The sequence below is a fragment of the Mycobacterium sp. 852002-51057_SCH5723018 genome (assembly GCF_001667035.1).
GTDB lineage: Bacteria > Actinomycetota > Actinomycetes > Mycobacteriales > Mycobacteriaceae > Mycobacterium.
This window is the reverse complement of the sequence record NZ_LZIR01000059.1, coordinates 57,310-112,307: the sequence shown is the minus strand read 5'-3', so window position 1 is coordinate 112,307 and position 54,998 is coordinate 57,310. Positions and strand designations below refer to the sequence as shown.

At 69.4% G+C, this 54,998-nt stretch carries 57 protein-coding genes, 2 pseudogenes and 1 riboswitch (2 of these 60 only partly in view); of the genes and pseudogenes, 16 read left to right on the top strand and 43 right to left on the bottom strand.

What is annotated here, in order from left to right; all coding sequences use genetic code 11:
- The 3 genes in view from miaB to recA are tightly spaced (at most 53 nt apart) and all read right to left on the bottom strand, a layout consistent with a single transcriptional unit that may run on beyond the window.
- A protein-coding gene (miaB, locus tag A5764_RS12365) for a tRNA (N6-isopentenyl adenosine(37)-C2)-methylthiotransferase MiaB (RefSeq protein ID WP_067113715.1) crosses the window boundary here: on the bottom strand, positions 1–414 show its 5' end (the start). 1,110 nt of this gene lie to the left of the window's left edge; 414 of the gene's 1,524 nt are visible here — the first part of the coding sequence; its start codon is at positions 412–414; the stop codon falls past the left edge of the window.
- Positions 415–467: 53 nt separating this feature from the next.
- Complete coding sequence (recX, locus tag A5764_RS12360) at positions 468–989, bottom strand: recombination regulator RecX (protein ID WP_067113712.1); 522 nt, start codon at positions 987–989, stop codon at positions 468–470.
- Positions 955–1,995, bottom strand: coding sequence for a recombinase RecA (recA, locus tag A5764_RS12355; protein ID WP_067113710.1), 1,041 nt, complete (start codon positions 1,993–1,995; stop codon positions 955–957). Before recA ends, recX begins: the two co-directional genes overlap by 35 nt.
- 174 nt (positions 1,996–2,169) lie before the next feature.
- Positions 2,170–2,305, top strand: a riboswitch (cobalamin riboswitch).
- A gap of 37 nt (positions 2,306–2,342) precedes the next feature.
- Between recA and A5764_RS12350 the strand changes: the two genes are divergently transcribed.
- Positions 2,343–3,020 (top strand): (2Fe-2S)-binding protein, encoded by a 678-nt coding sequence (locus tag A5764_RS12350; protein WP_067113708.1) that lies wholly within the window; start codon positions 2,343–2,345, stop codon positions 3,018–3,020.
- A 3-nt stretch (positions 3,021–3,023) separates the two neighbouring features.
- Here the strand turns inward: A5764_RS12350 and A5764_RS12345 are convergent, their stop codons facing one another.
- Positions 3,024–3,230, bottom strand: coding sequence for a DUF3046 domain-containing protein (locus tag A5764_RS12345; protein ID WP_197501344.1), 207 nt, complete (start codon positions 3,228–3,230; stop codon positions 3,024–3,026).
- Between the two features lie 22 nt (positions 3,231–3,252).
- Complete coding sequence (locus tag A5764_RS12340; protein ID WP_067113703.1) at positions 3,253–4,419, bottom strand: glycosyltransferase; 1,167 nt, start codon at positions 4,417–4,419, stop codon at positions 3,253–3,255.
- 59 nt (positions 4,420–4,478) lie between these two features.
- On the opposite strand from A5764_RS12340, the gene A5764_RS12335 reads away from it, so the two are divergent.
- Both A5764_RS12335 and A5764_RS12330 read left to right on the top strand, forming a co-directional pair.
- Complete coding sequence (locus A5764_RS12335; protein WP_067113701.1) at positions 4,479–4,910, top strand: limonene-1,2-epoxide hydrolase; 432 nt, start codon at positions 4,479–4,481, stop codon at positions 4,908–4,910.
- A gap of 14 nt (positions 4,911–4,924) precedes the next feature.
- On the top strand, positions 4,925–5,344 hold the full coding sequence (locus A5764_RS12330; RefSeq protein WP_067113780.1) for a DUF5313 domain-containing protein: 420 nt from the start codon (positions 4,925–4,927) through the stop codon (positions 5,342–5,344).
- Here A5764_RS12330 and A5764_RS12325 read toward each other — a convergent pair.
- From A5764_RS12325 to pgsA, 4 genes are all read right to left on the bottom strand, one after another.
- The gene (locus tag A5764_RS12325; protein WP_067113699.1) at positions 5,341–6,159 is read right to left on the bottom strand and encodes a hypothetical protein; all 819 of its coding nucleotides are present in this window, start codon (positions 6,157–6,159) and stop codon (positions 5,341–5,343) included. The two genes, A5764_RS12330 and A5764_RS12325, sit on opposite strands and share 4 nt — an antisense overlap.
- Before the next feature lie 18 nt (positions 6,160–6,177).
- The gene (gene pspA / locus A5764_RS12320; protein ID WP_067113697.1) at positions 6,178–7,002 is read right to left on the bottom strand and encodes a phage shock protein PspA; all 825 of its coding nucleotides are present in this window, start codon (positions 7,000–7,002) and stop codon (positions 6,178–6,180) included.
- Positions 7,003–7,106: 104 nt separating this feature from the next.
- Complete coding sequence (gene clgR, locus A5764_RS12315) at positions 7,107–7,445, bottom strand: transcriptional regulator ClgR (protein WP_067113695.1); 339 nt, start codon at positions 7,443–7,445, stop codon at positions 7,107–7,109.
- Between the two features lie 123 nt (positions 7,446–7,568).
- Positions 7,569–8,132: a CDP-diacylglycerol--glycerol-3-phosphate 3-phosphatidyltransferase gene (gene pgsA / locus A5764_RS12310; protein ID WP_197501342.1), complete on the bottom strand. Its 564-nt coding sequence runs from the start codon at positions 8,130–8,132 to the stop codon at positions 7,569–7,571.
- A gap of 84 nt (positions 8,133–8,216) precedes the next feature.
- Between pgsA and A5764_RS12305 the strand changes: the two genes are divergently transcribed.
- Entirely contained in the window at positions 8,217–8,741 is a 525-nt protein-coding gene (locus A5764_RS12305; protein ID WP_156664639.1) for an amino-acid N-acetyltransferase, read from the top strand.
- 70 nt (positions 8,742–8,811) lie between these two features.
- Here the strand turns inward: A5764_RS12305 and A5764_RS12300 are convergent, their stop codons facing one another.
- Entirely contained in the window at positions 8,812–11,316 is a 2,505-nt protein-coding gene (locus A5764_RS12300; RefSeq protein WP_067113692.1) for a DNA translocase FtsK, read from the bottom strand.
- A 157-nt stretch (positions 11,317–11,473) separates the two neighbouring features.
- Here A5764_RS12300 and A5764_RS12295 point away from each other — a divergent pair, with 157 nt between their 5' ends.
- From A5764_RS12295 to A5764_RS12285, 3 genes are read left to right on the top strand one after another with little or no spacing between them, the layout of a single operon-like run.
- The gene (locus A5764_RS12295; RefSeq protein WP_067113690.1) at positions 11,474–11,788 is read left to right on the top strand and encodes a putative quinol monooxygenase; all 315 of its coding nucleotides are present in this window, start codon (positions 11,474–11,476) and stop codon (positions 11,786–11,788) included.
- Positions 11,785–12,609: a mycofactocin-coupled SDR family oxidoreductase gene (locus A5764_RS12290; RefSeq protein WP_156664646.1), complete on the top strand. Its 825-nt coding sequence runs from the start codon at positions 11,785–11,787 to the stop codon at positions 12,607–12,609. Before A5764_RS12295 ends, A5764_RS12290 begins: the two co-directional genes overlap by 4 nt.
- A 3-nt stretch (positions 12,610–12,612) precedes the next feature.
- Entirely contained in the window at positions 12,613–13,485 is an 873-nt protein-coding gene (locus tag A5764_RS12285; RefSeq protein WP_067113686.1) for an SAM-dependent methyltransferase, read from the top strand.
- 96 nt (positions 13,486–13,581) lie between these two features.
- Here the strand turns inward: A5764_RS12285 and A5764_RS12280 are convergent, their stop codons facing one another.
- From A5764_RS12280 to A5764_RS12240, 9 genes are all read right to left on the bottom strand, one after another.
- Positions 13,582–15,258 (bottom strand): ribonuclease J, encoded by a 1,677-nt coding sequence (locus tag A5764_RS12280; protein ID WP_067113684.1) that lies wholly within the window; start codon positions 15,256–15,258, stop codon positions 13,582–13,584.
- Between the two features lie 19 nt (positions 15,259–15,277).
- Positions 15,278–16,180: a 4-hydroxy-tetrahydrodipicolinate synthase gene (gene dapA, locus A5764_RS12275; protein WP_067113776.1), complete on the bottom strand. Its 903-nt coding sequence runs from the start codon at positions 16,178–16,180 to the stop codon at positions 15,278–15,280.
- Between the two features lie 121 nt (positions 16,181–16,301).
- Positions 16,302–17,054 carry an FAD-dependent thymidylate synthase gene (gene thyX, locus A5764_RS12270; RefSeq protein WP_067113774.1) on the bottom strand — a complete coding sequence of 251 codons (753 nt, stop codon included), beginning with the start codon at positions 17,052–17,054 and terminating at the stop codon, positions 16,302–16,304.
- Positions 17,055–17,059: 5 nt separating this feature from the next.
- Positions 17,060–18,124, bottom strand: coding sequence for a restriction endonuclease subunit S (locus A5764_RS12265; RefSeq protein WP_067113682.1), 1,065 nt, complete (start codon positions 18,122–18,124; stop codon positions 17,060–17,062).
- On the bottom strand, positions 18,121–19,503 hold the full coding sequence (locus A5764_RS12260) for a type I restriction-modification system subunit M (protein WP_067113680.1): 1,383 nt from the start codon (positions 19,501–19,503) through the stop codon (positions 18,121–18,123). Before A5764_RS12260 ends, A5764_RS12265 begins: the two co-directional genes overlap by 4 nt.
- The gene (locus tag A5764_RS12255) at positions 19,503–20,735 is read right to left on the bottom strand and encodes a winged helix-turn-helix domain-containing protein (protein ID WP_067113772.1); all 1,233 of its coding nucleotides are present in this window, start codon (positions 20,733–20,735) and stop codon (positions 19,503–19,505) included. The genes A5764_RS12260 and A5764_RS12255 overlap by 1 nt, the downstream gene beginning before the upstream one ends.
- Positions 20,736–20,768: 33 nt before the next feature.
- Positions 20,769–21,470 (bottom strand): cell division protein DivIVA, encoded by a 702-nt coding sequence (locus A5764_RS12250; RefSeq protein ID WP_067113678.1) that lies wholly within the window; start codon positions 21,468–21,470, stop codon positions 20,769–20,771.
- 89 nt (positions 21,471–21,559) lie between these two features.
- The gene (locus A5764_RS12245) at positions 21,560–22,054 is read right to left on the bottom strand and encodes a dihydrofolate reductase (protein WP_067113675.1); all 495 of its coding nucleotides are present in this window, start codon (positions 22,052–22,054) and stop codon (positions 21,560–21,562) included.
- 49 nt (positions 22,055–22,103) lie between these two features.
- Positions 22,104–22,904: a thymidylate synthase gene (locus A5764_RS12240; RefSeq protein WP_067113672.1), complete on the bottom strand. Its 801-nt coding sequence runs from the start codon at positions 22,902–22,904 to the stop codon at positions 22,104–22,106.
- A gap of 41 nt (positions 22,905–22,945) precedes the next feature.
- Here A5764_RS12240 and A5764_RS12235 point away from each other — a divergent pair, with 41 nt between their 5' ends.
- The gene (locus A5764_RS12235; RefSeq protein ID WP_067113669.1) at positions 22,946–23,686 is read left to right on the top strand and encodes a dienelactone hydrolase family protein; all 741 of its coding nucleotides are present in this window, start codon (positions 22,946–22,948) and stop codon (positions 23,684–23,686) included.
- On the opposite strand, the gene A5764_RS12230 is transcribed toward A5764_RS12235, so the two are convergent.
- Positions 23,675–24,901 (bottom strand): glycosyltransferase, encoded by a 1,227-nt coding sequence (locus A5764_RS12230; protein ID WP_067113667.1) that lies wholly within the window; start codon positions 24,899–24,901, stop codon positions 23,675–23,677. The two genes, A5764_RS12235 and A5764_RS12230, sit on opposite strands and share 12 nt — an antisense overlap.
- A gap of 582 nt (positions 24,902–25,483) precedes the next feature.
- Here A5764_RS12230 and A5764_RS12225 point away from each other — a divergent pair.
- Positions 25,484–25,897, top strand: a complete 414-nt coding sequence (locus A5764_RS12225; RefSeq protein WP_067113664.1) for a PAS domain S-box protein — start codon at positions 25,484–25,486, stop codon at positions 25,895–25,897.
- Here A5764_RS12225 and A5764_RS12220 read toward each other — a convergent pair.
- Genes A5764_RS12220 through A5764_RS12210 form a run of 3 tightly spaced genes read right to left on the bottom strand, consistent with a single transcriptional unit; the run spans position 25,852 to position 28,912 of the window.
- A complete protein-coding gene (locus A5764_RS12220; RefSeq protein ID WP_067113661.1) occupies positions 25,852–26,943 on the bottom strand; it encodes an acyl-CoA dehydrogenase family protein in 1,092 nt (363 codons plus the stop codon). The genes A5764_RS12225 and A5764_RS12220 overlap by 46 nt on opposite strands.
- Positions 26,940–28,133: an acyl-CoA dehydrogenase family protein gene (locus A5764_RS12215; protein WP_067113658.1), complete on the bottom strand. Its 1,194-nt coding sequence runs from the start codon at positions 28,131–28,133 to the stop codon at positions 26,940–26,942. The genes A5764_RS12220 and A5764_RS12215 overlap by 4 nt, the downstream gene beginning before the upstream one ends.
- Complete coding sequence (locus tag A5764_RS12210) at positions 28,133–28,912, bottom strand: SDR family oxidoreductase (RefSeq protein ID WP_067113655.1); 780 nt, start codon at positions 28,910–28,912, stop codon at positions 28,133–28,135. The genes A5764_RS12215 and A5764_RS12210 overlap by 1 nt, the downstream gene beginning before the upstream one ends.
- A gap of 133 nt (positions 28,913–29,045) precedes the next feature.
- On the opposite strand from A5764_RS12210, the gene A5764_RS27440 reads away from it, so the two are divergent.
- Complete coding sequence (locus A5764_RS27440) at positions 29,046–29,375, top strand: PE-PGRS family protein (protein ID WP_082951664.1); 330 nt, start codon at positions 29,046–29,048, stop codon at positions 29,373–29,375.
- 12 nt (positions 29,376–29,387) lie between these two features.
- Here the strand turns inward: A5764_RS27440 and A5764_RS12200 are convergent, their stop codons facing one another.
- Positions 29,388–32,627, bottom strand: coding sequence for a carboxyl transferase domain-containing protein (locus tag A5764_RS12200; RefSeq protein WP_067113649.1), 3,240 nt, complete (start codon positions 32,625–32,627; stop codon positions 29,388–29,390).
- Positions 32,624–34,165 carry a class I adenylate-forming enzyme family protein gene (locus A5764_RS12195; RefSeq protein ID WP_197501339.1) on the bottom strand — a complete coding sequence of 514 codons (1,542 nt, stop codon included), beginning with the start codon at positions 34,163–34,165 and terminating at the stop codon, positions 32,624–32,626. Before A5764_RS12195 ends, A5764_RS12200 begins: the two co-directional genes overlap by 4 nt.
- Before the next feature lie 37 nt (positions 34,166–34,202).
- On the opposite strand from A5764_RS12195, the gene A5764_RS12190 reads away from it, so the two are divergent.
- Both A5764_RS12190 and A5764_RS12185 read left to right on the top strand, forming a co-directional pair.
- Positions 34,203–35,036, top strand: a complete 834-nt coding sequence (locus A5764_RS12190) for a thioesterase family protein (RefSeq protein WP_197501336.1) — start codon at positions 34,203–34,205, stop codon at positions 35,034–35,036.
- Positions 35,037–35,115: 79 nt separating this feature from the next.
- Positions 35,116–35,937 carry an alpha/beta fold hydrolase gene (locus A5764_RS12185; protein WP_067113646.1) on the top strand — a complete coding sequence of 274 codons (822 nt, stop codon included), beginning with the start codon at positions 35,116–35,118 and terminating at the stop codon, positions 35,935–35,937.
- Here A5764_RS12185 and A5764_RS12180 read toward each other — a convergent pair.
- Positions 35,895–36,134, bottom strand: a pseudogene (locus tag A5764_RS12180) (flavodoxin); the annotation flags it as partial. The gene A5764_RS12185 and the pseudogene A5764_RS12180 sit on opposite strands and share 43 nt — an antisense overlap.
- Before the next feature lie 317 nt (positions 36,135–36,451).
- Here A5764_RS12180 and A5764_RS12175 point away from each other — a divergent pair.
- The gene (locus tag A5764_RS12175) at positions 36,452–36,988 is read left to right on the top strand and encodes a hypothetical protein (protein WP_231989690.1); all 537 of its coding nucleotides are present in this window, start codon (positions 36,452–36,454) and stop codon (positions 36,986–36,988) included.
- Between the two features lie 66 nt (positions 36,989–37,054).
- Here A5764_RS12175 and A5764_RS12170 read toward each other — a convergent pair whose 3' ends face one another.
- From A5764_RS12170 to A5764_RS12140, 7 genes and pseudogenes are all read right to left on the bottom strand, one after another.
- Positions 37,055–37,507: a flavodoxin family protein gene (locus A5764_RS12170; RefSeq protein ID WP_156664638.1), complete on the bottom strand. Its 453-nt coding sequence runs from the start codon at positions 37,505–37,507 to the stop codon at positions 37,055–37,057.
- A pseudogene (locus tag A5764_RS12165) lies at positions 37,508–37,767 on the bottom strand (flavodoxin); the annotation flags it as partial.
- Entirely contained in the window at positions 37,764–38,219 is a 456-nt protein-coding gene (locus A5764_RS12160; protein ID WP_067113637.1) for a hypothetical protein, read from the bottom strand. The pseudogene A5764_RS12165 and the gene A5764_RS12160, both read right to left, overlap by 4 nt.
- On the bottom strand, positions 38,216–38,950 hold the full coding sequence (gene dapB, locus A5764_RS12155; RefSeq protein ID WP_067113765.1) for a 4-hydroxy-tetrahydrodipicolinate reductase: 735 nt from the start codon (positions 38,948–38,950) through the stop codon (positions 38,216–38,218). The genes A5764_RS12160 and dapB overlap by 4 nt, the downstream gene beginning before the upstream one ends.
- An 87-nt stretch (positions 38,951–39,037) precedes the next feature.
- Positions 39,038–39,598 (bottom strand): hypothetical protein, encoded by a 561-nt coding sequence (locus A5764_RS12150; protein WP_067113763.1) that lies wholly within the window; start codon positions 39,596–39,598, stop codon positions 39,038–39,040.
- Positions 39,599–39,834: 236 nt separating this feature from the next.
- Positions 39,835–40,917 (bottom strand): dihydrodipicolinate reductase, encoded by a 1,083-nt coding sequence (locus A5764_RS12145; protein WP_067113635.1) that lies wholly within the window; start codon positions 40,915–40,917, stop codon positions 39,835–39,837.
- On the bottom strand, positions 40,914–41,930 hold the full coding sequence (locus A5764_RS12140; RefSeq protein ID WP_067113630.1) for a Rieske 2Fe-2S domain-containing protein: 1,017 nt from the start codon (positions 41,928–41,930) through the stop codon (positions 40,914–40,916). The genes A5764_RS12145 and A5764_RS12140 overlap by 4 nt, the downstream gene beginning before the upstream one ends.
- 170 nt (positions 41,931–42,100) lie before the next feature.
- On the opposite strand from A5764_RS12140, the gene A5764_RS12135 reads away from it, so the two are divergent.
- Both A5764_RS12135 and A5764_RS12130 read left to right on the top strand, forming a co-directional pair.
- On the top strand, positions 42,101–42,685 hold the full coding sequence (locus A5764_RS12135) for a TetR/AcrR family transcriptional regulator (RefSeq protein WP_156664645.1): 585 nt from the start codon (positions 42,101–42,103) through the stop codon (positions 42,683–42,685).
- 72 nt (positions 42,686–42,757) lie between these two features.
- Positions 42,758–43,207, top strand: a complete 450-nt coding sequence (locus tag A5764_RS12130) for a GNAT family N-acetyltransferase (RefSeq protein WP_082951665.1) — start codon at positions 42,758–42,760, stop codon at positions 43,205–43,207.
- Here A5764_RS12130 and A5764_RS12125 read toward each other — a convergent pair.
- From A5764_RS12125 to A5764_RS12100, 6 genes are all read right to left on the bottom strand, one after another.
- Positions 43,194–44,270 carry a PDR/VanB family oxidoreductase gene (locus tag A5764_RS12125; RefSeq protein WP_067113621.1) on the bottom strand — a complete coding sequence of 359 codons (1,077 nt, stop codon included), beginning with the start codon at positions 44,268–44,270 and terminating at the stop codon, positions 43,194–43,196. The two genes, A5764_RS12130 and A5764_RS12125, sit on opposite strands and share 14 nt — an antisense overlap.
- A gap of 10 nt (positions 44,271–44,280) precedes the next feature.
- Positions 44,281–46,047, bottom strand: coding sequence for an SDR family oxidoreductase (locus tag A5764_RS12120; RefSeq protein ID WP_067113616.1), 1,767 nt, complete (start codon positions 46,045–46,047; stop codon positions 44,281–44,283).
- Positions 46,048–46,050: 3 nt separating this feature from the next.
- Positions 46,051–46,959, bottom strand: coding sequence for a metal-dependent hydrolase (locus A5764_RS12115; protein WP_067113608.1), 909 nt, complete (start codon positions 46,957–46,959; stop codon positions 46,051–46,053).
- Positions 46,960–47,060: 101 nt separating this feature from the next.
- On the bottom strand, positions 47,061–48,524 hold the full coding sequence (locus A5764_RS12110; protein WP_067113606.1) for an NAD(P)/FAD-dependent oxidoreductase: 1,464 nt from the start codon (positions 48,522–48,524) through the stop codon (positions 47,061–47,063).
- Between the two features lie 6 nt (positions 48,525–48,530).
- On the bottom strand, positions 48,531–49,001 hold the full coding sequence (locus tag A5764_RS12105; RefSeq protein ID WP_067113602.1) for an SRPBCC family protein: 471 nt from the start codon (positions 48,999–49,001) through the stop codon (positions 48,531–48,533).
- A 63-nt stretch (positions 49,002–49,064) separates the two neighbouring features.
- Positions 49,065–49,580, bottom strand: a complete 516-nt coding sequence (locus tag A5764_RS12100) for an Lrp/AsnC family transcriptional regulator (protein ID WP_067113760.1) — start codon at positions 49,578–49,580, stop codon at positions 49,065–49,067.
- 67 nt (positions 49,581–49,647) lie between these two features.
- On the opposite strand from A5764_RS12100, the gene ald reads away from it, so the two are divergent.
- Entirely contained in the window at positions 49,648–50,763 is a 1,116-nt protein-coding gene (gene ald, locus A5764_RS12095) for an alanine dehydrogenase (RefSeq protein ID WP_067113600.1), read from the top strand.
- A 3-nt stretch (positions 50,764–50,766) separates the two neighbouring features.
- On the opposite strand, the gene bla is transcribed toward ald, so the two are convergent.
- The 4 genes in view from bla to A5764_RS12075 are tightly spaced (at most 5 nt apart) and all read right to left on the bottom strand, a layout consistent with a single transcriptional unit that may run on beyond the window.
- Complete coding sequence (gene bla / locus A5764_RS12090; RefSeq protein ID WP_067113597.1) at positions 50,767–51,663, bottom strand: class A beta-lactamase; 897 nt, start codon at positions 51,661–51,663, stop codon at positions 50,767–50,769.
- A 5-nt stretch (positions 51,664–51,668) separates the two neighbouring features.
- Complete coding sequence (locus tag A5764_RS12085; protein ID WP_067113593.1) at positions 51,669–52,691, bottom strand: nitronate monooxygenase; 1,023 nt, start codon at positions 52,689–52,691, stop codon at positions 51,669–51,671.
- 4 nt (positions 52,692–52,695) lie between these two features.
- Entirely contained in the window at positions 52,696–54,087 is a 1,392-nt protein-coding gene (locus tag A5764_RS12080) for a pitrilysin family protein (RefSeq protein WP_067113590.1), read from the bottom strand.
- On the bottom strand, positions 54,074–54,998 hold the 3' end of the coding sequence (locus tag A5764_RS12075; RefSeq protein ID WP_067113587.1) for a polyribonucleotide nucleotidyltransferase. The gene runs 1,346 nt beyond the window's last position; the window shows 925 of its 2,271 coding nt (coding positions 1,347–2,271); the start codon falls outside the window, past its right edge; its stop codon occupies positions 54,074–54,076. The genes A5764_RS12080 and A5764_RS12075 overlap by 14 nt, the downstream gene beginning before the upstream one ends.

Below are 54,998 nucleotides of genomic sequence, written 5' to 3'. Positions count from 1 at the left end.
AACTTGCGCGACCCTGTTGTGCCGGGCCCGGTCGAGCAGCGTGGGCAGCGATCCCAGGTTGTGGGTGCCGAAGACGACGTCGACCCACGGCGCCTTGCGCAACAGCGCCTCGCGGTCTTTTTGGGCCAGGCAGCCCCCGACCGCGATCTGCATGTCGGGGTTTCCGCGCTTGCGCGGAGCCAGGTGGCTGAGGTTGCCGTACAACTTGTTGTCGGCGTTCTCGCGGACGGCGCAGGTGTTGAACACCACCACGTCCGCGTCGGCACCGTCGGCCGCCCGCCGATAGCCGGCCGCCTCCAGCAGACCCGCCAGTCGCTCGGAGTCGTGGACGTTCATCTGACAGCCGTACGTGCGGACCTGGTAGGTGCGCGCCGATGCCGCCGCCGGGGCGGCAGCATCGTCTCGCGCCACCATGGAAGTCACGGGGCAATGCTACGGCGGGCGGGTCCCACGGGATGAACCCGCAGCTACACGCGGCGACGCTCCCGTTCGGCGGCCAGCTCGGCGAAGACGACCTCAGCCGCCAGGTTCGGGCTGTAGCCGCGGCGGGCCAGCATGCCCACCAGCCGGCGAGCCAGCCGCGTGTCGTCCCCGTTCAGGGCTTCCCGCCGCAGCTTGGCCCGCACCAACTGCTCGGCGCGGTCCCGCTCGGCGCCGGCGTCGATCCCGCCCAGCACCGCGGTGATCACGTCGTTGTCGACGCCCTTGGTGTGCAGCTCGGCGGCCAGGGCGCGCCTGCTTTTGCCGGCCTTCGCCCGCCGGGATCGCACCCACTGCTGCGCGAAGTCGGCGTCGTCGATCAGGCCGACGGCGGCCAGCCGGTCGAGCACCCGCTCCCGGACGTCGTCGGGGTAGCCGCGCTTGGACAGCTGGCCGGCCAACTCGGCGCGCGTGCGCGCTCTCGCGGTGAGCAGGCGCAGGCACAACGCCCGCGCCTGCTCTTCGCGGGAGGGCTCAGAAGTCGACTGGGGCGGGCAGGACGTCATCATCGGTCACGACCGCGCCAATGCCGAGCTTTTCCTTGATCTTTTTCTCGATCTCGTTGGCCACGTCGCCGTTTTCCATCAGGAAGTTGCGGACGTTCTCCTTGCCCTGGCCGAGCTGCTCGCCCTCGTAGGTGAACCAGGATCCGGACTTGCGGATGAAGCCCTGATCCACACCCATGTCGATCAGCGACCCCTCGCGGCTGATGCCCTTGCCGTAGAGGATGTCGAATTCGGCCTGCTTGAACGGCGGCGCCACCTTGTTCTTGACGACCTTGGCCCGGGTGCGGTTGCCGACCGCGTTGGTGCCGTCCTTGAGCGTCTCGATCCGGCGCACGTCCAAGCGCACCGACGCGTAGAACTTCAAAGCCTTTCCACCCGTGGTGGTTTCGGGGCTGCCGAACATCACCCCGATCTTTTCGCGGAGCTGGTTGATGAAGATCGCCGTGGTTCCCGAGTTGTTGAGCGCGCCCGTCATCTTCCGCAGCGCCTGGCTCATCAGCCGGGCCTGCAGGCCGACGTGGCTGTCGCCCATCTCGCCTTCGAGCTCCGCGCGCGGCACCAGGGCCGCCACCGAGTCGATGACCAGGATGTCCAGCGCGCCGGAGCGAATCAGCATGTCGGCGATCTCGAGGGCCTGCTCCCCGGTGTCGGGCTGGCTGACCAGCAGCGAATCGGTGTCCACGCCGAGTTTCTTGGCGTAGTCGGGGTCCAGGGCGTGCTCGGCGTCGATGAACGCCGCCACGCCGCCGGCGGCCTGGGCGTTGGCCACCGCGTGCAGCGCCACGGTGGTCTTTCCCGAGGACTCCGGGCCGTAGATCTCCACCACCCGGCCGCGCGGCAGGCCGCCGATGCCCAGGGCCACGTCCAGTGCGATGGATCCGGTCGGGATGATCGAGATCGGCTGACGCATCTCGTCGCCGAGACGCATCACCGATCCTTTGCCGTAGCTCTTTTCGATCTGGGCCATCGCCAGCTCGAGAGCCTTCTCGCGGTCGGGGGCTTGCGTCATGGTGCCTCTTCCTATCGTCGGTGTGTTCTTCTGACCGGTATCGGTCGATTGGCCGTGACACTAGGCGCGGGGTCCGACAAGTCGATCTCCGAACGTTCACCACAGTAGCCGAACACCTGTTCGATTCAAGTGGACACGCCGTTCGCGGGAAACCGCGTGTGGCAACATCGGCTCGACAGAAAAGGCGCCGACGGGGCCCTCTCAAGCCTGAGGAAACCGGTGTGAATCCGGTGCGGTCCCGCCACTGTGATCGGGATTGGGCACGTCCCAACCCGAGAGCCAGATACTCACCGTCGGCGCTTCCTCAACACAACTGGGGCGGATTTCCCCAGAGAGGGTGATTGCGCATGGACATCTCTGGTGAGCTGGCCGAAATATCTTCCTATAGAGGGTTTTTCGCGCTTACTTTGGGCGGTGACGCGGCGGGATGGCATCCGGTCCGGCAGTCCTACGCCGACGGCTTCACCGACCTGGTCGACGCCACGGCCCGCCGCTACCGCACCACGGACCTGCGCATCGGCGCCTCGCTGGTTCATCTCGGCCACGCCACCCGGCTGTGGTCCCCCGTGCTCGGGTGCGCGCTGGGCCACGGCGTCGTTCCGGACCTCAAGGACCTGCAACGCGCCGACGACGGGGCACGGCTGCGACTGCCCGAACCCGTCGGGCGGCCCTTCGACCCGTCTTCGGCCGACGTGCTGTATCGCCTCGTCGTCAAGCAGCACATGAAACCGCTCACCGCCGGGCTGCGGGTCAAGCTGGCCCCCGCGCTGCTGGCGGGCAACATCGCGTCCGCGCTGGTCGGGGCGTCGCGGGCGCTGCTCTCGGCGCGGCCCGACCTGCGCGCACCGATCCTGGAAATGACCGACGCCCTGCTCGACACCGGCATGCTGGCCGGCTCCGGCGTGATCACCGGCCCGCACCTGGACTTCAGGCGCCGCAGCTGCTGCCTGTTCTACCGCGTCCCCGGCAGGAACGTCTGCGGCGATTGCGTGTTCCGCCAAACCCGGCGGCCCCACCGCAGATGAGGCTCACCACTGTTCGCGCGGAACGTCGAAATCGACGCACAGCGCCCGCCAGACGTCGCGGGGCTCGATGCCGTCCTCGATCGCCTGGGCGGCGGTCCGGCCGCCAAAATCGCTGAGCACGTGATCCACCAACACCGACGCGCCGTACGCCGCGCCGAAGCGCAGGACAACCCGTTCGTTGAACTCCGTCAGCCGCACGTCAGCCAAGATACTGGGCTTGTCGGCGGGCCGGTTAGCCCGCGAGCGCCAGCGCGTCGTGGCAGACCCGCACCGGATCGGCGACGTCGGCGACGCTGGCGGAGGCCTTTTGCGCGGCCGCCCGGTACCCGGGCGACGACAGCACCTCATCCACCGCGGCGACCAGCGCGTCGGCGCTCAGCGGACGGATCAGCCGTCCACTCCCCTGGCGCACCACCCGGTTGGCCATCTCCCACTGATCGCCGCCGCCGGGCACCACCACCAGCGGCACCCCGGCCAGCAGCGTCTTGGCGACCATCCCGTGGCCGCCGCCGCAGATCACCAGGTCGGCCTGCGTCAGTAACTCGGACTGGCGTCCCAGCCCGGCCACCGCCCACGGCGGCAGCGCCAGCTCCGGCCCGGACAGGCGCGAGACCACCAGGCGCGATCCCGCCGGCAGCGTCTTCCCCGGCGTCAGGCAGCCCAGCGCGACCTCGGCCAGCCCGGCGGTCCCGGTCACCGCGGTCGAGGGCGCGATCACCACGACCGGCCCGGAGCCGGCCGGGATTTGCAGCACCCGATCGGTCGGCTCGAAGTGCAACGGGCCTACGACGACGGCCTCGTCGGGCCAGTCTGGGCGGGGAACCTCCAGGGCGGGCAGCGTGGCGATGAGGCGCCGCAGCGGTCCGGGGTCGACGGCGGGCAGCCCGATCTCGAGCCGAGCGGCGCCGCGCTGCTTGATGCCGGCGCGCCACGATCGTGCCGTCAGCGCCCGCATGGTGGTGTCGCGCAGCAGGCCGCGGAAGCCGACGCCCGGCGCCAGGCCGCTGCCTATCGGCGGCAGTCCCTTCGACGGCAGGTACAGCGGATGCGGGTTGAGCTCGATCCACGGGATGCCCAACAGCTCGGCGGCCATCCCGCCGCCGGCGGTGATGACGTCGGAGACCACCACGTCGGGCGCCAGCTCGCGCAGCGCGGGCACGTTGAGCTTCGCCATTCGGGCCGCGCGCCGGTGGATCCTGGCCCCGGCGTCGACGTCCTCGTCGGTCGCCACCAGCCCGTCCAGCCCCAGGGCGTCCACCCCTGCGTTGCGGGCGGCGCCGATCCACTCCTCGCCGGTGAACAGTGTGGGCTCGTCGCCCGCGTCGCGGAAGCGCCGGCACAGCGCGATGGCGGGGAACGAGTGCCCGGGATCCGGCCCGGCTACCACGGCGACGCGCATCGGCCCTACCCTGCCACAGCGCCGGACCGCCGCGCACAGCGATCGAATACGCTGGGAACATGACCGAGCTGACTGGCACAGGCGTGACGAACATCCGCACGGTCGAGGGATTCCTGAACGCCCTGCAAGATTCGGATCTGGAGGCCGCTGAGGCGGCGCTGGACGACAACCTGGTGTACGAGAACGTTGGCCTGCCGACCATCCACGGCCGCGCCAGAGCGATCAAGCTGTTCCGCAGGATGGAGGGCCGCGCCGGCTTCGAGGTGAAGATTCACCGCATCGCCGCCGACGGCGCCGCGGTGCTCACCGAACGCACCGACGCGCTGATCGTCGGGCCGCTGCGCCTGCAGTTCTGGGTGTGCGGCGTGTTCGAGGTGCACAACGGCCGAATCACGTTGTGGCGCGACTACTTTGACTTCTTCGACATGTTCAAGGCGACTCTGCGTGGCGTGGCGGCGCTGGCGCTGCCGTCGCTCAAGCCGACCTTTTAGGCCGGGTGACCGTCATGAGCGCCGACACGGTCCGCACCAAGCCCAACGCGTGGCAGTTCGTCCGCTACTGCGCCGGCGCCCGGCTACCCGACTCGATGCGCGATTGGGTGCGCAACGATCTGGCCGGCAAGGGCGCCACGCGCCGGATGATGGGCCGCGTCGCGGTTCCGGCCGTGCTCGTGCTGGTCCCGTTCTGGTTGATCCCGACGACCCTGGACGTCCACCTGAGCATGACGCTGCCGATCCTCATTCCGTTCGTCTACTTCTCGCACGCTCTGAACAAGGTGTGGCGGCGGCACATGCTGGCGGTGCACGGCCTGGACCCCGAGCTGGTCGAGGAACGCACCCGCGAGCGCGACGCTCACATCCACCGGGCGTACATCGAACGCTACGGCCCGCGGCCCGAAGACATCCCGCCGACGCGCGACACCTAACGCCGGGGCAGTCCGCCCAGTTCGTCGAACGCCTGCGCCCATCCCAGCAGGCGGTCGGTGGCGCCCACCAGCTCGGCGCGGTAGCGCTGCTGAGACGCCGCCAGCGCGCTGCCCGAATCGCCGCTGGCCGACGACACCAATTGCGCTGCGGCGGTGACCATTTCGTTGTACTGACGAACGCCGGCGCTCAACTGCGCGGTGAACGCGTTGATGGTGGGCACCAGATGGGACCGCGACGACTCGGAGTACTGCGCGGCCCGCTCCATCGACACCACTTCGGCGGCGGTGGCCGCCATCGCCGCCGAGGTCTTGGTGGCCGCCGCGGTCAGGTCACGGATTTCGTCGGCGGGCAGCATGTAGCCGCGTTCGATCACGCCCAACAACGAGGAGAAGCCGCGTTCCGAGGCGCCCAACGCGTACATCGCCGGCCGGGCGGCCGAGCCGGGCGGCGGCAGCCGGCGGGTGTTGGCCGGCCGCTGCGCCGGCAGCGGCTCCGACCGCAGCCAGCGGTACCGCAGCAACAGCAGCGTCGCCGGGATCGCCAGCACGACCGCGACCGCGCCGGTGACCTCCAGCAGCAACGCGAACCAGCCCCACGCCGCCAGCACCGCCGTCACCGCGATCCAAAACAGGCACCCCACACCGAAAATCACGCCCCAGCGCAGCGCGCGGCGTCGGCGGCGCAGCATCCGCGCCCGCGGATCCGCGGCCGCGCTGATCTTCCGGGCCACCAGGTCGGACAGGTCGGCTGCGGTGTCCAGCCCGCGCTGCAGCAGCGCGCGCAACGGCCCGCGCTGGGTCGCTCCTACCGTCATCGCTGTCAGTCCGCGGCGTTACTGGCCAAGCGGCTTCTCCGCGGCGGGCCCACCGGTGGTCTCGGCGGGCGCCGGCGTGGCCGGGGCGGCCCCGGGAGTGGTCCCGCCGGCCGGCAGCGCCTCACCGCGCATCGACGCGCGGATCTGTTCCAGCCGCGAATGACCGGCCATCTGAACGCCGGCCTGTTGCACCTCGAGCATGCGGCCCTGCACCGACCCCTGGGCGAGCTCGGCCGAGCCGATGGCGTTGGCGTAGCGGCGCTCGATCTTGTCGCGCACCTCGTCGAGGCTCGGCGTGTTGCCCGGCGCGGCGATCTCGCTCATCGAGCGCAGCGACGCGCTGACCTGTTCCTGCATCTTGGCCTGCTCGAGCTGGCTGAGCAGCTTGGTGCGCTCGGCGACCTTCTGCTGCAACACCATCGAGTTCTGCTCGACGGCCTTCTTGGCCTGCTGCGCCGCCGACAGCGCCTGGTCGTGCAGGGTCTTGAGGTCTTCGACGCTCTGCTCGGCCGTGACCAGCTGGGCCGCGAACGCCTCGGCGGCGTTGTTGTACTCGGCAGCCTTGGCCGCGTCGCCCGCGGCGGTGGCCTGGTCGGCCAGCGCCAGCGCTTGGCGCACATTGACCTGCAGCTTTTCGATGTCGGCCAGCTGGCGGTTGAGCCGCATCTCCAGCTGGCGCTGGTTGCCGATCACCTGCGCGGCCTGCTGGGTCAGCGCCTGGTGCTGGCGCTGCGCTTCCTCGATGGCCTGCTGGATCTGCACCTTCGGGTCGGCGTGCTCGTCAATCTTGGCGTTGAACAGCGCCATGAGGTATTTCCACGCTTTGACGAACGGATTGGCCATCGGTTAGCTCCACCTTCGCTTCTGTGTATGCCGGACAAGCGCCCTGCCGCTCAATTTAGTGGGTCGGCGCCGATCGCCCCACCCTTTGCGCGCGATCGCGGCGTTCAGGCCAGCGCCAGCGATGCCACCGGCGGGATGACGACCTTGGTGCTGGCGTCGATGCTGGTTCCGCCCGGCGCGGCGGCCGACGCGCTGTAGGCCGCGCGCTCCTCGCCGGCCATCCGCTCGCCGGCGTCGGTCAGGACCTCCGACAGCGGCACCGCCAGCGCGTCACAGATCGCGTTGAGCAGCTCGCTGGATGGCTCCTTGCGGCCGCGCTCGACCTCCGACAGATACCCGAGGCTCACCCGCGCCGAATCCGACACCTCGCGCAGCGTCCGGCCTTGCGTCGTGCGGGCCTGGCGTAACACGTCGCCGATGACCTCGCGCATCAATGGCGGCATCCTGCTCTCCTTCGTCCGGTCAGCCCTGCCCAGCACGTCGGGGTCGCCCGGGAAAATCCGGGAACCCCGATCAGCAGGCACTCATCTAAGTGAACGCCGGCGCCGGTCGCGTTGGTTCCCGCCTCAGCGGGTCGTCTGGCGAACTTCGCGGACGGTCGAGGCGACGTAGTCGATGCCGGTGACCACCGTCAGCACGATGGCTGCCCCCATCACCACGGACGCGAGCACCAGGAACGGCCCCGAATGCGGCAGCACGAACAGGCCGATCGCCACCGCCTGGACGACGGTCTTGAGCTTGCCGCCCCAACTCGCGGGGATGACGCCGCGCCGTATCACCGCCAGTCGCAGCAGGGTCACCACCACCTCGCGGGTCATGATCACCACGGTGACCCACCACGGCAGGTCGCCCAGCATCGACAGGCCGATCAGCGCCGACCCGATCAGCGCCTTGTCCGCGATCGGGTCGACGAACGCGCCGAATTCGGTTGCCATCCCGTAGTTTCGGGCCAGCAGACCGTCGAACCGGTCGGTGATGCAAGCAACGGCGAAAATCACGAAAGCCACTAGGCGAGCGACGATTTGGTGACCGTCACCGGTGAACAGGGCGACCAGGAATACCGGGACCAGCATCAACCGCAGCAGGGTCAGGACGTTCGCGAGATTGGCGATGCGGGCACGCCCCACCATCGGACCCGTTTGCGGCTGCCCCGACACCGCCTCAGAATAGCCGGTTGACCAGCGCACCCCCGCGCGTTGCCGATACTGTTACCCGTGACCCAAAGCTCACGGGACCACCCGCCGGTGGTCCGGCGCGCGCGAACATCCGACGTCCCCGCGATCAAGCAACTCGTCGACACCTATGCGGGGCGGATCCTTTTGGAAAAGAACCTCGTCACGCTGTATGAGGCCGTCCAGGAATTCTGGGTGGCCGAGCACCCCGACATCCCGGGCCGGGTCGTCGGCTGCGGGGCGCTGCACGTGTTGTGGGCCGACCTTGGCGAGATCCGCACCGTCGCGGTCGACCCGGCGATGACCGGCCACGGCATCGGCCACGCGATCGTCAACCGGCTGCTGGAGGTCGCCCGCGAGCTGGCGCTGCAGCGGGTGTTCGTGTTGACGTTCGAGACGGAGTTCTTCACCAAGCACGGGTTCACCGAGATCGAGGGCACGCCCGTCACGGCCGAGGTGTACGAGGAGATGTGCCGCTCCTACGACATCGGTGTGGCCGAATTCCTGGACCTGAGCTACGTAAAGCCCAACATCCTGGGCAACTCCCGGATGCTATTGGTGCTCTAGGCGGGAAACGCCGAACGTGTACTGATCGCGAAACTTCCGCCGATTTTTCGCGGTGAATGCACGTTCGGCGCTATTCGGGGTCGCCGCCGCCGGCGTCGCCACCACCCCGAATCAAAGCCAGGGTTCCGGCCAGCTCGTCGGGCTTGACCAGCACCTCGCGCGCCTTGGACCCCTCGCTGGGCCCGACGATGCCGCGGGTCTCCATCAGGTCCATCAGCCGGCCGGCCTTGGCGAAGCCCACCCGCAGCTTGCGCTGCAGCATCGACGTCGAGCCGAATTGGCTGGACACCACCAGCTCGACGGCCTGCAGGAAGACGTCCATGTCGTCGCCGATGTCGGGGTCGACGTCGGTGCGTTCGCCGGTGGGCTTCGCGGCGGTGACGCCCTCGGTGTATTCGGGTTCGGCCTGGTCCTTGCAGGCGTTGACGACGGCGTGGATCTCGTCGTCGGTGATGTAGGCCCCCTGCAACCGGACGGGCTTGCTCGCCCCCATCGGCAGGAACAGGCCGTCGCCCATGCCGATCAGCTTTTCCGCGCCGGCCTGGTCCAGGATCACCCGGCTGTCGGTGAGCGACGACGTGGCAAACGCCAGCCGCGACGGCACGTTGGTCTTGATCAGCCCCGTGACGACGTCGACCGACGGGCGCTGGGTGGCCAGCACCAGGTGGATGCCGGCGGCGCGGGCCTTCTGGGTGATCCGCACGATGGCGTCCTCGACGTCGCGGGGCGCGGTCATCATCAGGTCGGCCAGCTCGTCGACGATGGCCACCACGTAGGGGTAGGGCCGGTACTCGCGCTGGCTGCCCAGCGGCGCGGTGATGGCACCGGACCGCACCTTGGCGTTGAAGTCGTCGATGTGGCGCACCCGGGAGGCCTGCATGTCCTGGTAGCGCTGCTCCATCTCGTCGACGAGCCACGCCAGCGCGGCCGCGGCCTTCTTCGGCTGGGTGATGATCGGCGTGATCAGGTGCGGAATGCCCTCATACGGCGTCAGTTCCACCATCTTGGGGTCGATCAGGATCATCCTGACCTCCTCCGGGGTGGCCCGCGCCAGCAGCGACACCAGCATCGAGTTGACGAAGCTCGACTTGCCGGATCCGGTCGACCCGGCGACCAGCAGGTGCGGCATCTTGGCCAGGTTGGCCGAGATGAAATCGCCCTCGATGTCCTTGCCCAGCCCGATCACCAGCGGGTGGTGGTCGCGGCGCGTCGACGACGCGGTGAGCACATCGGCCAGCCGCACCATCTCCCGGTCGGTGTTGGGCACCTCGATGCCGACGGCGGACTTGCCGGGGATCGGGGCCAGCATCCGGACGCTCTCGGTCGCCACCGCGTAGGCGATGTTCTTCTGCAGCGCGGTGATCTTCTCCACCTTGACGCCCGGCCCCAGCTCGACCTCGTACCGGGTGACGGTCGGGCCCCGGGTGCAGCCGGTGACGGCCGCGTCGACCTTGAACTGGTTGAGCACCTCGCTGATCGCGTCGGCCATGACGGTGTTGGCGGCGCTGCGCTTCTTCGGCGGGTCCCCCGCCACCAGCAGGCTCATCGACGGCAGCGTGTAGGGGCCCTCGACGACCCGGTCCAGCTCCTCGTGTTTGACCTTAGGCGTGCCCGCTTTGCCGCGCCGGCGGCCGACGGCGGGTTCGGGAACGGTCGGCACGTCGTCGTCGGCCACGGCGCTGGCCGACGGCCAGGCGGCCGGGGCGTCGTCGAGGGGCGCGTCGTAGTAGCCGTCGGAGAAGTCCTCCGGCACCACCTCCTCGGTGTCGGCGTCATCGCCCGCGTAGTCGGCAGGGCCGTCATAGCCGTCATAGCCGTCCTCGGCCTCGTCGTCGTGGTACAGCCGCGTGCCGAACATGGCCCGCACCACGTCGGGAACCTCGCGGATCGTCGTCCCGGTCAGCAACAGCAGTCCGAACATGAAGCCGATGAACAGCAGCGGGGCGGCGATCCACGGCGTCAACCCGTCCGCGAGCGGGCCGCCGATGGCAAAGCCGACGAATCCCGCGGCGCGGCGCCGCAATTCGGGCGCCTCGGGCGAACCCGACCACAGGTGGCGCAGGCCGAGGACCGACAGGGCGACCAGGGTCCCGCCCAGGATCAGCCGGGGCCGCGCGTCGGGATCGGGCTGAGTGCGCATCAACACCACCGCCACCACGGCGGCGACCACCGGCAGCGCCAGCACGGCCGAGCCGATGAAGGTCCGCAGCACCGTGTCGACCCACGCGCCGACCGGCCGTGCGGCGTCGAACCACGAGCTCGCGGCGACGACCACGGACACGCCGAGCAGGACCAGCGCGATCCCGTCGCGGCGGTGCCCGGGGTCGATGTCGCGGGCGCGCCCGATCGACCGGGCCGCGCCGCCGGTGCCCCTGGCCGCCATCAGCCAGGTGGCGCGCATGGCGCGGCCGCACGCCAGCCCGGCGCCGACCAGCAGCGGCCGGTTGCGGCGTTTGGCGGGCCTGCTCGCCTTCTTGCGGGGCGCTGCTGGCCGCGAACTTCGGGGCCCGCCGCGCGAAGTGGCCTTTGACCTGCTCGTTCGGTTTCCGGAGCGGGCGGCGGTCTTACTCGGCATGAGGGCAAGGGTAGTCGCAAAGCCATCATCTACACCACCCGCCACACTGGTAACGACCGCCTAGTGCGCGGGGTGATGTGCTGCCCGTGAGTAGGGTGGCAACCGGTGATGCACGTCATGCCGTCACCCATCCCCTGAGCGCCCAGGAGGCCCTAGCATGCCCGTCGTTGTCGTCGCCACCATGACCGTCAAACCCGAATCGGTCGACGCCGTCCGTGAGATCCTCACCACCGCGGTCGGCGAAGTGCACGAGGAGCCCGGCTGCCAGCTGTACTCCCTGCACCAAACGGGCGAGACCTTCGTCTTCGTCGAGCAATGGGCCGATCCCGAAGCGCTCAAGGCCCACAGCACCGCGCCCGCGATCACCAAGCTGTTCCAGGCCGCCGGCGAGCACCTGGCCGGCGCGCCGGACATCAAGATGCTGGAGCCGGTTCCCGCGGGCGACCCGGACAAGGGGCAGCTGCGCGCCTGATGGGCGTACCTTTAGAGGGCAAAGTCGCGTTCGTCACCGGGGCCGCGCGCGGCCAGGGTCGCGCCCACGCGGTCCGGCTGGCCGCCGACGGCGCGAGTGTGATCGCGGTCGACCTGTGCGAGCAGATCGCCAGCGTCCCCTATCCCCTGGCCACACCTGAGGACCTGGCGGCCACCGTCAAGCTCGTCGAGGACACCGGCTCGCGGATCGTGGCCAAGCAGGGCGACGTGCGCGATCCCGCGTCGCTGTCGGCGGCGCTGCAGGCGGGCCTCGACGAGTTCGGCCGGCTCGACATCGTGGTGGCCAACGCCGGGATCGCGCCCATGCAGTCGGGCGGCGACGGCTGGCGCGACGTCATCGACGTCAACCTCACCGGCGTGTTCCACACCGTGGAGGCCGCGACACCGACGATGGTCGCCCAGGGCGCCGGCGGATCGATCGTGCTGATCAGCTCGGCGGCGGGCCTGGCCGGCATCGGCAGCGCCGACGCCGGCTCGATCGGGTATGCGGCGGCCAAGCACGGGCTGGTCGGGCTGATGCGCGTTTACGCGAATTTGCTTGCCCGGCACAGTATTCGGGTCAACTCGATTCATCCCGCAGGCGTGGACACACCGATGATCAACAACGAGTTCACCCGGGCCTGGTTGGCGCAACTTGTCGCCGAATCCGAATCGCCGCCGGACATGGGCAACGCGCTGCCGGTGCAGGTCATGCAACCCGACGACATCGCCAACGCGGTGGCGTGGCTGGTGTCCGACCAGGCCCGCTACATCACCGGCATCGCCCTGCCGGTCGATGCGGGCTTCCTGAACAAGAAGTAGCTCATGGCGCGAAATTCCGTGGCACAGACCGCATTTGGACCCATGGTGTTGGCGGCCGTGGAACGAAACGAACCCCCGGGGCGCCGGCTGGTCGACGACGACCTCGCCGAGCTGTTCTTGCCCGCTCCGTTGCGATTGCTCGTCGGCGCGACGCGGTGGGCCCCGGCGCGCCGCCTCATGATCCGGGGATCGGAGTTCACCGGTCCCGGGCTGTGGGCGAATTTGGCCTGCCGCAAGCGCTTCATCGACGACAAGCTCGACGCGGCGCTCGATGACGTCAACGCGGTGGTGATCCTGGGCGCGGGCCTCGACACGCTCGGCTATCGGTTGACGCGGCGAGTCCGGATGCCGGTCTTCGAGGTGGACCTGCCGGTCAACATCGCCATGAAGGCCAAAACGGTGCGCCGGGTGCTCGGTGAGCCACCGCTTTCGGTGCGCTGGGTGGCGCTGGACTTCGAACGCGACGACCTGCTCACCTCGTTGGCCGAGCAAGGCTATCGCACCGATTACCGGGCCTTCTTTATCTGCGAGGGCGTGACCCAGTACCTCACTGAAGACGGTGTGCGGCGAACCCTGGAGGGGCTGCGCGCGGCGGCGCCGGGCAGCAGGTTCGTGTTCACCTACGTCCGCCGCGACTTCATCGATGGCAGCAATCGGTATGGCACCCGGACCCTGTATCGCAACGTCCGCCAGCGCAGCCAGCTATGGCGATTCGGCCTCGAACCCGACGAGGTCGCCGGGTTCATCGCCGAATACGGCTGGCGGCTGGTGGAGCAGGCCGGTCCCGACGACCTGATGCGGCGCTACGTGGCGCCCACCGGCCGCACGCTCAAGGCCTCCGACCTGGAATGGTCGGCTTACGCCGAAAAGATCTAGCGGCGCGCCTAGCGGCCACCGCGGGTCCACGACACAGAAACGGTTGCGAAGACACGCCGAGAAGCGTCGCAGCGGGTTATGTCTGGCGAACGCGCTTCAGATCTCGATGACCGTCGGCACGATCATCGGTTGGCGGCGATAGGCTTCGCCGACCCACTTGCCGATGGCCCGGCGCACACCCTGGGCGATGCGGGCCGGGTCGGTCACGTTGTTGGCGACCAGCTGATCCAGCTCCGCCTCGACCTTGCGCACCGCGGGCTCGAGCGCCTTGGGGTCCTCGGAGAACCCCCGCGAGAGCAACTGCGGCGCGGCGGCCGGGCGCCCGGTGCCGCGGTGCACCACCACGGTCACCGCCACGAAACCCTCCGACAAGATGAGCCGCTCGCCGAGCGTGATATCGCCGACGTCGCCGGTGATCAGCCCGTCGACAAACATCTTGCCGACCGGCACGGCCCCGGCGATGGAGGCCTTGCCCGCGACCAGGTCGACGCTGACGCCGTTCTCGGCCACCAGGATTGACTCCTCGGGCACCCCGGCGCGCGCCGCCAGCTTGGCGTTGGCGCGCAGCATCCGCCAGGTGCCGTGCACCGGCATCACGTTGCGCGGCCGTACCCCGTTGTAGAGGAACAGCAGCTCGCCGGCGTAGGCGTGGCCCGAAACATGAACGCGCACTTGCTGGTTGGTCACGACGCGGGCGCCGATCTTGGCCAGCGAGTCGATGACCCCGTACACCGCTTCCTCGTTGCCGGGTATCAGCGAGGACGACAGGATCACCAGGTCCTCCGACGTTAGCGTGATGCTGCGGTGCTCGCCGCGCGACATCCGGGACAACGCCGACATCGGCTCGCCCTGGGTGCCGGTGGTGATCAGCACCACCCGCTCGGGCGGCATCATCTCGGCGGCGGAGATGTCGACCAGGTCGGCGTCGCCGACCCGCAGGAAGCCCAGTTCCCGGGCGATGCCCATGTTGCGCACCATCGATCGCCCGACGAACGCGACCCGCCGGCCCAATGCCACCGCGGCGTCGATGATCTGCTGCACCCGGTCGACGTTGGAGGCGAAGCACGCCACGAGGACGCGGCCGTCGGCGCCGCGGATCAGCCGGTGCAACGTCGGGCCCACCTCGCTTTCGGAGGGCCCGACACCGGGGATCTCGGAATTGGTTGAGTCGCACAGGAACAGGTCCACGCCCGCGTCCCCGAGCCGGGACATGCCGGGCAGGTCGGTCGGCCGGCCGTCGAGCGGAAGCTGGTCGAGCTTGATGTCGCCGGTGTGCAAGACGGTGCCCGCGCCGGTGCGGACCGCGATGGCCAGCGCATCGGGGATGGAGTGGTTGACGGCGAAGTACTGACATTGGAACACGCCGTGCGTGCTGTGCTGCCCCTCGCCGACCTCGACGAAGACCGGCTTGATGCGGTGCTCGCGGCATTTGGCGGCAACCAGGGCCAGAGTGAATTTGGAACCGACGACCGGGATGTCGGGCCGCAGCCTGAGCAGGAACGGGATGGCCCCGATGTGGTCCTCGTGCGCGTGGGTCAGCACCAGCGCTTCGACGTCGTCGAGCCGGTCCTCGATGTGGCGCAGGTCCGGCAGGATCAGGTCGACGCCCGGTTCGTCGTGCGTGGGGAACATCACCCCGCAGTCGATGATGAGCAGCCGGCCCAAGTGCTCGAAAACGGTCATGTTGCGGCCGATTTCGCTGATGCCGCCCAGCGCGGTGACCCGCAACCCGCCCGGAGCCAGGGGAACCGGTGGGGCCAGGTCTACATCCACTGTCGGGCCACCCTTTCGGTCACCGAAGGACGGAGGCCGCGCGCATGTCGGCGGCCAGCGCGTCGGTCTGCTCGGGGCTGGCCGGCACCTGCGGCAGCCGGGGATCGCCTGCGTCGATGCCCTGCAGGCGCAGGCCCGCCTTCGACATGGTCACCCCGCCGAGGCGGGCCATCGCGTTGCACAACGGGGCGAGGCCGACATTGATCTTGCGCGCGGTGGCGATGTCCCCGGACGCGAAGGCGGACAACAGCTCTCGCAGCTGACCCGCGGCCAGGTGCGAGATCACGCTGACGAAGCCGGTGGCGCCCATCGCCAGCCAGGGCAGGTTCAGCGCGTCGTCGCCCGAGTAGTAGGCCAGCCCGGTCTCGGCCATGATCTGCCCACCGCTGTGCAGGTCGCCCTTGGCGTCCTTGATGCCGACGATGTTCGGGTGGGCGGCCAGCGTGCGGATGGTGTCGGGCTGGATCGGTATCACCGAGCGCGGCGGGATGTCGTAGAGCAGCACCGGCAGGTCGGTGGAGTCGGCGACGGCGGTGAAATGCGCGACCAGCCCGGCCTGGGGCGGCTTCGAGTAATACGGCGTGACCACCAGCAGCCCGTCCGCGCCCTCGGCCGCGCAGGCCTTGGCCAGCCGGACGCTGTGGGCGGTGTCGTAGGTGCCGGCGCCGGCGATGACGTGGGCCCGGTCGCCGACCGACTCCAGTACGACGCGCAGCAGCTCGAGCTTCTCGTCGTCGGTGGTGGTCGGCGACTCGCCGGTGGTTCCCGAGATCACCAGGCCGTCGCAACCCGCGTCCACCAGGTGGTTCGCCAGTTGCGCGGCGGCGGCGGTGTCCAGGGAGCCATCGGCGCCAAACGGTGTCACCATCGCGGTTAGCAGGGTTCCCAACCGTGCGGGGACGTCGAATCCGACGGTGCTCACGGTGTTCAGGTTACCTGGCGGCACCAACGGCATTCCGCACCCGCGCGAGCGCGCGTGTTTGTGCGGCGACACGCCGTCACGGCCGTACATCCGCGCACCTTCGCGGCCAAAGAACGAGCCCTCAGGCTTCGGTGGCCAGCGGGCTGGTGGCGACCTCGGTGCCGTCGGCCAGGGTGGAGATCTCGAAGTCGGCGAACACCGCGGGTGCCACGCCGACCAGCTGGCGCAGGCACTCGATGGCCAGCCGCCGGATTTCCACATCGGCGTGCTCGCTGGCCCGCATGGCGATGAAGTGCCGCCACGCGCGGTAGTTCCCGGTCACGACGATGCGGGTTTCGGTGGCGTTGGGCAGCACCGCCCGCGCGGCCTGGCGCGCCTGCTTGCGCCGCAGAACCGCGCTCGGTTCGCCGGCGAACTTGGCCTCCAGCCTGGCCAGCAGCTCGGTGTAGGTGGCGCGGCTGGCGTCGGCGGCAGCGGTCAGGATCTGCCGCAGCTCGGGGTCGTCGTCCAGGCCCGGCGGGACGACGACCTGCGAATCCCCCTCCGGCACATAGCGCTGGGAGAGCTGCGAGTAGGAGAAATGCCGGTGCCGGATCAGCTCGTGGGTGCATGAGCGCGAGATGCCGGTGATGTAGAACGACGCGCTCGCGTGTTCGAGCACCGAAAAGTGTCCCACGTCGATGATGTGCTTGAGGTAGCCGGCGTTGGTCGCGGTCTTGGGATTGGGCTTTGACCAGCTCTGATAGCAGGCCCGACCGGCGAACTCGACCAGCGCCGACCCGCCGTCGGCGTCGGTCGTCCACGGCACGTCCGGGGGCGCCAGGAAGTCGGTCTTCGCGATCAGTTGCACGCGCAGCGGCGCGGTCTCGGCCACGGCGATCACCCTAGCCCGGCGACCACACGGGCCTTTTCCGACATCAACAGCGGCAACACCGCGTCGCGGAAGGCGGCCAACCGCGCGCATTCCTCGCGCCGCGCGTGGCACAGCTCTCCCAGGCCGGTGATCGTCCGCGCCGCCGCGGGCGCCAGGCGCCGCACATCGCGGACGCGAAGCTCCAGCAGGTCACCCGGCCGGATCCGCTGGTGGCTGCCCGACGTCCCGGCCACCCGCTGGCGCAGGGTCGCCGTGACCTCGGGCTGCCGCAGCGCCGACCACAAGGCCGAGGTGTCGACGCCGACCGGGGTCAGCACCACGAACTCGGTGCTGGCCACCGCCATGCGCGACGGCAGGCCCACCACATTCCAGATCCGCGGGATGCGCGGGTTCAGCTTCGCGAACAGCACGCACGGCCCCGGCAAAGCGAACTTGCCGCTCTTCACCGATCCGGCGGCAACGAACCGGGGGCTGGCACCGTCGTCGAACGCGGGCAGGCTGAAGTGGGCGACCACGTCGTCGAACTCCTGCGGGCGCAGAAACGCCGTCGACCGAGCGGCCAGGCTGGACAGCGGCGCAAACGAGGCGACCGACTCGGCGATGGCGACCATCAACCTCTCGGCGGCGGCGATCACGCGGTCGTTGGCCGCTATTTTGTCGTCGAGGGCGCCGAGCAATTCGGCGATCCGGCGGCGTTCGCCCGCGGCGACCGCGCACACCGACACGTCACGCAGGATTCGCTGATTGAGCAGCGGCTGTCCCGATCCCGCCCGGTGGCCACCGAGGCCGCAGGTGTGCAGCACGTAGTACCAGAACCGCGTCTCGTGCTGATCCTTGGCCCGGCAGACGAGCGCGTTGTCGGTGACCCAGACATCGTCGTCGCAATACCGCAGGCTGCCGCAATACGATCCGACGCGGCCGAGGACGATCAGCGGGCCGTTGGCGTTGGGTCGTGCCGCATGGCCGATCACGCCGTTGGCGCCGTAGACCTGAACGTCCCCGCCCGACGCCCGCGCCGGCAGGCTGCTGCCGTTGGCGAAGTCGAGGAAATCGCCCAGCCTGGCCGTCATCGCAGGCGTCCCACCTGGTCGCGCACCACCGTGTCCAGTCGCGCCGATTCGTCGAGCGCGGCCAGCAGGTCCTCGGTCAGCCGGGCGATCTTCTCGCCGGCCGGCTCCCCGTCGTCGTCGGCGGCGGGCGGACCCACATACCGTCCCGGGGTCAGGGTGTAGCCGGCGTCGCGGATGTCGTCCAGCGATGCCGATTTGCAGAATCCCGGAACCTCTTGGTAGCTAAGGCCTTTGGCGGTGGCCGAGGCCGACCCGCACCACGCGTGGTAGGTGTCACCGATGCGAACGACGTCCTCGTCGCTCAGCGCGCGCTCTGCTCGATCCACCAGGTGGCCGAACCCGCGGGCGTCGATGAACAGCACCTGCCCGGACCGGTTCCCCTTGTCGGCCGCAAAGAACCACAGGCACACCGGAATCGACGTGCTGCGAAACAGCTGGACGGGCAGCGCAACCATGCACGACACCAGGTCCGCGTCGACGATCCGCGCCCGAATGTCGCCTTCCCCGCCCGCGTTCGACGACAGGGAGCCGTTGGCCATCACCACGCCGGCCTTGCCCCCCGGGGCCAGCTTGGACAGGATGTGCTGAATCCAGGCGAAGTTCGCATTGCCGGCGGGCGGAATGCCGAAGCGCCACCGCGGGTCTCGCGTGTCGCGGGCCCAATCCTTGATGTTGAAGGGCGGATTGGCCATCACGTAGTCCATCTCGATGCCGGCGTGGTGGTCGCAGGCGAACGTGTCGCCCCACCGCTGGCCCAGGCCCGCATCGTCGATGCCATGGACGGCGAGGTTCATCTTGGCCATCCGCCAGGTCTGCTCGACGCTTTCCTGGCCGTAGATCGTCACTTTGGCGGGATCGCCGTCGTGCTCGGCGATGAATTGCCCGGTCCGCACGAACATTCCGCCCGAGCCGCAACACGGGTCGTAGACCCGCCCGCCGGAGGGTTCGAGCACCTCGACGATCACCCGCACGACGCTGGGCGGGGTGAAGAATTCGCCGCCGCGGCGCCCCTCGGCGCGGGCGAAGTTGCCCAGGAAGTACTCGTACGCCTCGCCCATCAGGTCCCGCGCGCGCCGACCGGTCCGCCCGCCGAACGGCGCGCCGTCGAGCAGTTGCACCAGCTCACCGAGCCGGCGCCGGTCAAGGTTCTCGTACAGCCGCGGCAGCGCCGCGGCCTGCATCGCTTCGTCGACGAGCCGGCCGATGTCCGGTGATTCGGCGTTGTCCGCCAACAGTTTCCACCGCGGCTCGGCGGCGTGTTTGAGGAACAGCAGCCCGAGGATGACGTCCTTGTACTGGCCGGCCGACAGCGACCCGCGCAGCTTTTCGGCCGCCTTCCACAGCGTGGCCTTGAGCTCTTTGGTCGTCGACGGCTCCATCAGCCGGCCCGCTTGGCGGCCGCGCGCAGCTCCCCGGCCAAATCGCCACGGGCGGATACGCTGAAGCCACCCAGCCCCAGCCAGGACGCCATGGACTCCAGCTCGCCGGCCAGCGCCGTGGCCACCCGTGGCCGCGAGGGGTGGCCCGCATCCTGTGCCTCACCGAACGCGCCCAGCACCCGCAGCGAGTTGCCGGCGCGGTCGGCCTTGAGGTCGACCCGCGCCACCAGCCGGCCATCCATCAGCAGCGGCCACACGTAATAGCCGTACTGGCGCTTGGCGGCCGGGGTGTAGATCTCGATGCGGTAATGAAAGTTGAACAGCCGCTCCACCCGGGGACGGAAGAAGATCAACGGGTCGAACGGACACAGCAGCGCGGTGCCACGGTCGCGGCGCGGCACCGCACGGCCGGGCCGCAGGTACGCCGGCGCGGACCACCCGTCGACGTCGACCCGCTCGATCTCGCCGGCGGCCAGCAGCTCGGCGACGGCCGGCTTGACCTGCTGCGCCGACAGGCGAAAGTAGTCGCGGATGTCGGCCTCGGTGCCCACGCCCAGCGCGGTGACGGCCCGCAGCGTGAGCTCGCGGATTGCCTCGTCGTCGTCGACCTCGCGGGCCAGCACGCCGGCCGGCAGCACCCGTCCCACCAGGTCGTAGTGGCGGGCGAAGCCGACCCGGGTGGCGGTGGTGAGCGCGCCGGAGGCGAACAGCGCCTCGGCCACCCATTTGGTGTCGCTGCGGCTCCACCACCTGCCCTTTTTACGCCGCGGCTCGGCCGCCAGATGCGCCTCGATCTGCCCGGCGGTGCTGGGGCCCAGCTCGGCGACCGCGGCGAGGATGTCCTCGGCGAGTTGCGGGTTGGCCTTGACGATGTGGGTGCCCCAGCGGCCATGACGGTATTGGCGCATCCGCCAGCGCAGCAACGGCCAGTCGTCGACGGCCATCAGCGCGGCCTCGTGCGCCCAGTACTCGGCCAACAGCCGCGACGAGCGCGGGCCCCACGCGGCGCGGTCCAGCACGTCGCGGTCGTAGGGACCCAGCCGGCTGAACACCGGCGCGTAGTGGGCCCGCACCACCACCGACACCGAATCCAGTTGCAGCACTTGGATTCTCGAGATCAGCCGCTTCAGGTGAGCGCGGGTGATCGGGCCGCCCGGCCGCGGCTCGCTAAACCCTTGTGCCGCAACGGCTAAACGCCGCGCCTGATCGGCGGTTAGCGCGGGATTCCCGATCGGCACGGCGCCGAGAATACCGGTCGTTCGGGCTTAGCCGGTGCTGACTCTCTCGTCCAGCGGCACCAAGACGCTCGCCTCCGGCGAATTCTTTTGTTCCTGGTATGCCGACGAGAGAGCGGCCGGAACGCTTTCGAGGTCGCGGTATACGCCCGCCAGCTGCTCCAAGATCCTGATTCGCTGGCCGATGGCCTCGTCCGCCGCCCGCTGGGCCTGGTCGCGGTAATGATCGGCCTCCCGGCGAGCCTCCAGCCACGCCTCATCGATCGCCCGCTGCGTTTCCGCGCGCATGCCGGCCAGTTCGGCGTCGATGTTTTTCTTCCGTTCCTCGTACTCGGTTTCCAGGGCTTGTCGCTGCGCGACCATGTCCGCCATCTGCTCTTCGTGCTTTCGCCGGGAGTCCTCGGCCTCGGCCTCGGCCGCCGCGATCAGCGCATCCGCCTCGGCCCGCGCCTCGGCCTGCATCTGGGAAACCTCGTCGACCGCACGCCGCAGCATGTTCGCCATCCGCAGCTGCACCGCGTGCGGCGAGGGCGAGGTGTCTGTGAGGACGGCGACCTCCTTGCGCAGCGCGGCTGCTTCGTCGCCGACTTGCGTCAGGCGCGCCTCGAGGCTCTTGACGTCGTCGAGCAGCAATCGCTGCTTGGCGGTCAAAACCTCGATGTGCGCGTCAACCGCGGCCGGTTCGTAGCCCCTGAACACGCGAGAGAACGTCTTCGCGGGTTCGGTTATCACTGGTAATTCCCCCCTCCTGGAATCGCCTGGTAGGCCTGCTGAGTCCGACCCCGAGTACCGAGTATGTCAGCTCATGGCGTCGGCGCCGATCAGAGCGTCGGCAGCCGCGAGTAGGTGTGGAAGCGGTACCGCAGCCCCGTGCGGCTGGCCTGCCACTCCCCCGTGACGCCCACCCACTCCTCGTCGAGCACCGGTGCCAGCGCGTCGCCGTCGTCGCGCGGTAGGTCGATGTCGACCTCGGTGACCTCGCAACGCGTGGCCAGCGGCAGCGCGAGCAGGTAGATCTGCTCGCCGCCGATCACCCACGTCTCGGGCTCGGTCAGGGTTTGCTCGAGTGAACCGACCACCTCCGCCCCGTCGGCCACGTAGTCGGTGTTGCGGGACAGCACGACATTCCTGCGGCCCGGCAACGGCCGAACCCTAGGCGGCAGCGACTCCCACGTCAGCCGGCCCATCACCACGGTGTGGCCCATCGTCACCTGCTTGAAGCGGGCGAGATCCTCGGGCACCCGCCACGGGATGTCGCCGCCGCGACCGATCACGCCCGAGCTCGACTGAGCCCACACCAGGCCCACCGTGCTCAAGGGCGCCGCCCCTCCTCATTGCTTCGCTCTGCATCGTCGCCGGTGCGTGTCATACAGCGACGGGCGCTTTGATCGCCGGATGCGGGTCGTAGTTCTTCACGACGACATCCTCGTAGGTGTAGTCGAAGATTGAATCCCTTTGGGCCAGATAGAGTTCCGGGTAGGGCCGCGGGTCGCGGTGCAGCTGCTGGCGCACCTGCTCGACGTGGTTGTCGTAGATGTGGCAGTCCCCGCCCGTCCAGACGAACTCGCCCACCCCAAGACCGGCCTGGGCGGCCATCATGTGGGTGAGCAGCGCGTAGCTCGCGATGTTGAACGGCACACCGAGGAACAGGTCGGCGCTGCGCTGGTAGAGCTGACAGCTCAGCCGACCGTCGGCCACGTAGAACTGGAAGAACGCGTGACACGGCGGCAGCGCCATCCGCGGGATGTCGCTGACGTTCCACGCCGACACGATGATGCGCCGCGAGTCCGGATCGGTGCGCAGCAAGTCCAGTGCCGCGCTGATCTGGTCGACGTGTTCCCCCGTCGGCGTCGGCCATGATCGCCACTGCACGCCGTAGATCGGTCCGAGATCGCCTGTCTCGCTGGCCCATTCGTCCCAGATGGTGACCCCGTGCTCGTGCAGCCAGGCGACGTTGGAGTCGCCGCGCAAGAACCACAGCAACTCGTAGACCACCGATTTGAAATGCACCTTTTTGGTGGTCAGCAGCGGGAAGCCGGCCGACAGGTCGTAGCGCAACTGCTGGCCGAACAGGCTGCGGGTGCCGGTGCCGGTGCGGTCGGATTTGGCCGCGCCCCGCTCGAGCACCACGCGCAAAAGGTCCTCGTAGGGCGTCGGGATGGGCACGCGGCCAGCTTAGCTCCGGGCTCCGGGAGTAGAACGGTGCCATGCCCAAAATCACCGACAGCGTCACCACTCCCGACGGCTCGTGTCCCGTCCGCCTGTTCACCCCCGAAGGTCCTGGCCCCTGGCCCGGCGTGATCATGTATCCCGATGCCGGCGGCGTGCGCGACACCTTCGACCAGATGGCCGCCAAGCTGGCCGGATTCGGCTACGCGGTGCTGCTGCCCGACGTGTACTACCGCAGCGGCGACTGGGCCCCGTTCGACATGGCCAGCGTGTTCGGCGACGAGAAGGAACGCAGTCGGCTTTTCTCGATGATCGGCGGCATCACGCCGGACAAGATGGCCGCCGACGCCGGCGCCTCCTTCGACTACCTGGCCGCGCGCCCCGAGGTGTCCGGGGACCGCTTCGGCGTCTGCGGCTACTGCATGGGCGGGCGGACCTCGTTGGTGGTGGCCGGGCGCGTTCCGGAGCGGGTCGCCGCCGCGGCGTCGTTCCACGGCGGCGGGCTGGTGACCGATACCGCCGATAGCCCGCACCTGCTGGCCGACCGGATGACCGCCACGGTGTATGTCGGGGGCGCCGAAAACGACGCGTCGTTCACGCCCGACCACGCCGAGCAGCTGGACAAGGCGCTGACGGCGGCCGGCGTGCCGCACACGATCGAGTGGTATTCGGCGGGCCACGGATTCGCGGTCCCCGACAACGGGCCCTACGACCCCGCCGCCGCCGAACGTCACTGGAGGGCGATGACGGAGGTCTTCGGTTCGGCGCTACCGCGCTGAGCCGACGGCCTCTAGGAGCAGCTTGGCGGCCACCTCGGCCCCGTCGGTGCGGACCTTGCCGGACACGGCGTTCGCCTCGGCGCGGGTCTCGGCGGCCAGGGTGACCTCGAGCGCGGCCGACAGGGATTCGACGGCGGCGGTGCGACCGTCGTATGCGGTCCCGACGCCCAGCTCGGCCACCCGCCGGGCCCAGTACAGCTGGTCGGCCCCCTGGGGCACCACCACCTGGGGCGCGCCCGCCAGGGCAGCGGTGGTGGTCGTGCCGGCGCCGCCGTGGTGCACGACGGCCGCGACGCGCCGGAAGAGCCTTTGCTGGTTGACCTCGCCGACGGCGAAGCAGTCGTCTCCGTCGTCCATCGGCGCGAGGCCGGCCCACCCCTGCAAGAGCAGCACGCGGCGGCCCTGCGCGCGGATCGCCTCGATGGCCACCCGGGCGATGTCCTTCGAGGCGCTCAGCGGCATGCTGCCGAAGCCCAGGTACACGGGCGCGGTGCCGTCGTCCAGGAACGCCAGCAACCCGGCCGGCAGCGGGCGTTCGTCCGGCAGCAGCCACGCGCCGGTTTGGACCACGCGAAGGTCCGCCGGCTCCTGCCATGGGCCCAGGGTCGGGTCCGTTGCCAGCCACGGGTGGTCGGTGAACGCGTGGTCGCGGACGTTGTCCACCGGCGGCAGGCCGATCGAGGCCCGGTGACCATTGAGGGTCTCGCCGAACAGCGCGTTCGCGTTCTGGGCGTCGAGGTCCCACAGCACCCGGTTGTCAACCAGGTGCAGTGGCAGCGGCGAGCTCCAGAACGACCGCGGCGGGTGGTGGGGCGATGGCAGGTCGGTCGGGTGGTAGCTCGCGTATACGTAACCGATGCCCAGCTGTTCGGCCACCGACCGCGCCCCGGCCGCGGCCGGCAGCAGGCCGGTCGCCACCAGGGCATCGCATCCCTCGGCCGCCGCGGCCACCGTGTCGAACTGCGCGGCGATCAACTCGTCCACGTGCCGGCGCAGGTCCGCCTCCGACGGAGGGGTCGCCGCGGTCGTCATCGCGCGCACCGACTCGCCGAAGGGCACGAGCGGCACGCCGACGCCGGCCGCCCGCTGGGCGAACTCCTCGTCCGGCGGCGCGCACACCCGCACCTCGGCGCCCAGCGCCCGCAACTGGACGGCGAGCCCCACCAGCGGTTCGACACCCCCGCGCGAGTCGTATGTCGACAACAACACACGCATTCGCTACACCCATTTCCCGCGGCGCCGAGTCGGCGCGTCGTTTCGGGCAGCATAGGACCGCAAGGCAAGCCAGCCGCGTGTCGCCGGGTGCGCGCTAGCTGGAGTTAGCGAAGCAACGACGGCGGAGTTGCTGCCGCGGCGCGGTAACGCGCCCGAGTTCGCCGGGGCGGCGGATCGCGGGGCCATCGCCGCTGGTTTGCGCCCGGCGACGCCGGCTGCATGCGACGACCCAAAAGTTAGCGACGGTCCGTTTTCAATGTTTGCTGCGACGGAGTGGGCCGCCGCACGACATCGAGCCAAGCGCACGCTCAGCTAATAGACCGTACCCGAGAAACATGGGCGATGCAGTGCAAGGCCGCCTGAAATAATTGCGCATATGGCAAATAGCTAATACAGGTTGCGAACCGTGGACTTATTACTACACTTGCCATAACATTTGCTGTGAGCGCGTTTAGAAGAAGTGAGCTTGCCGCAATCATGGCGGGGCGCCAGGACGGGAGACCCGTGATAACACAGATTCCGACGGGTGTCGACGGTCGACCAACAGAGCGCCGTCGCCCCAGGCCAGCGGGCCAGCTGCCGATGGATGAACTGCAGCAGATGCCCGCGCTGGTCCTCTTGGAACGATTACCGGCACCTGCCCTGGCGGTCGACCGTGCCGGAACCATCCTTTTCGCCAATCGCTCGTTTTGCGACATGGTCGGCTATTCCTGCGACGAGGTGCTATCGATTAATTTCGCCGACGTTTTTTATCGCCCGCCCGACGACGACCGTTGGGTCGCGCTGGTGGGAAAGGGCGCCCAGCGGCTCGTCGAGTTACGGCACAAATGCGGCCACTCGGTATGGGCCAGCATGAGCAAGTCGGCGATGCACCGCCGTGACGACACCGTCGCCCTGGTCACCTTCCTCGACCGCACCGAAGAACTCTGGCTCAATGCCGTCGACTCCGATCACGAGACCGGCAGGTCCACCAACTCCGCCAACTGGGCGCGGTGACGATAGGCGGTGCCGAGGGCCAACTGGTCGCTCTTGGCCCGCTTGAGGTAGAGGTGTGCCGGATATTCCCAGGTCATTCCGATGCCGCCATGGAGCTGGACGCACTCCTCGGCGGCGTGCACCGTGATGCCGCTGCAATAGGCCTGGGCAATGGCGGCCGCGGTGGCCGCTTCGGCGTCGTCGCCACGGGCGCAGGTGTCGGCGGCGTATCGGGCGACCGCCGCCGCCGCGCTGACCTCGAACCACAGATCCGCCAGGCGGTGCTTGATCGCCTGGTATGAGCCGATCACGCGGCCGAACTGCTTGCGCTGCTTGGCATAGGCGAGCGTGGTGTCCAAACACCACTGCGCCACGCCGAGTTGCTCGGATGCGAGCAGCGCCGCCGCCGTCCGCAGCGCTTCGCCGATCGGGCCGTCCGCCGGCCCGACCCACGACGACGCCACGCCCGAAAACCGCACGTGGGCAAGGGGTCTAGTCATGTCCAGCGCCAGCACCGGCGACACCTCCAGGCCGTCCGCGCTCCGCGACACGGTGTGCAGTTCAAGTCCCTCTGGGCCGGTGACCGGCACCACGAGCACGTCGGCTTCGCCGGCGCCCGCGACGCTGGTGACCGCTCCGGTCAGGCCGTCGGGGCCGATACCGACCCCGGCGACCGGGTCGGCCGGCGCGGTGGACAGCGGCACCGCCAGCGCCGCGGTCAGCCCGCCCCGGGCCAGCGCGGACACCGTCTCGGTGTCACCGGCGCGCAGCAGCGCGACGGTCGCCAGGACCGCGCTGGACAAGAACGGCACCGGTGCGACGGCGCGCCCGATCTCCTCCATGACGACCGCGGCCTCCCGGGCGCCGGCACCGGCCCCGCCGAGCGACTCGGGCACCAGCAGGCCCGCCACGCCCAGCTCGGCGGCCAGTGTCTGCCAGACGCCCGAAAAGTCTTGCGGCTCGGGGTCATAGGCCCGGATCACCGATTCCGGTGGGCAGCGGTCGGCGAACAGGTGACGAACGCTGTCGCGCAACGCCTCCTCGGTGTCGGAGTACAGCAAGTTCATCGGTTCAGGTCCTTCCAGGCGACGTCCTTGTCGACGCGGTGTTCGCCCGGCAGGCCGAGAACCCGCTCGGAGATGGTGTTGCGCAAGATCTCCGAGGTGCCGCCCTCGATGGAGTTGCCGCGTGCCCGCAAGTAGCGGTATCCGGGCTCGCGCCCGACCAGGTCGACGAGTTCGGTCCTGCGCATAGTCCAGTCGTCGTAGTGCAGCCCCGATTCGGCATGCAGCTCGATGTCAAAGCCCGAAATGGCTTGCGCCAACTGAGCGAAAGCTACCTTCATACCGGCACCTTCCGGTCCGGGCTGGCCGCTGACCGCCTGCTGTCTGAGCCGTTCGCCCGCCAGCCGAAGGACCTCTGCCTCGACCCACAGCCGCATCAGCTCGTCGTGCATCGCGGGGCTGCGCAGCACCGGCTCATTCCGCCAGGCCTCGGTGATCTTGCCGATGATCCCGCCCTCGCGTGGAACGCCGGCGCGGGAACCGATGGCGACCCGCTCGTTGTTCAGCGTGGTGGTCGCAACCCGCCAGCCGCTGCCTTCCGGGCCGAGCCGATTGGCATCGGGCACCCGGACGTCGGTGAGAAATACCTCGTTGAACTCCGCCTCGCCAGTGATCTGGCGCAGCGGCCGCACTTCGACGCCGGGTAGCGTCATATCGCACAAAAAGTACGTCAGGCCGGCGTGTTTGGGCACCGTCGGGTCGGTGCGGGCGACCAGAATGGCCATCTGCGCGTGCTGGGCCATCGACGTCCACACCTTCTGCCCATTGACGATCCAGTCATCGCCGTCGCGGACGGCGCGGGTGGCCACCCCGGCCAGGTCCGAGCCCGCGCCCGGCTCGCTGAACAACTGGCAGTAGATCTGCTCGCCGGTGAACAAGGGGCGCAGGAACTTTTGCTTCTGGTCGTCGGTGCCGAACGCCGCGATCGTCGGCGCCGCCATGCCCATGCCGATGAAGTTCTTGACGGTTCCGCCCACCGGCGCACCGGCGGCGGCAAGCCGGGAATCGACCAGTTCCTGGGCCTTTCTCGGCAGGCCCAGCCCGCCGAAACCGCGCGGCAGATGCACCCAGGCCAGGCCCGCATCATATTGCGCGCCAAGGAATCCCCGAGGGTCGGCGGTGGCCGGGTCGCGCCGATCCAGCAGGGCCTGCACCCGCGCCATGAGGTCGGCCGCGAAACCGTCGGAACTCATCAGGTGTCCTCGGGCCGGACCTGAAAGCCCTGTGCGGGGCCGAGCAGCAGACCGCCGTCGATGACCATCGTCTCTCCGGTGATCCAGCTGGCCGCGTCGGACACCAGAAAGGCGACCGCGGCCGCCACGTCGGCCGGCTCGCCGATGCGCCCGAGCGCGATCGTGGCCGCCAGCGGGTCTTCGTGGTCCTTCCACAGCGCCTCGGCCAGCCGGGTGCGCACCACCCCGGGCGCGATGGCGTTGACCCGGACGCGCGGCGAAAGTTCCAGCGCCAGTTGCTTGGTGACGTGGATCAGCGCGGCTTTGGTGGCGTTGTACATGCCCATGGCCGGAGACTGGTGCAAGCCGCCGATGGAGGCGGTGTTCACGATCGCGCCGCCCTGCTCGCCCATCCATGACTTGACGACCAGCGAGGTCCACAGCAGCGGGGCCCACAGGTTGACGTCGAAGATCTTGGTGAAGCGGGCGTGATCCTGGTCGATCAGGGGGCCGTATGCCGGATTGGTTCCGGCGTTGTTGACCAGGATGTCGACGCTGCCGAAGCGCTCCAGCGTCAGATCCACGCAGCGCCGCGCGGCGTCCTCGTCCACCGCGTGGGCGCCGACCCCGACCGCATTCTCGCCGACCTGCGCCGCGGCCTCGTCGGCCGCTTCCTGCTTGCGGGCGGTGAGCACCACGTTGGCGCCTGCGGCTGCCAACTGTTGCGAGATGGCCAGCCCGATTCCGCGCGAGGCGCCGGTGATGATCGCGGTGCGCCCGGTCAAGTCCAGTGAGGTCATTTCGGTATGCCTTCTGTAGCGTCGGTGGCCGGACTGCGCCTTGGAGGGCGCCTTGCGCCCAAGAATTTCTCAACCGATGTTTGGACACGTGTGTACGTGGTATTTGACACGCATGCTAGCCAAATTAACCCTCATGAAACCACTGGTGGTGGCCGGGGCTGTTGCTGCGGCTATCGCCGCCGCCCCAACGGCCGCCGCCGATGTTTTTGCGGCCGGTCCAGCGATGAACACGCCCGCGCCCACGCACGTTGTCTTCAAGGACGACCCGGGCGGCGGTGGCTGCGACGCCAACGGCAATTGCGGCTCCGGCGGCCAGAACAACGGCCCCGGCGGCGGGCCGGGCGGGCAAGGCTGCGTGCCAGGCGTCGGCTGCGGCTCCGGCGGCCAGTTCGCCGGCCCCGGCGGCGTTCCCGGCGGCACAGGATGCCTGCCGGGCGTCGGTTGCGGTTCCGGTCACGGGTAAACAGTTCGACCCTCAGACTTCCGCGAGCCTGGTGATCCAGGCCCGGGAGTCTGCGGGGTCGACCACGTCGTCAAGCTCGAATGTGGTGGCCGACCGCAGCGCCTTGCCATGCTGATAGGCGGCCGCCACCAGCTTGTCGAATAGCTCCTGGCGTTCGGACGGATCGGCCACCGCGGCAAGCTCTTTGCTGAAACCAAGCCGCACGGCGCCTTCCAGGCCCATGCCGCCGATCTCGCCGGTCGGCCAGGCCACCGTGAACTGTGGGGCGTGGAACGAGCCGCCGGCCATCGCCATCGCGCCGAGCCCATAGCCCTTGCGCAGGATGATCATTCCCAGCGGCACGGTCAGTCTTGCGCCCAGCACGAACATGCGACCGAAGCGGCGAACCGCGGCCTGTCTCTCCGCGTCCGGCCCGACCATGAAACCCGGCGTGTCGCATAGCGAGATCAGCGGCAACCGAAACGACTCGCACAGGGCGAGGAAGTCGCCGGCCTTGTCGGCCGCCTCGGCATCGATCGCTCCGCCGAGGTGGTGGGTACTGTTGGCGATCAGGCCGTAGGGCGCGCCTTCGACGCGAACCAGCGCGGTGACGATCCCGACGCCGTAGTCGGGCCTCAGCTCCAGGACGGAACCGACATCGACGATGGACTCGATCGCGCGGTGCACGTCATAGGCGCGTAACCGGTTCTCCGGCACCACGTGTCGCGCCAGCCGCGGATCGGGTGCCTCCCACTCGGTGACGCGGCCCTGAAAGTACGACAGGTATCGCTTGGCGAGCGACACCGCGTGCGCCTCGTCGCGGGCGAGCAGGCTCACCACGCCGTTGTGCCGCTGCACGTCGATGGGACCGATCGCCTCCGGCGGGTACATGCCCAGCCCACCCCCCTCGATCATCGCCGGGCCGCCCATCCCGATGTTGGCGTCCGGGGTCGCGATGATCACGTCGCACACCCCGGCCAGCGCGGCGTTGCCGGCGAAACAACGGCCGGAGACGATGGACACCAGCGGCACCCGGCCGCTCAGGCCCGCCAGCATCCGGAACGTCGGCACGTCGAGCCCGGCGGCGCCGCCGACGTCGGTGTCCCCCGGCCGGCCGCCGCCACCCTCGGCAAACAGCACGACCGGCAGGCGTTTTCGGGCCGCCAGCTCGAAGACACGGTCGGTCTTGGCGTGGTTGCGCATGCCCTGGGTTCCGGCCAGCACGGTGTAGTCGTAGGACGCGACGACGGCCCGGGCCGCCACGGGCCCGAAACGATCCGCGCCGATGGTCGCCAGGCCGGCGACCAGGCCGTCCGCCGTAGTGTTGGCGATCAGGTCCTCTTCGGTGCGCCGGCTGCGCTGCGCGGCGATGGCCAGGGCACCGTATTCGACGAAGCTGCCCTCGTCGACGAGATCGGCGATGTTCTCCCGGGCGGTGCGGCGACCTTGGTTGTGCCGCTTCGCGACCGCCGCCGGGCGCCCCTCATCGCGGGTGAGCAGGTGGCGGTGGGCCACCTCGTCGAGGTCGGCGCGGGGGCGGTCGAGATCGATTGCAACCGAGGTCGATTCGGCGCCGGCCGCCGCGTCGGTGCGGGCGAAGACGAGCAAGGGGTCCCCGGTGCCGACGACCTGGCCGGGCGCCACCAGAATCCGGGCCGTGCGCAGCGCGTCGGGTGCGGTGAGCACATGCTGCATCTTCATCGACTCGAGCACGACCAGTTGGTTGCCTGCGCCGAACTCGACGCCCTCGTCGGCCACTTCGACCACGGTCCCGGCCAGCTGCGCGCGCAGCACTTCCTCGCCCGGGTAGAGCTCCACCGGCGCGACACGGATGTCGGGACCGCACGACAACGCCGCGGCGGCCAACTCGGGAAGCCTCTCGTCGAGGAAGCCCGTCGTCACCCAACCGGACTCGAGCCGGCTGTCGGCCAGCAGCTCTCGCAGGAAGCCGATGTTCGTGCGCACGCCCTCGACGGCGAATTCGCCGAGGGCGGTGCGGGCCTTGCGCACCGCCGCGGGGAACGATGAGCCGTGCACGTGGGTGATGACCTTGGCGAGCAGGGAGTCGTACCGCGGGCTGGTCACCAGACCGGGCCGCCCGTAGGTGTCGACGCGCACCCCGGGACCGGCGGGCGGCGAGAAAGCGGTCACGGGGCCCGCCGCGGGAACAACCGACCCGTCGGCGGCATACGTCTCGGTGTTGACCCGGGTCTGAATCGCGATGCCGCGCCGGGCTGCCGGCTCGCCGATGACTTCCGTTCCGTCCGAGGCGATTCCGGCCGGAAGGCGCAGCTGGTAGTACGACGCGCCCCCGGCGATGGCCAGCTGGACGGCCACCAGGTCCACCCCGGTGGTCTCCTCGGTAACCGTGTGCTCAACCTGGATGCGTGGGTTGACCTCGAGGAAGACGAATGTCGCCCCGTCCTGTTCACTGGCGACCAGGAATTCGACGGTGGCCAGTCCGCGCAGCCCGACCCTGGCGCACAGCCGGGCGGCGGCGCGGTGCAGATCGCGGCGCAGGTTATCCGAAAGCCCCTGGGCCGGCGCGATTTCGATGAGCTTCTGATAGCGCCGCTGAATGCTGCAGTCTCTGTCGCCGAGCGCCAGCGCGTGTGTTTGGTGCCCGGCCGCTGCGCCCACCACCTGCACTTCGATGTGCCGCGCCGGCTCCAATAGCGCCTCGGCGAACAGCGCCGGATCGCCGAAGCCGAGTCGCGCCTCGGCGGCGCATTGTTGGTAGGCGGCCTCGATTTGATCGGCGCTGGTCACCTTCCGCATTCCGCGGCCGCCGCCGCCCGCGAGCGCCTTGATCATGACGGCGCCGTCGTGGGCGGCGAAAAACGCGTGCACGTCCTCGGCGCTGCTCGGACCGTCGGTCGCCGGCAACACTGGCACCCCGGCGGCGACCGCGGCGGCGCGGGCCGACGACTTGTTGCCGAGCAGCTCGAGCACTTCGGCGTCGGGTCCCACGAAGGTGTATCCGGCGGCGGCACAGGCGCGGGCGAATCCCGCGTTCTCGCTGAGGAATCCGTAGCCCGGGTGGATCAGCCCGGCGCCGGACTTCTTGGCCGCCGCCAGGATCTCGGCCTGGTCCAGGTAGGCGTCCGGGCCGGCGCCGGGCAGCCCGATCGCCTCGTCGGCCGCGTGCACGTGTGGGCTGTCGGCGTCGTCCTCGGCGTAGACCGCCACCGTCGGGGCGCCCAATTCCGTTGCGGTGCGGACGATTCGGAGGGCGATCTCACCGCGGTTGGCGATCAGCAGTGGCGCGGTCATCGCAGCGGGTCGCCCCACTGCACCTGCTGGCGGAGTCTGGCCTTGAGGAGCTTGCCGCCGGCGTTGCGCGGCAACGCTTCGTCCATCACGGTGACGTATTGCGGAACCTTGAAGTCGGCCAGTTGCCCGCGGCAGTGTCCGAGCACTGCGGGCACGTCGACGCGTTCCCGGCCGCCGAAGAGCACGGCGCCGACCTTTTCTCCCAGCACGTCGTCGGGCACCCCCAGCACGCAGGCGTCCTCGACGCCCGGCGCCCCCAGCAGCGCGGCCTCGACCTCGACGCTGGAGACGTTCTCGCCACCGCGGTTGATGATGTCCTTGAGTCGATCGACGATGTACACCCGGCCCGCGTCGTCGACCCTCACCACGTCACCGGTGTGCAGCCATCCGCCCGCGAAGGTGGCCGAGCTGGCTTCCGGCCGATTCCAGTAGCTGGCGGTCAGGTTGGCACCTCGAGCGACCAGCTCCCCCTCGGCGGGATCGCCACCGAGCGGGATCACTCCGAGGTCCACCGACGGCACCGCGTAGCCGACGGAGTCGGCGTGCTGGACGGCCTCGCGGTCGGGCAACACGGTCAGCAACGACGCACTCTCGGTCATGCCGTAGCCGTTGAACACCGTGGCTTGCGGAAACGCCTCCTTCACCGACCGCACCAACGTCGGGGCGATCGGCGCACCGCCGTAGCCCACCCACCGGACGCCGGACACATCCGCATCGGCAAAGGCCCTGTGCCGCAACATCAGCGAGTAGATCGCCGGAACGGTGACCATCACCGAGATGCGTTCGGCGGCCAGCGCGGCGATCAGCGCCTCGAGATCGAGCGCGGGCATGATCACCGATGCTCCGCCGAGGCGGGCCGCGACCAAAAGCTGTGTGTTGCAACCGGTCACGTGGAAGAGCGGCACCGAGATGAGCGTCCGCATCGCTTCGCCGAGGTCCCTTGGCTGTTCGAGGCAGCGGATCGCGTTTTCGGTGTTGGTCAGGAACGCTTCGTGGGTGGTCGGCACGCCCTTGGGATGCCCGGTGGTGCCCGAGGTGTAGAACAGCGCGGCCACGTCTGCGGGACCGTGCCTTTCGGTGACGTTCGGGTCGCCCTCGGGCAGCACCACGCCCGGGGCCAGGTCCACCCGGGCGCCGGAGTCCGACAGCACGAACTCGACCTCCGGCTGCGCCGAGCGCGTATTGACCGCCACCACAATGCCACCGGCCATCACCGTGCCCCAGAACGCCAGCACCCAATCGACGCCCGCCGGGTAGCGCACGGCGACGCGGTCACCGGGCCGCACGCCGGCCGCGCGCAGCCCGCCAGCCACCCGTGCCGCGCGGTCCCACAGCTGCCGGTAGGTCAGTCGGCCGGCGCCGAGCTCGACCAGGGCCTCGCTGTCGGGACGCGCGGCGACCTGGTCGGCGAGCATGTCCAGCAGCGTGGCGGGCAACCCGTCGTAGCGCGGTGTTCCATCGGCATCGCGGGAGACGCCCACTGTCGGATCTGCCGTGAATGGGTTGTGGCCGCGGGGAATTTCGATCAGCGAAGGCATGACCGGTCCTACTATCCTCCTGCCCTATCGTGAAGCGGTGACGATCGAGGATTCCGCCATCATGCCCGAGGCGTTGTTCACTGTCGACGGCGACTCCTATCTGCCGGGCGCGATGACCCGGGGGCCGTGGGGCGCGGCCATGGGCGGTCAGAATGTCGGCGGCCTGTTGGCTTTCGGGATCGAGCGATCCGGCATCGACGCCGACCTTCAGCCGGCACGCCTCACGGTCGACCTGTTGCGCCCGGTGCTGCTCGAGCCGATTCAGATTCGGACATCGGTGCAGCGCGAAGGCCGGCGCATCAAGCTGGTGGACGGCGCGCTGGTGCAGAACGGAACGACCGTCGCACGGGCCAGCGCCCTGTTCCTGCGGCGCGGTGAGCATCCCGACGGGCAGGTGTGGTCCGGTCCGGTCGAGATGCCGCCGCTGCCGACCGACTCCAGCGGCTTCCCCGCGGACATGGCCTTTCTCATCTGGGGGTACGGGGCAAGCATGAAGGGCAGCCCCGGCATCGCGGCGGGCGAGTGGGAGCAGGACCATTCCCAGAAGTTCGCCTGGACGCGGCTTTTCCGCCCGCTGGTGCACGGGCATCCGCTCACACCATTTGTGCGCCTGGCATTCGTCGGCGATGTCACGAGTTCGCTCACCCATTGGGGCACGGGCGGATTGCGCTACATCAACGCCGACTACACCGTCACCGCCAGCCGGCTGCCGGACGGGGAATTCCTCGGGCTGGCGGCCCAAAGCCATTACGGCACGGCGGGTGTGGCCACGGGCACCGCGACCCTGTTCGACCGGCACGGGCCGATCGGCTCCAGCACGGCGCTGGCGCTGGCCCAGCCCGCCTATGCGTTCCAGCCTTCGTACGGGTAGTCAGGATTGGGGCGGTTTCCGTGGGAAACATGGCACGTTCCGACGGCTCGGGACAAGCCGCGGCGAAGTTGCATGAAGCATGAGCACCGCAGTTTCCGCCGACGGGACCGTGATCGGCTATGAAACCGCCGGCAGCGGGCCGGCCCTGCTGCTGGTGCACGGCAGCACCGGCACCCACGCCCGGTGGTCGTCGGTCCGGGAGCCGCTGGCGCAGCGCTACACCGTCCACGCCATGGACCGCCGCGGCCGGGGACTCAGCACGGCCGAGGCCGGCCCGTACGGCCTGCGCCGCGAAGCCGAGGACGTCGCGGCCGTCGCCGAAGCCGTCGGGGGCGATGTCTACGTGGTCGGTCATTCCTACGGGGCTTTGGCGGTGTTGGAAGCGGCGCTCATCACTCCCGCATTCCGCCGGATCGTGCTCTATGAGCCGCCGATGCCGTCGCGGGGCCTCGACCCGGTGTCGGCGGACGGCTGGGCGCGGCTCAACGCGGCGTCCGACCCGCGCGAAGTTCTGGAGACGTTCTATCGCGAAACCCTGCACCTGCCCGAGCCCGCCGTCAAAGACCTTGCGGAACGCGAGTTTTCGGTCCTGGCCGGGTCGATCGGACACACCGCCGCCCGCGAGCTCGCCGAGGTGTGCGCATACCGCGCGACCGAGCGGCTCGCCAAGATCACCGTGCCGGTGCGGATGTTGGTCGGCACCGAGAGCCCTGCGTACTTGCGCACGGCCACGGCCGCCGTCGCCGCGCAGATCCCGGGCGCCACGATCGTCGCGCTGCAGGGCCAGGGACACCAGGCGATCGACTACGACCCACACCAATTCGTCAGGGCCGTACTGGAATTCGACGCCCCGGAGGCTCACTCCATGAGCGGCGCGGCGAGCGTGCCGCCCAGCTCGTAGGCCCGCTCGCGAACCGCGGCATCGACGGCACCGAGGACCTCCGACACGGCGGCCTGGCTCAGCGTCAGCCCGGTCGCCAGCTTGCCCATGGCCGACGCGGCGCCGACGGTGTCGTTGTTGCCGTGCGCCCACAGGCCGTAGGGCCGGCCGGAAACCTGGTCCGGGCTCGGGTAGTACACGGTGTCGAAGAAATGACGGTGCCTTATCGCCAGCGACTGCTTGGCGATGTGGCGGTGAGTGCTGGCAAGAATCAGGCAAGAATCCGGCAAGGCGTGCGCCGTAACCTTTCGTGACGGCCACCACAGCCGACACGAGCCGAAGTGCGAAGGAACACGCAAATGAAGACGATCAGGCGGTGACACCGATGGACGCGACTAATGATCATCTCAACCGAGGTGAACCCGATATGTGCGCCGCGGCTTCGCACCGGCGGGTGCTGCTTCAGTCCCGGGCCGCCAAGCTGATTGGCCTGCTTTTGGCCGTCGCAGTGACCGCCTGTGCGCACACAACAGGGATGTCCAAAACCAGTCCGGCGACCACCGTGCCCACGCCCGGCAGGGGCACGGTCACGTTCGAGTACTTGCAGCGCGCGCCCGTGCCGGCGCTGTGCGAGCACGATCCAGGCCAACTGAGAAACGGGCAATTGCCGCCACAAGAGGGGCATCCCGGAAACGTCGGGATCGCGTTGAACTACAACACCGGCGCCTACAAGGTGGCGTTTGGCGACCTGACGGGGGGCGGGGGCGACGCCGCCATGGTCATCCACTGCAATGCCGGTGGGGTTGGGTGGCCGGAGACCGTGCAGCTCTATACGGCGGGCCCGCAGCTCTCAACCGCCGGGCCCAGGCGGCTGGGTGGAATCGACCTCGGCGACCTTACCCATAGCGTTGCAATCGTGACCGATCTGTCCATCTCGGACGGTGTCGCACATGTGACGTGGATGGCCGGCGGTCCGCAGGATCCAGATTGTTGTCCGAGCCTGAAGATGATGGCCGACCTGCGTTGGGACGGTTCCACAGTGGTCGCCCAGAACGTGCGCCGAGCCAACTAGCCGTCGGCCAGATCTCGCCGACGGGCACGGCCCAGGCGCCCAGACCATCCGCACGACCTATACACGTCACTCCATCAATTGAGCAGCGACCGTCGCGCCGAGATTCCAGCACGCCTCGACGTCGGCCTTGGTCGGCTTGCCCATCACCACGACCGTCTCCGCAGCCCTCACCCAGCCGAGCCCGGCGGTGATGCCGTCCACCGCGCGTTCGGCTCCCTCGGTGCCCTCGTTGCCGTGCAGCCACAGCCCGAACGGCCTCCCTCGCGTCGAGTCGAGTAGCTGGTAATACGACTGGTCGAAGGCGTGCTTCATGGCCCCGCTGACATACCCGAGGTTGGCCGGGGTGCCCAGCACGTAGCCGTCGGCCTCCAGCATCTCGACCGGCGAGACGGTTAGCGCCGGTCGGCGAACAACCTCGACTCCCTCGATCTCAGGGTCGGTCGCCCCGGCCACGACCGCCTCGAACATCTCCTGGCAGTGCGGGCTTGGAGTGTGGTGGACGATCAACAAACGGGCCACTAGCTCGCCCGTCGGCTAATAGAGGGGTATTCGCCTAAATAACGCTTGAGGGCCCCGGACATGTAGCCGAAGTTGGCGGTGGTGCCGAACAGGTAGCCGTCGGCGTCGAGCATGTCCGGCAGGGTCGCGGCCTGCGCGGGCCTCGAAACCACCTCGACGCCGTCGATCTCGGGGGCGTTCGCCCCGGCGAGCACCGCCCCGAGCGGTTCGCGGGTGCTCGGCGAGGGGGTGTGGTGGATTACGAGCAGCGTCTTGCTCATCGGCCGGCCTGTAGCTGCAAGGCCGTCTTCATCGCTTCGCGCGCGCGGCGACGGTCCCCCGCGTAGTCGTAGGCCCGGGCCAGGCGGTACCACCGCCGCCAGTCGTCGGGGTCTGTCTCGACCTCGGTGCGCACGGTCGCGAACAGCGCGTCGGCGGCGTCCGGTTGGATGCGGCCCGACGGCCGCCGCGGGAGCGCGCTGGTGTCGAGTTCCATCCCGTCCGACGCGATCAGGCGGGCCAGCCTCTGGTGGGCGAACCCGGCGCGCAGGGTGGCGATCATCGCCCATCCCCCGATGATCGGCATGATCAGCAGCGCGATGCCCAGCCCCACCGCGGCGGGCCTGCCCGAGGCGATCAGCGCGATGGCGTCGCGACCCAGCAGCGCGAAGTACACGAGCATCGCCACGCACAGGAACGCGATCAGCAGCTGGATGCGCAGCGTGGCGTTCATTGCAGGTCGAGGAGGTGCTCGAGGCCCACCGTGAGGCCCGGGCGTTCCGCGATGCGCCGCACCGCCAGCAGCACGCCCGGCACGAACGACGTCCGGTCCAGGCTGTCGTGGCGGATCGTCAGCGTCTCCCCCTCGGTCCCGAACAGGATCTCTTGATGGGCGACCAGCCCGGCCAGCCGCACCGAGTGCACCGGTATCCCCTCGACGTCGGCGCCGCGAGCGCCCGGCAGGCTGGTGCTGGTGGCATCGGGGTTGGGCGGCAAGCCCTTTCGGGCCTCGGCGATCAGCTTCGCGGTGCGGGCCGCGGTGCCCGACGGGGCGTCGGCCTTGTGCGGGTGGTGCAGCTCGATGACCTCCGCCGAGTCGAAGAAGCGCGCCGCCTGCTTGGCGAAATGCATCGACAGCACCGCGCCGATCGCGAAGTTCGGCGCGATCAGCACGCCGGTGCTCGTGTCGCCCAGCCACGACTCCACCCGCTCGAGGCGCTCGGCAGTGAAGCCCGTGGTTCCGACGACAGCGTGAATCCCGTTCTCTATCAAGAACTTCAGATTGTCCATCACCACGTCGGGATGGGTGAAGTCGATGACCGCCTCGGTGTCACCGTCGGTCAGCAGGCCGAGCGGATCGCCGGCGTCCACCTCGGCGGACAGGCTCAGGTCGTCGGCGGCCTGCACGGCCCCGACCATCGTCGACCCCACTTTGCCCTTGGCTCCCAGCACCCCTACCCGCATGTGTTTCACCCTAGACCGGGTGAACTCTGCGCCGCGGCGTGCGTCGAGCTATTCCATGACAACTCGAACGTGGGATTCTCGCGCCGATCAGGTGTGGACTATCAAGCCCGCTTCGGTGTAGGGCGCGGGTTGCTCGGGATCGTTGAACGTGATGTACAGGTCACCTCCCGTCGGCATAGCGAAGCCGACGAATCCATGTGCGGTCTGCCCGTCATTAACACCGCCCGATTGCAGCGGGGGCATCTTGTGGAGCCTCTGGAAGTCGACCGCAAGCGTTGCCGGGCGGGGCGCGTCGTCCGGATGGGTCCATGGCTGATTGCCGCCGCCGTATCCGGCGAATATATAGCGCTGGTCGAACTGGAAGAACCGGTGGGACGTCGCGGTGATAGTCAGTTCCACCACGTTGCATGCGGAGCCATACGTCGGAGCCGCAAAATGAGAGGCGCATCCCGGCGGTAACCATGTTGCACTGTTGACCGTGATGTCGGCGGTCGCGCCGCCGGCCGCCCTCGCATGCACGGGCACGCCCATCTGACTGATCGGGAACGGCGGACTCTCGGACGCGGGGTCGGCCGAACCGGAGGGACACGAGCATGCGGCAATGACCGCGGCGACCGCGGCTGCCGCACTTACAAATCCCGCGCGCACCACGGGAGGTTACCCGCAGTACTGCCGCGAAAAACGCTGGACTGTCCGCTCGCCCCGAGCTAATGCGGAATTGGCCCGTTTGCTGCAGTGGCAGCAGCACGTCCAGCAAGGCGGTCTGCCGCCGCCGGTGGCACGGGCTGGGCGTCGGGGCAGCGAATCCCGTGCGGCTGAACCAGATTCGCACCAACGACCGGACCGCCTGATGATCACGATGATCCTTTAGCCCTTTGAAGCCGCTACCTCTTGAACCGCCCCGCAAATCCGCGCAGCGGGAGGTCGGCGCTGGTGATGAGCCCCGGCGGCGCCGCGACCACCGACTTGATCGCGTTGAGCGCGGGCATGCCGGTCACGGTCATGCCGATGGAGGCGAAGTTGTCGGGGTTGGACAGGTCGACGCCGGGCTTGGGGAAGATCATGTGCTTGTTGTAGATGCAGGGGTCGCCCTTGATCTGGGTGATGTAGCAGCCCTTGATGTTCCAGCTGGGGTCGGTGTGCGGGGTCATCTGCCATTCCAGGTGCGTCTCGACCCGCGGAACGCCGTCCACCATGCCCTGGTACTTGATGTAATTGGCGCCCAGCGAGCCCTTGGGCAGCGTGTACCAGCCCAGGTCGACGTCCTTGGTGCAGGCGCCCAGCTCGTAGCTGAACGTGACCTCGTCCAGTGGCAGGTCGAAGCAGTCGGCCATCATCAGCACGCTGTCGGCGAAGACGCGGGTGTATTTCTCCAGCTTGGACGGGATCTCCGGGTCGTCGACCGGCTGGCCGTAGCCCACCTCGATCCAGGTGTCCTTGGAGTGGTGGCACGACACGTCGACGGACTCGATGGTGGTGATGTTCTCGATCTCGGCGACGTCGGCCGAGCACACCACGCCCAGGATCTGGTTCAGCCCGGGGTTCATGCCGGTGCCATAAAAGGTCGCGCCGCCCTTGTCGCACGCCTCGGACAGGAGCTGGGTCACCGGCTTGCCCGAGGGGTGCGGGTGGTTCCTGTCGCGATGCCACCCGGTGATCCAGTCGGCGGTGGTGACGATGTTGATCCCCGCCTCGAGCACTTTGACGTAGAGGTCTTCGTCGGGGAATACGCCGTGAAACGTCAGCACGTCCGGCCGCGCCGCGATGATCTCCTCGACGGTGCCGGTGGCCGTTACCCCGTTGGCGGCCAGCCCGGCGAGTTCTCCGGCGTCCGCGCCGATCTTCTCCGGCGAATAGCAGTGCAGGCCAACAAGTTCGAGGTCCGGCCGCGCGGCGATCCGCTTGATCATCTCTTTCCCGACGTTTCCGGTGGCCACCTGGAAGACGCGGATCGGTGCGGTACTCATTGCATTGAGCCTTCCTGAGCTGCGGGCGCCTCGGGATAAAACTGCTTGGCCCACTTGCGGATTGCGGTGAAACCCTCGTACTCGTCGGGGGCCAGCGCGGGCGGGTCGGAATAGCGCTGGTGCTGCCAGATGTCGATGTCCTGCTCGAACTGCCGGATCACTTCGCGCCCGAATTCGGCCGCCCTGCGCTCGGCGCGGGCCGGGTCCTTGCCCGCACCGACCTTCGGGCGGCCGATGTAGACCATGAACCGGACGTCGGAGGTGCATTCGTCGACGGGGGTGACCGCGGAGATGGTGCGGTTGTCGACCATGCCCCAGCTCTTGGTCACCGCGATGCCCAGGCCGCCGTTGACGGCCTCCACGCCGCTCTTGACGTCCTCGATCCGCTGGCCGTCGTCGCCCTCGAACGTGATGGTGAAGTCGACGAAGGACACCGCCTCGCCGAAGTCGTGGCGGGTGAACACCGGCACGATCGGGGTGTTGTGCACGTACTTGAAATGCGCGAAGTCGACCCCGTTTTCGAGCACGTACTGCGGGTGCAGCTCCAGGCTTTGGCGATACAGCCGGTGCTGCGGGTAGTAGGCGGCCGCGCCGCCGCCGTCCTCGAACGAGGCGAACACGTCGGGCACGTCGAAGTAGGGGTCGCGGCGCTCGACGTCGTGCCAGATGTAGACCGACTCGTTGCGCTCCACCACCGGGTAGGTGCGGATGCGCCTGCCGCGGTTGGGCCGGTCCTGGTAGGGGATGCAGACGTTGCGACCCTGCTGGCTCCACTGCCAGCCGTGGAACGGGCATTGCAACACCTCGCCGACAACCTTGCCGCCGTAGCCGAGGTGCGCGCCGAGGTGCTCGCAATAAGCGTTCATCACCGTGACCTCGCCGGACTCGGCGCGCCAGGCGACCATCTCCTGGTCGAAGTACTTCATCCGGTGCACCTCGCCCACGCCGATCTCGTCGGACCAGGCGACCTGGAACCATCCGGTCGGTTTCATCGACAACGGCGGCTTAGCCATCCGAACTGCCCTCCCTCGCCTAGGAATGATAGGTCGCTACGCCACAAAATCAAAGTACCCTCTATGAAACATGTGCTGGCCGGTAGGATCGGCGGATGACCCAGCAGGCCCGCGGCGCGGGAGTCGCCGGGCGGCGCCCCAACCGGCGCGGCCACGCGACCCGCGAGAGCATGCTGGAGGCCGCGCTGAAGTCGCTGGCCTCCGGCGAGCCGGGGTCGGTGTCGGCCAACCGAATCGCCAAGGACATCGGCGCCACGTGGGGCGCGGTGCAGTACCAGTTCGGCGACACCGACGGTTTCTGGGCGGCGGTGCTGCACCGCACCGCGGAGCGGCGCGCCGCCACCTTCACCACGCTGGCGACGCCGGTCCAACCCGATGCGCCGCTGAAAGAGCGCGTCGGCGCCATCATCGACACGCTGTACCGCGGCCTGGCCGCACCGGATTCCCGCGCGATCGAAAACCTGCGCGCGGCGCTCCCCCGCGACCCGCGCGAGCTCGAGCGGCTCTACCCCCGCACCGCGGCCGAACTGTTCTCCTGGGGCAAGAGCTGGCTTCAGACCTGCCAGAACGCCTTCGCCGGCCTGGACGTGGACCCGGACCGGGTGCGCGAGGTGGCCGCCCTCATCCCCGGCGCGATGCGTGGCCTGGTCTCGGAGCGCCAGCTGGGCTCCTTCGCCGACCTCGACATGGCCCGGCGCGGCCTGACCAACGCGTTGGCCGCCTATCTGGAGCGACCGCAGGCGCAAGGTCTCTAGCCTTGACCCGTGAGCACCAGCGACATCCGGATCCGTCGGGCCACGCCGGACGATTACGCCGGCGTCTCGGAGATGCACTATCCGGTCTGGCGGCGCTCGTGGGCCGGAATCCTGATGCCGCCGTTGCTCGACATATTGGGGCCGCCGAAACGCTGGGTCGCCGAGGTCTACCCCCAGACGCTGAACCGGCACGGCTGGAGCATGTGGATCGCGGAGTGCGACGGCCGGCCGCTGGGCGTGGCCATCTTCGGTCCCGATCCCGACGATCCCGAGGCGCTGCAGATCGACGCGCTCTACATCGCCGAGGAAAACCAGCGGCACGGCATCGGCGCCCGCCTGCTCGAAAAGGCTTTGAGCACACACCCTTCCGGCGACGTGATCCTATGGTGCGCGGAAAGCAACGCCAAGGCGCACCGCTTCTACGAGAAGCACAACTTCCGACGAGACGGCCGCACGCTCGACTGGGAGCCGCTTCCCGGCATCAAGGTGGCCCACGTGGGCTACCGGCTCAGGCGTCGATGACCACCCGGTCGCCGCAGGCCCGAGACACGCAGACCAGCATTTCGTCCTCGCCCGCCGCCACCCGGCCGCGGTGATCGACCTGCCCGGCAAGCACTCTCACCTTGCATGTCCCGCAGAACCCTTGCCGGCACGAGTAGGGGGTCGCCGGGTCCACGTCGCGCATGACGTCGAGCGCCGACCGATTCGACGGCACGGTGAGCACCCGCCGCGAGCGCGCGAGTTCCAGCTCGAACGCAACCCCGTCGACAACCGGCGGCGGGCTGAACCGCTCGTAATGCAATGGCGCGTCGGCCAATTCGCCCCAGACCGCGCGCAGCGCCTCCAGCATGGCGGTGGGGCCGCACACGTAAACGGCCGTCGTCGGACCGGCACCGGCCAGTAGATCCTGCACGCCGGCGAAGCCGCCGCGCTCGTCGTCGGCCCACACGGTCACCCGATCCGCGCCCACCGACACCACCTCGTCCAGGAACGGCATGTACTCGCGGCTGCGACCGGCATAGACTGCGCGCCAATCGATTCCGCGCTGCGCTGCCGCGCGCATCATCGGCAGAATGGGCGTCACGCCGATGCCGCCGGCCACGAACAGCACGTCACGCTCGGCCGTACCAAGGTAGAACGCGTTGCGCGGGCCCTCGAAGACCAGGGTGTCCCCGACGCCGTAAGCGTCGTGCATCTCGACGGAACCCCCGCCGCCGTCGGCGATCCGGCGCACGGCGATGCGGTAGTCGGTACGGCGCCCGGGCGGACCGCACAGCGAGTACTGGCGGCGCCGGCCCGAGGGCAACCGGACGTCGATGTGCCCGCCGGGCGTCCACGACGGGAGCAAGGCGCCGTCTGGGTCGGCCAGCGTCAAGGCCACCACGTCGGGGGCGACGAGTTCGCGCTTGGTGATCACCGCGCGCTGCGCCCGCGCGACCGGCTTGACCCGCGACGGCTCCCACCGCGACGTCGCGGCAAACCCGTCGAACAGCGCGCGGATGCCCCACAGCACCGTGCCGAGGCGGTCACGGTCGCGGCGACCGTACAGGTCGGCGGGCCGGCTGGCCCAAATGCTCTGGCTCACGGTGCTTGCCTCATTTTTGCCGAATGTCGAAGCGCGCGAACAACCGCAGCGCCGACGGGCTGATGCGCCGCAGCGCGTAGCCGATCCTGGACTCGGCGGCGATCGGCAGTACGGCGGGCCGGGTCCGGACGGCCTTGACGATCGCCTTGGCCACGTCCTCCGGCGTGAAGTTGCGCCGCCGGTACGCCGCGTCGGCCTTCTGCCGGGCCCGCTCCTGCTGCTCGGCGGTCATCCCGGCGTAGACGGTGCTCTTGGCGATGTTGGTGTTGACGAAGCCGGGGCACACGGCCGTGACGGAGATGCCCTCGTCGGCGAGGTCGGCCCGCAGCGATTCGCTGAAGGCCAGCACCGCCGCCTTCGTGGTGCTGTAGGCGACCATGGATTTCGACGGTATGTACGCCGCCGCCGACGCCAGGTTGATGATCGTTCCGCCCTCGCCACGCTCGACCATCTGCGCCCCGAACGCCCTGCTGCCGGCGATGACGCCACGGACGTTGACGCCCATGATGTCTTCCCAATTCGCCGAGCTGGTCTCCAGGAACCGGCCCGCCATCCCGATGCCGGCGTTGTTCACCAGGATGTCGACCACCCCATGCTCCTTGAACACCTGTGCGGCAAGGTCATTGACCGCCGTCTCGTCGCTGACGTCGACCCCGTACACCGCGGCCTCGGCGCATGCCGCACGCACAGCGTCGGCGGTCTCGTTGGCCGCGCCGAGATCACGGTCGACGATCACCACCTTGCGGGCGCCGTGGCGCGCCAGTTCGACCGCGGTGGCCCTGCCGATTCCGGCCCCCGCCCCGGTGATGAGCGCAAGCTTTCCGCGCACCTCACGCGGGCCGCCGCGCACCTCCGGCTCGCCCGTGGGGACCACGCCGGCGGCGTTGCGGTCGACCCACTCCGCGGTCAGCCGGGCGATGACGTCGGGGCGCGAGATCACCACCCAGTGCCCGCCTTCGATCGGAATCACCCTGCCCCCGGCGGCAATCGCGCCGGTGTACCGCTGCAGCGCCGGCGTCACGAAGATGTCGCGGCGCGGCACCAGCACCTGGACGGCGACGGTGGTGCCGGGCGGCCGCGGCCCCGGCCGCAACATCGGCCCGGGCATGTTGGCGCGGTAGAGCTTGAGCCCGTTGACGTAGTCGGCGATCGAGCGCGGCGGCGCGTCGCGTCGGCTGCGCGTGCTGGAGCGGCCGATGCGCTCCACGGCCTGATGGACTTTCACCCCGATCCGGCTGCGGAACGCCAGCTCCGGCACGCCGGGGCACAAAAAGAAGGCGATGTACACCGATCCCAGCAGCTGCCGGGCGACCTGCCCCAGCGCCCGCGGCGTGCGCGCCGACCGCAAGAACGCCCCCGCGTACCGCAGGTGCGGACCCGAGATCGAGGTGAACGACGCGACCTTGCCCATCACCGAATCGTCGGTGACCGCCGCCCAGGCCTGGATCGAGCCCCAGTCGTGGGCCAGCACGTGCACCCGCCCGACGCCCAGGCTGTCGATGACTGCCCCGATGTCGGACACGAGCTGGGTGAAGGCATACCCGGATCGCTTTGCGGGACGGGATGATTCACCGGCGCCGCGGACGTCGTAGGCCACGAGGTTGTACCGGCCCGCGTAGCGCTGAGCGAATTCGCCGGCCACGCCGTCCCAGAGGCGGTGGTTGTCGGGCCAGCCGTGGATGGCGAGCACCGTCGGGCGCGCCGGGTCGACCTCGGTGTAGCGGTGCACCGCGAGGGTGACGCCGTCGGAGGCGGTGACGGTCGAAGCGACGGCCATGGGTCAGCGCGACGCGCGCGCGGCGGGCGAGACCGCGAGGTAGTCGACGGCCAGGCCCAGCCCGCCCAGCTGGGACGGGTGAAACCCCGGCCGGTAGTAGTCACCGACACCGCGGACGAATTTCAGCGGCCCGGGCACCAACCCCCGTCGTGCCGCGCGCACGTAGTCGCGCCAGCGCGGCTTGGTGCCCGGCGGCAGGTAGGGGTCCACCGAGTACAGGAACCGGACGCCGCGGATCCACAACAGCAGCATGGCGGGCGTGACGACCAGCTGGGCGCGCACCCGTCGCCAATACCCGGCCCGCAGGTGCTTCATGGTGTCGAAGGCGACCGCCTTGTGCTCGACCTCCTCGGCGCCGTGCCACCGCAGCATGTCGAGCATCACCGGGTCGGTGCCGATGGCGTCGTGGGCCGGCGAGTTGAGCACCCACTCCCCCAGGATGGCGGTGTAGTGCTCGATCGCCGACACGAGCGACACCTGTTCGAGCAGCCAGGCGCGCTGGCGGCGCAGGTTCCACGCGGGCCTGGGCCCCAGCAGCTTCTCGAACAGCCACCTGATCTGGTCGGTGTACGGCGTGAGGTCGACGCCCTCGGCCGCGAAGTGAGCCAGCACCTTGGCGTGCGCCTGGGAATGCACGGCCTCCTGGCCGATGAAACCCTGCACGTCCAGCCGCAGCTGGTCATCCTTGATCAGCGGCAACGTCTTCTTGAACACGTCGACGAAGAACTCTTCGCCCGCGGGTAGCAGCAGGTGCAGGACGTTGAGCATGTGGGTGGCGAACGGCTCGCCCGGCACGTAGTGGAACGGTAGGCGCGCCCACTCGAACTCGACGCCGCGCGCCTCGAGGACGAGGCGCTCGTGGTCCGACGTCGCGTCGTGCGGACCCGCTGCCTGGTCGTCGACGGTGAACATCGTGGCCCCCTAGCTCGGCGCTTACCCGCGCGCGTGGCAAGTATAAAGACACGGCCAAGATATGCGAAACCGCCGGTACCGGGTTTCTTCCCGAGTTGTCCTCAGTGGGCCGCGGCGTGCCGGCGCAACTCGTACTGCCCGGGGTCGGTGTGAGCCAGCATGGCGCGGTGTTCGCCGGGCGTGAAGGGCCACACCTCCGGCACCCCGTCCTTGTTCAGGTACCAGCTGTTACAGCCGGTGGTCCACACGGTGTCCGGCATCGCGGCCCGCAGCCGGGCGTTGAAAGCGTCCGTCGCCGATGCCGTCGGCTCCACCGTGTCGAACTCGCCGCGGCGCCAGCGCTCGATCCAGCGCACGATGTGGTCGGCCTGCGACTCCGCCACGGTGGTCAACGCGAGGTTTCCCACCGGGCTGTGCGGCCCCAGCATCATGAAGAAGTTGGGGAATCCCGGCAGCGCGACGGTTTGGTATGCCCACGGACCGTCGCGCCACACGTCGTCGGCGGCGATCCCGCCGCGGCCGACGAGCCGCATCGGGCGAAAGAACGCGTGGGTGTCGAACCCGGTGCACAACACGATGATGTCGACCTCGTGCAAGGCGCCGTCGTCGGTCACGACGCCGCGTAGGTCTACATGGTCGATGCCGGCGGTGACCAGTTCGACGTCGTCGCGTTGCATCGCCCGGAAGAAGCGATTCGACATCACCAGCCGTTTGCACATCGGCGTGTAGTCGGGAGTCAGCGCCCGCCGCAACTCCGGGTCACGCACCTCGAGCAGGCTGGCGCGGCACAGCGCTCCCATGATCTTTCGCCGCAGACCCGGCTTGGTCAGCCCGACCGCGAAGGTGTCGAAGGCGAGGCTGTAGGCCCGGTAGGCGAAGCGGTCGAGCCACGGCGCCCGCCGGCGGGTGACGCCGGTCAACCGGGTGTAGCGCGGGTTGGGCAGCCGAAGCACCCATTGTGCGGTGCGCTGGAACAGCACGACCTTGCCCGCCACGCCGGCCAGGCCGCACACCAGCTGCACGCCGGTGGATCCGTTGCCGACCACCGCGACCCGCCGGCCCGGTAGCTCGACGGAGTGATCCCAGCGCGCCGAGTGAAAGACGTGGCCCGCGAAGTCGTCCAGGCCCGGGATCGACGGCATCCGGGGATGGTGCAGCACTCCGGTCGCCGAGATCAGAAAATCGACTTGGGATTCGTCTCCACCGTCCGTGCGCAGCACCCACCGGCCGCCTTGGAAACGCGCGCTGACGATTTCGGTGCCGAACCTGATGCGCTGCCGCAGCCCGAACCGGTCGGCGACGCCGCGGAAGTAGTTCTGGATCTCGTTGCCCGGCGAAAACAGGTGCGACCAGTCGGGCTTCATCGCGAAGCTGTACTGGTAGACGCGCGAGGGGATGTCGCAAACCAGGCCTGGGTAGGTGTTGTCGCGCCAGGTGCCGCCCACCTCGTCGGCCTTCTCGTAGAGGGTGACATCGGTAATGCCCTTGCGCAGCAACGCAATTGCGACGCACAGCCCGGACATGCCCGCCCCTACGACGGCCACGGCCGGATCGCGCCTCGTCATCGCGGGTTACCCCGTCTCGGCCCGCCGCTTGAGGCGCTGCAGGGTGAGCCGGATGTGCTCGGTGTTGGCTGCCGCCCGATCGCTGACCCCGGTGGCCGTGCCCGCGAGCTTGCGGAACCAGCCGGGTCGCCGGTCCCAGGTGCTCTCGGTGACGCGGCAGCCGCCGCCGGCGCCTCCCAAGTCGGTGATGTCGTATTGCCAGCGGGCGATCGGGATGCGGGCATACCGCACGTCGAATGCGAAGACGCGGCCCGGTCCGGCGTCGGTGACCGTGCACGTGGTGGTCCAGCGCCGGACGCTGTTTTCGTTCCTGCCGACGAACACCGCGCCAGGGCGGACCGCGTCGCCCTTGCGCCACTCCATCGCCACCGCCTCCTCGGCCAGCGAGGCCAGCGTCGGCAGGTCGGTGATCAGCCCATACACGACGTCCGGACGCGCGTCGATCTGCACGGTGGCGGTCGCGCACGGATCCTCCATTCGCCGATCATAAGTCCTGGCCCGATGGTGGCAACCCGCTTCGCCCGGCTACATCGCGCTTGACTAAATAGGTGCCGCCCCACGGAGATGCTCGAAGATCAGCGACGTCTGGGTGCCGGCGACGTCGGCGTCGGCGTTGAGGTTCTCGACGACGAATGAGCGCAAATCTTCGGTGTCGCGGGCCGCGACGTGCAGGATGAAATCGTCTGCGCCGGCGAGGAAGTAGATGTCCATCACCTGGCGCTTGGCGCGGATCTGCTGGATGAAGCTGCGGATCTTGCCGCGCGCGTTGGAATGCAGGTTGACCGAGATCATGGCCTGCAGCGGCAGGCCCACCGCGACCGGGTCGATGTCGGTGTAGAAGCCCCGGATGACACCGAGGTCCACCAGCCGGCGAACCCGGCCGTGACAGGTCGACGGCGCAATCCCGACCGCCTCGGCCAGCGCGTTGTTGGTGATCCGGGCGTCGCCGTGCAGCGTGGCCAGGATTTTGCGGTCCACCTCGTCGAGATCCGCCGGCCGAAGATCCTTCGGCGAGCCATCGGCCAGGCGCTCGCGCTCCGCTGAGTTTCCGGGCATTGCCCCACGGTACAGAAGCATCATCAGCCGGTTTGCGGGGTTATCGAATCTTCTTCACACTTGAGGCATGCGCGTCGGCGTTCCCACCGAGACCAAGACCAACGAATTCCGGGTGGCCATCACCCCTGCCGGCGTCGCGGAACTGACCCGTCGCGGCCACGAGGTGCTCATCCAGGCCGGCGCCGGCGAAGGGTCGGCGATCCCCGACGCGGAGTTCAAGGCGGCGGGCGCCCAGCTGACCAGCACCGCCGAGCAGGTGTGGGCCGACGCCGACCTGCTGCTCAAGGTCAAAGAACCGGTACCGGCCGAGTATGGCGTGCTGCGGCACGGCCAGGTGCTGTTCACCTATCTGCACCTCGCGGCTTCCCGGGCCTGCACCGACGCGCTATTGGCCTCGGGCACAACGTCGATCGCCTACGAGACGGTCCAGGCCGCCGACGGGACGCTGCCGTTGCTGGCCCCGATGAGCGAGGTCGCCGGCCGGCTCTCGGCGCAGGTCGGTGCCTACCACCTGATGCGGACGCAGGGCGGCCGCGGCGTGCTGATGGGCGGGGTGCCGGGCGTCAAGCCCGCCGACGTCGTGGTGATCGGTGGCGGCACGGCCGGCTATCACGCCGCCCGGGTCGCCGGCGGGATGGGCGCCAGCGTCATGGTTTTCGACGTCAATCTCAACAAGCTGCGGCTGCTGGACGCGGAGTTCGGCGGACGCGTCGGCACCCGCTATTCGTCCGCGTACGAGCTGGACGGCGCCGTCAAGCGCGCCGACCTGGTGATCGGGGCGGTCCTGGTGCCCGGCGCCAAGGCTCCCCGGCTGATCTCCAATTCGCTTGTCGCGCAGATGAAGCCGGGCGCCGTGCTGGTGGACATCTCCATCGATCAAGGCGGCTGCTTCGAGGATTCACGACCTACCACGCACGACGAACCCACGTTCGCGGTGCACGACACGCTGTTCTACTGCGTGGCGAACATGCCCAGCGCCGTGCCGAAGACGTCGACCTTCGCGCTGACCAACGCGACCATGCCGTACGTGCTCAAGCTCGCCGAGGCCGGGTGGCGGGCCGCATGCCGGTCGGATGCCGCTCTGGCCAAAGGCCTTTCGACGCACGACGGGCTGCTGCTGTCCGAACGGGTGGCCGCCGACCTCGGCTTGGCGTGCACCGATCCGGCGAGCGTGCTGGCCTGAGCCTCAGCCCTGCCCGGTCAGCCACGGCAGCGCCGACCCGGTCACTTCGGCGATCAGCGGGCCCAAAGCGTCGGCGTCCTTGTTCGGCGACGCCGACCGCGTCATCACCGACAGCAGCACCCTCTGAGAGCCGGGCCCGTAGGCGATGCCGATGTCGTTGGTGCTGCCGTAGTCCCCGGTGCCCGTCTTGTCCGCGCTGGTCCACCCGGGCGGCAGGCTCGCCCGCATCGTGGAGGTGACATTGCCGCGCATCCAGTCCTCCAGCTGGCGGCGCTGCGGCTCACCGAGAACCGTTCCGGTGAGCAGGCTTTGGATCCCGCCGCCCAGGGCCCGTGGGGTGCTGGTATCGCGCGGGTCGCCGGGTATCGCGGTGTTCAGGTCCGTCTCCCAGCGGTCCAGCCTGGTGTGCTCGTCGCCGAGGGAACGCGCGAAGTCGGTGACGGCCGGCGGCCCGCCGATCGCCCGCAACAGCAGGTTGGCGGCGGCGTTGTCGCTGCGCTGCAGCGCGGCCGCGCACAGTTGCGCCAGGGGCATCGTCCGGCCGGCCTGCGGCGCCGTGACGGGTGAATTCGGCAGCAGCGCACCGGGATCGATGAAGACGGCTTGCCGCAAATCCAATTCGCCGCGCTGGGCCAGCTGTAGCACCCGCGCGGCGGAGTAGGCCTTGAACGTCGAACACACCGCGAACGGATCGCCGTCGCGATGTGCCAGGGTGCGCCCGCTGCCGAGGTCGGTGGCGAAAAGCCCGACGTAGGCGTCGTACCGACCCTCCAGTTCGCCGAGCCGGTCATAGACGCCGGACGGATCAGGGCTGGGCGCCGCGGCGGCGCGTCCACAGGCGGTAAGCACCGACGCGGCGACCGCGACGGACGGCAGCCGCCGTCGTGACAACGCCGGCACGGTCGCTAACCGTTGAGACCGGCGACGATGTCGGCCGCCGGCCCGGTGCGCGCCTCCTTGAACGACGTTCCGGCCCAAAGGGTCATCCCGTTCGGGTCCTCCCAATCGGTCGCCGCCTCCCGGATCGGCAGCGTCATCTGGTCGACCTCGGGATAGCCCAGCGGGGCCACAGTGTCGAGACGCCGGATGAATTCGTTTTCCAGGCCGCGCGCGTACCGGCCCGAGAACGCGCGCGAGACAATGGTCTTCGCGAACAGCTGATTCTTCATGGCGGTGCGATGGGCCTTGCTGGTGCCGGCCTCGTCGCTGAGCAGCAGCGCGGTGCCGATCTGCGCGGCCACCGCGCCCCGGCGCAGCACGCCGGCAACGTCCTCGGCGGTGCCCAGCCCGCCCGCCGCGATGATCGGGATGTCGCGATGCGCCCGGTGGATCCGATCGATCAGGTCGTGCAGCGGCTCGGTGCCCGGCTCCATGTCGGGTGCGAAGGTCCCGCGATGGCCGCCGGCGTTCGGGCCCTGCACCACCAGGCTGTCGGCGCCGGCCGCGACCGCCACCCCGGCCTCGTAGGCCGAGGTCACCGTGATCATCACCAGCAGGCCCAGCGCGCTCATCCGCCGGATCACGTCCGGCTCCGGCACGCCGAAGGTGAACGACACCAGCTCCGGGCGTACATCGGCGACCACCTCGAGCTTTCGCTCCCAGTCGCCGTCGTCACCGTATTCGGGGCGGCCAACCTCGCACTGGTAGTGCTCGGCGATGCCTTCGAGTTCGTCGGCGTAATAGTCCAGCGCGATCCAGTCGGCGACGCTGGGCTGGGGCACCACGAGGTTGACCCCCAGCGGGCCGGTGGTCATGGCGCGCGCGGCGGCGATGTCTTCGGCGAACCGCTCCGCGCTGAGGTACGCCGACGGGATGAAACCAAGCCCACCGGCGTTGGACACCGCCGCGGCCAGCGCCGGCGTGCCGGGACCGCCGGCCATCGGCGCACCCACGACGGGCACGGGGATATCCCAGAAGCCCAGAACCATGGGGCTAATTTACCATCGCCCGAAGTTGTTGGGGCAGCGATCGTTTCGATGAATACGGTCCCAGAACGGCGGCGCCGTAACGCGTGCTCAGCAGGCGGTGGGCCACCGTGTTGACCTCTTCGACGGTCACCTCGTCGATCCGCCGCAGGGTGTGCTCGATGCTGCGATGTTTGCCGTAGTTCAGTTCGCTGCGGCCGATGCGGCTCATCCGGGAGCTGGAGTCCTCCAGCCCGAGCACCAGCCCGCCCCGCAGCGAGCCCTTGGCGATGCGGCATTCCGCCTCGGTGATGCCGTCGCGCGCCACCGATTCGAGCACCTCACCGGTCACAGCCATCACGTCGGCGAAGCGCTCGGGCAGACACGCGGCATACACCGACAGCGCGCCGCTGTCGGCGAACACGTCCAGCGCCGAATAGACGGAGTAGGCCAGCCCGCGCAGCTCGCGGACCTCCTGGAACAGTCGCGAGCTCAGGCCGCCGCCCAGCGCGGTGTTCAGCACCGAGAGCGCCCAGCGATGCTCCCAGCCGCGCCCGGGCGTGCGGACGCCCAGCGACACGTGGGTCTGCTCGGCGCCCCGGTTCACCAGCGTCAATCCGGGGCGCCCGGCGACCCGCCCGGCACCCTTGCGCGGCGCGATGGGCTGGCGCCCGCGCACCAGGTGCGGCCCGAAGTGCTCGCGCACCAGCGCGACCACCTCGTCGTGGTCGACGTTGCCGGCCACCGCGACGACCATCCGTTCCGGGGTGTAGCGCCGCACGTGAAACGAGTGCAGCTGGGCCCGCGTCATCGCCGACACCGATCGCGCCGAGCCGATCACCGGGCGGCCCACCGGGTGGTCACCGAACAGCGCCCCCAAGAACATGTCCCCCAGCGCGTCCTCGGGGTCGTCGTCGCGCATCGCGATTTCCTCGAGGACGACGTCGCGCTCCAGCTCGACGTCCTCGGCGGCGCAGCGCCCTTTGAGCACGACGTCGGCGACCAGGTCGATCGCCAGCTCCAGGTCGCTGTCGAGCACATGCGCGTAGTAGCAGGTGTGCTCCTTGGCGGTAAAAGCGTTCAGTTCCCCGCCGACGGCGTCCATCGCCTGCGCGATGTCGACGGCCGTGCGGGTCGGGGTCGACTTGAACAGCAGATGCTCGAGGAAGTGCGCGGCCCCGGCCACGGTGGCACCCTCGTCACGCGATCCCACCCCGACCCAGACCCCGACCGACGCCGAGCGCACCGCGGGCAGGTACTCGGTGACCACCCGCAGGCCGCCCGGCAGCGTGGTGCGGCGCAGTGCGGCTTGGTGTTCTGATTCGGCGGTCCGCTTCGCCGCCCGCAGGGCGCCCGCCCGACCGGGACGTGCGCCGGCCGATGCGTCAGCCGCTGGCCTCCTACGGTCAGCTAATGGCATCGGCAGGAGCGGCCGCCTGAGGGGGCGCGGCGTCGGCGGGAGCTGCGCTGTCTTCTTCGACCAGGACCAAAGAGATCTTGCCCCGCTTGTCGATATCGGCGATCTCGACCCGCAGCTTGTCGCCGACGTTCACCACGTCCTCGACCTTCGCGATGCGCTTGCCCTTGCCGAGCTTGGAAATGTGCACCAGGCCGTCGCGGCCGGGCAGCAACGACACGAATGCGCCGAAATCCGTTGTCTTGACCACAGTTCCGAGGAACCGCTCACCCACCGTGGGCAGCTGCGGGTTGGCGATCGCGTTGATCCGGTCGATCGCGGCCTGCGCCGAGGGACCGTCGGTGGCGCCGACGAAGACGGTGCCGTCGTCCTCGATGGAGATCTGCGCGCCGGTCTCCTCGGTGATCGCGTTGATGACCTTGCCCTTGGGCCCGATGACCTCACCGATCTTGTCGACCGGAACCTTGATGGTGGTCACCCGCGGCGCGTAGGGGCTCATCTCGTCGGGGGCGTCGATGGCCTCGGCCATGACTTCGAGGATGGTCAGCCGCGCGTCCTTCGCCTGGGCGAGAGCGCCGGCCAGGACCTTTGACGGGATCCCGTCCAGCTTGGTGTCCAGCTGCAGGGCGGTGACGATGTCCTTGGTGCCGGCGCACTTGAAGTCCATGTCGCCGAACGCGTCCTCGGCACCGAGGATGTCGGTCAGGGTGACGAAGCGCCGCTCGGACTTGCCGTCCACCTCGACGTCGTCGGAGACCAGGCCCATTGCGATGCCGGCCACCGGCGCCTTCAGCGGCACGCCGGCGTTGAGCAACGCCAGCGTGGACGCGCACACCGATCCCATCGACGTCGAGCCGTTGGAGCTCAGCGCCTCGGACACCTGCCGGATGGCGTACGGGAACTCCTCGACGCTG

Coding starts and splice junctions, on each gene's coding strand:
- recX (WP_067113712.1), bottom strand. CDS start 989: ATGATGACGTCCTGCCCGCCCCAGTCGACTTCTGAGCCCTCCCGCGAA.
- recA (WP_067113710.1), bottom strand. CDS start 1,995: ATGACGCAAGCCCCCGACCGCGAGAAGGCTCTCGAGCTGGCGATGGCC.
- A5764_RS12350 (WP_067113708.1), top strand. CDS start 2,343: ATGGACATCTCTGGTGAGCTGGCCGAAATATCTTCCTATAGAGGGTTT.
- A5764_RS12340 (WP_067113703.1), bottom strand. CDS start 4,419: ATGCGCGTCGCCGTGGTAGCCGGGCCGGATCCCGGGCACTCGTTCCCC.
- A5764_RS12335 (WP_067113701.1), top strand. CDS start 4,479: ATGACCGAGCTGACTGGCACAGGCGTGACGAACATCCGCACGGTCGAG.
- A5764_RS12330 (WP_067113780.1), top strand. CDS start 4,925: ATGAGCGCCGACACGGTCCGCACCAAGCCCAACGCGTGGCAGTTCGTC.
- A5764_RS12325 (WP_067113699.1), bottom strand. CDS start 6,159: ATGACGGTAGGAGCGACCCAGCGCGGGCCGTTGCGCGCGCTGCTGCAG.
- pspA (WP_067113697.1), bottom strand. CDS start 7,002: ATGGCCAATCCGTTCGTCAAAGCGTGGAAATACCTCATGGCGCTGTTC.
- clgR (WP_067113695.1), bottom strand. CDS start 7,445: ATGCCGCCATTGATGCGCGAGGTCATCGGCGACGTGTTACGCCAGGCC.
- pgsA (WP_197501342.1), bottom strand. CDS start 8,132: ATGGTGGGGCGTGCCCGCATCGCCAATCTCGCGAACGTCCTGACCCTG.
- A5764_RS12300 (WP_067113692.1), bottom strand. CDS start 11,316: ATGCCGAGTAAGACCGCCGCCCGCTCCGGAAACCGAACGAGCAGGTCA.
- A5764_RS12295 (WP_067113690.1), top strand. CDS start 11,474: ATGCCCGTCGTTGTCGTCGCCACCATGACCGTCAAACCCGAATCGGTC.
- A5764_RS12285 (WP_067113686.1), top strand. CDS start 12,613: ATGGCGCGAAATTCCGTGGCACAGACCGCATTTGGACCCATGGTGTTG.
- A5764_RS12265 (WP_067113682.1), bottom strand. CDS start 18,124: ATGACGGCCAGGCTGGGCGATTTCCTCGACTTCGCCAACGGCAGCAGC.
- A5764_RS12260 (WP_067113680.1), bottom strand. CDS start 19,503: ATGGAGCCGTCGACGACCAAAGAGCTCAAGGCCACGCTGTGGAAGGCG.
- A5764_RS12235 (WP_067113669.1), top strand. CDS start 22,946: ATGCCCAAAATCACCGACAGCGTCACCACTCCCGACGGCTCGTGTCCC.
- A5764_RS12230 (WP_067113667.1), bottom strand. CDS start 24,901: ATGCGTGTGTTGTTGTCGACATACGACTCGCGCGGGGGTGTCGAACCG.
- A5764_RS12225 (WP_067113664.1), top strand. CDS start 25,484: ATGGATGAACTGCAGCAGATGCCCGCGCTGGTCCTCTTGGAACGATTA.
- A5764_RS12220 (WP_067113661.1), bottom strand. CDS start 26,943: ATGAACTTGCTGTACTCCGACACCGAGGAGGCGTTGCGCGACAGCGTT.
- A5764_RS12215 (WP_067113658.1), bottom strand. CDS start 28,133: ATGAGTTCCGACGGTTTCGCGGCCGACCTCATGGCGCGGGTGCAGGCC.
- A5764_RS12210 (WP_067113655.1), bottom strand. CDS start 28,912: ATGACCTCACTGGACTTGACCGGGCGCACCGCGATCATCACCGGCGCC.
- A5764_RS27440 (WP_082951664.1), top strand. CDS start 29,046: ATGAAACCACTGGTGGTGGCCGGGGCTGTTGCTGCGGCTATCGCCGCC.
- A5764_RS12200 (WP_067113649.1), bottom strand. CDS start 32,627: ATGACCGCGCCACTGCTGATCGCCAACCGCGGTGAGATCGCCCTCCGA.
- A5764_RS12195 (WP_197501339.1), bottom strand. CDS start 34,165: ATGCCTTCGCTGATCGAAATTCCCCGCGGCCACAACCCATTCACGGCA.
- A5764_RS12185 (WP_067113646.1), top strand. CDS start 35,116: ATGAGCACCGCAGTTTCCGCCGACGGGACCGTGATCGGCTATGAAACC.
- A5764_RS12175 (WP_231989690.1), top strand. CDS start 36,452: ATGTCCAAAACCAGTCCGGCGACCACCGTGCCCACGCCCGGCAGGGGC.
- A5764_RS12160 (WP_067113637.1), bottom strand. CDS start 38,219: ATGAACGCCACGCTGCGCATCCAGCTGCTGATCGCGTTCCTGTGCGTG.
- dapB (WP_067113765.1), bottom strand. CDS start 38,950: ATGCGGGTAGGGGTGCTGGGAGCCAAGGGCAAAGTGGGGTCGACGATG.
- A5764_RS12145 (WP_067113635.1), bottom strand. CDS start 40,917: ATGAGTACCGCACCGATCCGCGTCTTCCAGGTGGCCACCGGAAACGTC.
- A5764_RS12140 (WP_067113630.1), bottom strand. CDS start 41,930: ATGGCTAAGCCGCCGTTGTCGATGAAACCGACCGGATGGTTCCAGGTC.
- A5764_RS12135 (WP_156664645.1), top strand. CDS start 42,101: ATGCTGGAGGCCGCGCTGAAGTCGCTGGCCTCCGGCGAGCCGGGGTCG.
- A5764_RS12130 (WP_082951665.1), top strand. CDS start 42,758: ATGCACTATCCGGTCTGGCGGCGCTCGTGGGCCGGAATCCTGATGCCG.
- A5764_RS12120 (WP_067113616.1), bottom strand. CDS start 46,047: ATGGCCGTCGCTTCGACCGTCACCGCCTCCGACGGCGTCACCCTCGCG.
- A5764_RS12115 (WP_067113608.1), bottom strand. CDS start 46,959: ATGTTCACCGTCGACGACCAGGCAGCGGGTCCGCACGACGCGACGTCG.
- A5764_RS12110 (WP_067113606.1), bottom strand. CDS start 48,524: ATGACGAGGCGCGATCCGGCCGTGGCCGTCGTAGGGGCGGGCATGTCC.
- A5764_RS12105 (WP_067113602.1), bottom strand. CDS start 49,001: ATGGAGGATCCGTGCGCGACCGCCACCGTGCAGATCGACGCGCGTCCG.
- A5764_RS12100 (WP_067113760.1), bottom strand. CDS start 49,580: ATGCCCGGAAACTCAGCGGAGCGCGAGCGCCTGGCCGATGGCTCGCCG.
- ald (WP_067113600.1), top strand. CDS start 49,648: ATGCGCGTCGGCGTTCCCACCGAGACCAAGACCAACGAATTCCGGGTG.
- A5764_RS12085 (WP_067113593.1), bottom strand. CDS start 52,691: ATGGTTCTGGGCTTCTGGGATATCCCCGTGCCCGTCGTGGGTGCGCCG.
- A5764_RS12080 (WP_067113590.1), bottom strand. CDS start 54,087: ATGCCATTAGCTGACCGTAGGAGGCCAGCGGCTGACGCATCGGCCGGC.